The sequence below is a fragment of the Aquabacterium sp. T101 genome (assembly GCF_057219775.1).
On record NZ_JBXVVZ010000001.1, the window covers coordinates 1,225,739 to 1,279,661 of the forward strand.

The 53,923-nt window shown below is 71.7% G+C and carries 55 protein-coding genes and 1 tRNA gene (2 of these 56 cut by a window edge); 28 read left to right on the forward strand and 28 right to left on the reverse strand.

Going from position 1 to position 53,923, the window contains the following annotated elements; all coding sequences use genetic code 11:
* Positions 1–1,471 carry the 5' portion of a DNA translocase FtsK gene (locus AC2EAQ_RS05780; RefSeq protein ID WP_484640861.1) on the reverse strand. 845 nt of this gene lie to the left of the window's left edge, so 1,471 of the gene's 2,316 nt are visible here — the first part of the coding sequence; the start codon lies at positions 1,469–1,471; its stop codon lies beyond the left edge, outside the window.
* 49 nt (positions 1,472–1,520) lie between these two features.
* Positions 1,521–2,189, reverse strand: coding sequence for a Crp/Fnr family transcriptional regulator (locus AC2EAQ_RS05785; RefSeq protein ID WP_484640862.1), 669 nt, complete (start codon positions 2,187–2,189; stop codon positions 1,521–1,523).
* Between the two features lie 204 nt (positions 2,190–2,393).
* Between AC2EAQ_RS05785 and trxB the strand changes: the two genes are divergently transcribed.
* The 3 genes from trxB (at position 2,394) to rpmG (ending at position 3,842) form a co-directional block, all read left to right on the forward strand.
* Positions 2,394–3,347, forward strand: a complete 954-nt coding sequence (gene trxB, locus AC2EAQ_RS05790; protein WP_484640863.1) for a thioredoxin-disulfide reductase — start codon at positions 2,394–2,396, stop codon at positions 3,345–3,347.
* Between the two features lie 76 nt (positions 3,348–3,423).
* Positions 3,424–3,657 (forward strand): 50S ribosomal protein L28, encoded by a 234-nt coding sequence (gene rpmB / locus AC2EAQ_RS05795; protein ID WP_484640864.1) that lies wholly within the window; start codon positions 3,424–3,426, stop codon positions 3,655–3,657.
* A 14-nt stretch (positions 3,658–3,671) separates the two neighbouring features.
* Entirely contained in the window at positions 3,672–3,842 is a 171-nt protein-coding gene (rpmG, locus tag AC2EAQ_RS05800) for a 50S ribosomal protein L33 (RefSeq protein ID WP_484640865.1), read from the forward strand.
* A 126-nt stretch (positions 3,843–3,968) separates the two neighbouring features.
* Here the strand turns inward: rpmG and AC2EAQ_RS05805 are convergent, their stop codons facing one another.
* The 3 genes from AC2EAQ_RS05805 to purN all read right to left on the reverse strand — a co-directional run bounded on the left by AC2EAQ_RS05805 (position 3,969) and on the right by purN (position 7,175).
* Positions 3,969–5,189 (reverse strand): DesA family fatty acid desaturase, encoded by a 1,221-nt coding sequence (locus tag AC2EAQ_RS05805; protein WP_484640866.1) that lies wholly within the window; start codon positions 5,187–5,189, stop codon positions 3,969–3,971.
* 91 nt (positions 5,190–5,280) lie between these two features.
* A complete protein-coding gene (locus tag AC2EAQ_RS05810) occupies positions 5,281–6,546 on the reverse strand; it encodes an RsmB/NOP family class I SAM-dependent RNA methyltransferase (RefSeq protein ID WP_484640867.1) in 1,266 nt (421 codons plus the stop codon).
* The gene (purN, locus tag AC2EAQ_RS05815; RefSeq protein ID WP_484640869.1) at positions 6,543–7,175 is read right to left on the reverse strand and encodes a phosphoribosylglycinamide formyltransferase; all 633 of its coding nucleotides are present in this window, start codon (positions 7,173–7,175) and stop codon (positions 6,543–6,545) included. Before purN ends, AC2EAQ_RS05810 begins: the two co-directional genes overlap by 4 nt.
* Positions 7,176–7,215: 40 nt before the next feature.
* On the opposite strand from purN, the gene AC2EAQ_RS05820 reads away from it, so the two are divergent.
* Together AC2EAQ_RS05820 and AC2EAQ_RS05825 are read left to right on the forward strand one after the other, a co-directional pair.
* Positions 7,216–8,424, forward strand: a complete 1,209-nt coding sequence (locus AC2EAQ_RS05820; RefSeq protein WP_484640870.1) for a tryptophan--tRNA ligase — start codon at positions 7,216–7,218, stop codon at positions 8,422–8,424.
* A 6-nt stretch (positions 8,425–8,430) separates the two neighbouring features.
* Positions 8,431–9,114, forward strand: coding sequence for an alpha/beta hydrolase (locus tag AC2EAQ_RS05825; RefSeq protein WP_484640871.1), 684 nt, complete (start codon positions 8,431–8,433; stop codon positions 9,112–9,114).
* Here AC2EAQ_RS05825 and AC2EAQ_RS05830 read toward each other — a convergent pair.
* Complete coding sequence (locus tag AC2EAQ_RS05830; RefSeq protein WP_484640872.1) at positions 9,111–9,773, reverse strand: CatA-like O-acetyltransferase; 663 nt, start codon at positions 9,771–9,773, stop codon at positions 9,111–9,113. The genes AC2EAQ_RS05825 and AC2EAQ_RS05830 overlap by 4 nt on opposite strands.
* A gap of 46 nt (positions 9,774–9,819) precedes the next feature.
* Between AC2EAQ_RS05830 and AC2EAQ_RS05835 the strand changes: the two genes are divergently transcribed.
* Positions 9,820–10,530, forward strand: coding sequence for a DUF6445 family protein (locus AC2EAQ_RS05835; RefSeq protein ID WP_484640873.1), 711 nt, complete (start codon positions 9,820–9,822; stop codon positions 10,528–10,530).
* A 9-nt stretch (positions 10,531–10,539) separates the two neighbouring features.
* Here AC2EAQ_RS05835 and AC2EAQ_RS05840 read toward each other — a convergent pair whose 3' ends face one another.
* The 3 genes from AC2EAQ_RS05840 to dinB form a co-directional block, all read right to left on the reverse strand.
* Positions 10,540–11,685 carry an alpha-hydroxy acid oxidase gene (locus AC2EAQ_RS05840; protein WP_484640874.1) on the reverse strand — a complete coding sequence of 382 codons (1,146 nt, stop codon included), beginning with the start codon at positions 11,683–11,685 and terminating at the stop codon, positions 10,540–10,542.
* 96 nt (positions 11,686–11,781) lie between these two features.
* Positions 11,782–11,910 (reverse strand): hypothetical protein, encoded by a 129-nt coding sequence (locus tag AC2EAQ_RS05845; RefSeq protein ID WP_484640876.1) that lies wholly within the window; start codon positions 11,908–11,910, stop codon positions 11,782–11,784.
* Between the two features lie 10 nt (positions 11,911–11,920).
* Positions 11,921–13,069, reverse strand: a complete 1,149-nt coding sequence (gene dinB / locus AC2EAQ_RS05850) for a DNA polymerase IV (RefSeq protein WP_484640877.1) — start codon at positions 13,067–13,069, stop codon at positions 11,921–11,923.
* 192 nt (positions 13,070–13,261) lie between these two features.
* Here dinB and AC2EAQ_RS05855 point away from each other — a divergent pair, with 192 nt between their 5' ends.
* From AC2EAQ_RS05855 to AC2EAQ_RS05865, 3 genes are read left to right on the forward strand one after another with little or no spacing between them, the layout of a single operon-like run.
* Complete coding sequence (locus AC2EAQ_RS05855) at positions 13,262–14,491, forward strand: DUF5666 domain-containing protein (protein ID WP_484640880.1); 1,230 nt, start codon at positions 13,262–13,264, stop codon at positions 14,489–14,491.
* A gap of 17 nt (positions 14,492–14,508) precedes the next feature.
* Positions 14,509–15,399: a DUF6502 family protein gene (locus AC2EAQ_RS05860; RefSeq protein ID WP_484640881.1), complete on the forward strand. Its 891-nt coding sequence runs from the start codon at positions 14,509–14,511 to the stop codon at positions 15,397–15,399.
* Positions 15,396–16,586: a DUF5666 domain-containing protein gene (locus tag AC2EAQ_RS05865; protein WP_484640882.1), complete on the forward strand. Its 1,191-nt coding sequence runs from the start codon at positions 15,396–15,398 to the stop codon at positions 16,584–16,586. The genes AC2EAQ_RS05860 and AC2EAQ_RS05865 overlap by 4 nt, the downstream gene beginning before the upstream one ends.
* 19 nt (positions 16,587–16,605) lie before the next feature.
* On the opposite strand, the gene AC2EAQ_RS05870 is transcribed toward AC2EAQ_RS05865, so the two are convergent.
* The 4 genes from AC2EAQ_RS05870 to AC2EAQ_RS05885 all read right to left on the reverse strand — a co-directional run bounded on the left by AC2EAQ_RS05870 (position 16,606) and on the right by AC2EAQ_RS05885 (position 20,732).
* A complete protein-coding gene (locus tag AC2EAQ_RS05870) occupies positions 16,606–18,882 on the reverse strand; it encodes a RelA/SpoT family protein (protein WP_484640884.1) in 2,277 nt (758 codons plus the stop codon).
* A 78-nt stretch (positions 18,883–18,960) separates the two neighbouring features.
* Positions 18,961–19,167, reverse strand: coding sequence for a DNA-directed RNA polymerase subunit omega (rpoZ, locus tag AC2EAQ_RS05875; RefSeq protein ID WP_484640887.1), 207 nt, complete (start codon positions 19,165–19,167; stop codon positions 18,961–18,963).
* A 15-nt stretch (positions 19,168–19,182) separates the two neighbouring features.
* Positions 19,183–19,803 carry a guanylate kinase gene (gene gmk, locus AC2EAQ_RS05880; protein ID WP_484640888.1) on the reverse strand — a complete coding sequence of 207 codons (621 nt, stop codon included), beginning with the start codon at positions 19,801–19,803 and terminating at the stop codon, positions 19,183–19,185.
* A gap of 8 nt (positions 19,804–19,811) precedes the next feature.
* Entirely contained in the window at positions 19,812–20,732 is a 921-nt protein-coding gene (locus AC2EAQ_RS05885) for a YicC/YloC family endoribonuclease (RefSeq protein ID WP_484640889.1), read from the reverse strand.
* A gap of 34 nt (positions 20,733–20,766) precedes the next feature.
* Between AC2EAQ_RS05885 and AC2EAQ_RS05890 the strand changes: the two genes are divergently transcribed.
* Genes AC2EAQ_RS05890 through hemW form a run of 5 tightly spaced genes read left to right on the forward strand, consistent with a single transcriptional unit; the run spans position 20,767 to position 25,233 of the window.
* Complete coding sequence (locus AC2EAQ_RS05890) at positions 20,767–21,735, forward strand: serine/threonine protein kinase (protein WP_484640890.1); 969 nt, start codon at positions 20,767–20,769, stop codon at positions 21,733–21,735.
* 6 nt (positions 21,736–21,741) lie between these two features.
* A complete protein-coding gene (locus AC2EAQ_RS05895) occupies positions 21,742–22,659 on the forward strand; it encodes a PP2C family protein-serine/threonine phosphatase (protein WP_484640892.1) in 918 nt (305 codons plus the stop codon).
* Positions 22,659–23,405, forward strand: coding sequence for a ribonuclease PH (rph, locus tag AC2EAQ_RS05900; RefSeq protein WP_484640893.1), 747 nt, complete (start codon positions 22,659–22,661; stop codon positions 23,403–23,405). The genes AC2EAQ_RS05895 and rph overlap by 1 nt, the downstream gene beginning before the upstream one ends.
* A complete protein-coding gene (locus AC2EAQ_RS05905; RefSeq protein WP_484640894.1) occupies positions 23,402–24,043 on the forward strand; it encodes a non-canonical purine NTP pyrophosphatase in 642 nt (213 codons plus the stop codon). The genes rph and AC2EAQ_RS05905 overlap by 4 nt, the downstream gene beginning before the upstream one ends.
* The gene (gene hemW / locus AC2EAQ_RS05910) at positions 24,040–25,233 is read left to right on the forward strand and encodes a radical SAM family heme chaperone HemW (protein WP_484640895.1); all 1,194 of its coding nucleotides are present in this window, start codon (positions 24,040–24,042) and stop codon (positions 25,231–25,233) included. Before AC2EAQ_RS05905 ends, hemW begins: the two co-directional genes overlap by 4 nt.
* Here the strand turns inward: hemW and AC2EAQ_RS05915 are convergent.
* Positions 25,139–26,155, reverse strand: coding sequence for a LysR substrate-binding domain-containing protein (locus AC2EAQ_RS05915; protein ID WP_484640896.1), 1,017 nt, complete (start codon positions 26,153–26,155; stop codon positions 25,139–25,141). The two genes, hemW and AC2EAQ_RS05915, sit on opposite strands and share 95 nt — an antisense overlap.
* A gap of 101 nt (positions 26,156–26,256) precedes the next feature.
* On the opposite strand from AC2EAQ_RS05915, the gene AC2EAQ_RS05920 reads away from it, so the two are divergent.
* A complete protein-coding gene (locus AC2EAQ_RS05920) occupies positions 26,257–26,535 on the forward strand; it encodes a hypothetical protein (protein WP_484640897.1) in 279 nt (92 codons plus the stop codon).
* A gap of 8 nt (positions 26,536–26,543) precedes the next feature.
* Here AC2EAQ_RS05920 and AC2EAQ_RS05925 read toward each other — a convergent pair whose 3' ends face one another.
* The 3 genes from AC2EAQ_RS05925 to AC2EAQ_RS05935 are packed head-to-tail and all read right to left on the reverse strand — an operon-like array spanning position 26,544 to position 29,134.
* Positions 26,544–27,647, reverse strand: a complete 1,104-nt coding sequence (locus AC2EAQ_RS05925) for a protein-glutamate methylesterase/protein-glutamine glutaminase (protein ID WP_484640898.1) — start codon at positions 27,645–27,647, stop codon at positions 26,544–26,546.
* A 9-nt stretch (positions 27,648–27,656) separates the two neighbouring features.
* Positions 27,657–28,298: a chemoreceptor glutamine deamidase CheD gene (gene cheD / locus AC2EAQ_RS05930; RefSeq protein WP_484640899.1), complete on the reverse strand. Its 642-nt coding sequence runs from the start codon at positions 28,296–28,298 to the stop codon at positions 27,657–27,659.
* Positions 28,295–29,134, reverse strand: a complete 840-nt coding sequence (locus AC2EAQ_RS05935) for a CheR family methyltransferase (RefSeq protein WP_484640900.1) — start codon at positions 29,132–29,134, stop codon at positions 28,295–28,297. Before AC2EAQ_RS05935 ends, cheD begins: the two co-directional genes overlap by 4 nt.
* A 160-nt stretch (positions 29,135–29,294) precedes the next feature.
* Here AC2EAQ_RS05935 and AC2EAQ_RS05940 point away from each other — a divergent pair, with 160 nt between their 5' ends.
* From AC2EAQ_RS05940 to AC2EAQ_RS05950, 3 genes are read left to right on the forward strand one after another with little or no spacing between them, the layout of a single operon-like run.
* Positions 29,295–30,038 carry a GGDEF domain-containing protein gene (locus AC2EAQ_RS05940; RefSeq protein ID WP_484640902.1) on the forward strand — a complete coding sequence of 248 codons (744 nt, stop codon included), beginning with the start codon at positions 29,295–29,297 and terminating at the stop codon, positions 30,036–30,038.
* The gene (locus AC2EAQ_RS05945) at positions 30,035–30,847 is read left to right on the forward strand and encodes a MinD/ParA family protein (protein WP_484640903.1); all 813 of its coding nucleotides are present in this window, start codon (positions 30,035–30,037) and stop codon (positions 30,845–30,847) included. Before AC2EAQ_RS05940 ends, AC2EAQ_RS05945 begins: the two co-directional genes overlap by 4 nt.
* Positions 30,840–31,238 carry a group II truncated hemoglobin gene (locus tag AC2EAQ_RS05950; RefSeq protein ID WP_484640905.1) on the forward strand — a complete coding sequence of 133 codons (399 nt, stop codon included), beginning with the start codon at positions 30,840–30,842 and terminating at the stop codon, positions 31,236–31,238. The genes AC2EAQ_RS05945 and AC2EAQ_RS05950 overlap by 8 nt, the downstream gene beginning before the upstream one ends.
* A gap of 23 nt (positions 31,239–31,261) precedes the next feature.
* Here AC2EAQ_RS05950 and AC2EAQ_RS05955 read toward each other — a convergent pair whose 3' ends face one another.
* Together AC2EAQ_RS05955 and radC are read right to left on the reverse strand one after the other, a co-directional pair.
* Positions 31,262–31,903, reverse strand: a complete 642-nt coding sequence (locus AC2EAQ_RS05955) for a Smr/MutS family protein (RefSeq protein ID WP_484640906.1) — start codon at positions 31,901–31,903, stop codon at positions 31,262–31,264.
* Positions 31,900–32,568 carry a RadC family protein gene (gene radC / locus AC2EAQ_RS05960; RefSeq protein ID WP_484641179.1) on the reverse strand — a complete coding sequence of 223 codons (669 nt, stop codon included), beginning with the start codon at positions 32,566–32,568 and terminating at the stop codon, positions 31,900–31,902. The genes AC2EAQ_RS05955 and radC overlap by 4 nt, the downstream gene beginning before the upstream one ends.
* A gap of 108 nt (positions 32,569–32,676) precedes the next feature.
* On the opposite strand from radC, the gene AC2EAQ_RS05965 reads away from it, so the two are divergent.
* The 7 genes from AC2EAQ_RS05965 to AC2EAQ_RS05995 all read left to right on the forward strand — a co-directional run bounded on the left by AC2EAQ_RS05965 (position 32,677) and on the right by AC2EAQ_RS05995 (position 39,704).
* The gene (locus AC2EAQ_RS05965; protein WP_484640907.1) at positions 32,677–33,120 is read left to right on the forward strand and encodes an FKBP-type peptidyl-prolyl cis-trans isomerase; all 444 of its coding nucleotides are present in this window, start codon (positions 32,677–32,679) and stop codon (positions 33,118–33,120) included.
* 2 nt (positions 33,121–33,122) lie between these two features.
* Positions 33,123–34,097, forward strand: coding sequence for a 4-hydroxy-3-methylbut-2-enyl diphosphate reductase (gene ispH / locus AC2EAQ_RS05970; protein ID WP_484640908.1), 975 nt, complete (start codon positions 33,123–33,125; stop codon positions 34,095–34,097).
* Positions 34,098–34,137: 40 nt separating this feature from the next.
* On the forward strand, positions 34,138–35,433 hold the full coding sequence (serS, locus tag AC2EAQ_RS05975) for a serine--tRNA ligase (protein ID WP_484640909.1): 1,296 nt from the start codon (positions 34,138–34,140) through the stop codon (positions 35,431–35,433).
* A gap of 66 nt (positions 35,434–35,499) precedes the next feature.
* Positions 35,500–35,590, forward strand: a tRNA-Ser gene (locus AC2EAQ_RS05980).
* Positions 35,591–35,720: 130 nt separating this feature from the next.
* A complete protein-coding gene (locus AC2EAQ_RS05985) occupies positions 35,721–36,590 on the forward strand; it encodes an NAD(P)-dependent oxidoreductase (protein WP_484640911.1) in 870 nt (289 codons plus the stop codon).
* A gap of 145 nt (positions 36,591–36,735) precedes the next feature.
* Positions 36,736–37,533, forward strand: coding sequence for a substrate-binding periplasmic protein (locus tag AC2EAQ_RS05990; protein WP_484640913.1), 798 nt, complete (start codon positions 36,736–36,738; stop codon positions 37,531–37,533).
* The gene (locus AC2EAQ_RS05995) at positions 37,530–39,704 is read left to right on the forward strand and encodes a sensor domain-containing diguanylate cyclase (RefSeq protein ID WP_484640914.1); all 2,175 of its coding nucleotides are present in this window, start codon (positions 37,530–37,532) and stop codon (positions 39,702–39,704) included. Before AC2EAQ_RS05990 ends, AC2EAQ_RS05995 begins: the two co-directional genes overlap by 4 nt.
* A gap of 34 nt (positions 39,705–39,738) precedes the next feature.
* Here AC2EAQ_RS05995 and AC2EAQ_RS06000 read toward each other — a convergent pair whose 3' ends face one another.
* Together AC2EAQ_RS06000 and AC2EAQ_RS06005 are read right to left on the reverse strand one after the other, a co-directional pair.
* On the reverse strand, positions 39,739–40,707 hold the full coding sequence (locus AC2EAQ_RS06000; protein WP_484641181.1) for a Bug family tripartite tricarboxylate transporter substrate binding protein: 969 nt from the start codon (positions 40,705–40,707) through the stop codon (positions 39,739–39,741).
* Between the two features lie 52 nt (positions 40,708–40,759).
* Complete coding sequence (locus tag AC2EAQ_RS06005; protein WP_484640915.1) at positions 40,760–41,698, reverse strand: dihydrodipicolinate synthase family protein; 939 nt, start codon at positions 41,696–41,698, stop codon at positions 40,760–40,762.
* 135 nt (positions 41,699–41,833) lie between these two features.
* On the opposite strand from AC2EAQ_RS06005, the gene AC2EAQ_RS06010 reads away from it, so the two are divergent.
* Positions 41,834–42,748 (forward strand): LysR family transcriptional regulator, encoded by a 915-nt coding sequence (locus AC2EAQ_RS06010; RefSeq protein ID WP_484640916.1) that lies wholly within the window; start codon positions 41,834–41,836, stop codon positions 42,746–42,748.
* Positions 42,749–42,983: 235 nt separating this feature from the next.
* On the opposite strand, the gene AC2EAQ_RS06015 is transcribed toward AC2EAQ_RS06010, so the two are convergent.
* On the reverse strand, positions 42,984–44,027 hold the full coding sequence (locus tag AC2EAQ_RS06015) for a hypothetical protein (protein ID WP_484640917.1): 1,044 nt from the start codon (positions 44,025–44,027) through the stop codon (positions 42,984–42,986).
* Positions 44,028–44,361: 334 nt separating this feature from the next.
* Here AC2EAQ_RS06015 and AC2EAQ_RS06020 point away from each other — a divergent pair, with 334 nt between their 5' ends.
* Entirely contained in the window at positions 44,362–45,795 is a 1,434-nt protein-coding gene (locus AC2EAQ_RS06020) for a PAS domain-containing protein (RefSeq protein ID WP_484640918.1), read from the forward strand.
* Between the two features lie 8 nt (positions 45,796–45,803).
* Entirely contained in the window at positions 45,804–47,954 is a 2,151-nt protein-coding gene (locus tag AC2EAQ_RS06025; protein ID WP_484640919.1) for a GAF domain-containing protein, read from the forward strand.
* Positions 47,955–47,993: 39 nt separating this feature from the next.
* Here the strand turns inward: AC2EAQ_RS06025 and AC2EAQ_RS06030 are convergent, their stop codons facing one another.
* From AC2EAQ_RS06030 to pufM, 6 genes are all read right to left on the reverse strand, one after another.
* Positions 47,994–48,638, reverse strand: a complete 645-nt coding sequence (locus AC2EAQ_RS06030; protein ID WP_484640920.1) for a biliverdin-producing heme oxygenase — start codon at positions 48,636–48,638, stop codon at positions 47,994–47,996.
* Between the two features lie 67 nt (positions 48,639–48,705).
* Positions 48,706–49,602, reverse strand: a complete 897-nt coding sequence (locus AC2EAQ_RS06035) for a carotenoid 1,2-hydratase family protein (protein ID WP_510166855.1) — start codon at positions 49,600–49,602, stop codon at positions 48,706–48,708.
* Positions 49,575–51,161, reverse strand: a complete 1,587-nt coding sequence (gene crtD / locus AC2EAQ_RS06040) for a 1-hydroxycarotenoid 3,4-desaturase CrtD (RefSeq protein ID WP_484640922.1) — start codon at positions 51,159–51,161, stop codon at positions 49,575–49,577. The genes AC2EAQ_RS06035 and crtD overlap by 28 nt, the downstream gene beginning before the upstream one ends.
* Positions 51,142–51,960 (reverse strand): spheroidene monooxygenase, encoded by an 819-nt coding sequence (locus tag AC2EAQ_RS06045; protein WP_484640923.1) that lies wholly within the window; start codon positions 51,958–51,960, stop codon positions 51,142–51,144. Before AC2EAQ_RS06045 ends, crtD begins: the two co-directional genes overlap by 20 nt.
* Before the next feature lie 29 nt (positions 51,961–51,989).
* Positions 51,990–53,351, reverse strand: coding sequence for a photosynthetic reaction center cytochrome PufC (gene pufC, locus AC2EAQ_RS06050; RefSeq protein WP_484640924.1), 1,362 nt, complete (start codon positions 53,349–53,351; stop codon positions 51,990–51,992).
* Positions 53,348–53,923 carry the 3' portion of a photosynthetic reaction center subunit M gene (gene pufM / locus AC2EAQ_RS06055; protein WP_484640925.1) on the reverse strand. The gene runs 399 nt beyond the window's last position, so only the last 576 of its 975 coding nucleotides appear in the window; the start codon falls outside the window, past its right edge; its stop codon occupies positions 53,348–53,350. Before pufM ends, pufC begins: the two co-directional genes overlap by 4 nt.

The following is a 53,923-nucleotide window of genomic DNA, read 5'->3' on the forward strand; positions in this document are numbered from 1 at the left end:
CGTTGGCCGCCTGCTTCATGTCGGTGACGACCGGGCACAGCAGGTGCGGGATGCCCTCGTACACCGACAGCTCCAGCATCTTCGGGTCGATGAGGATCAGCCGCACGTCGCGCGCCTCGGCCTTGTAGAGCAGGCTCAGGATCATCGCGTTGATGCCCACGCTCTTGCCCGAGCCGGTGGTGCCGGCCACCAGGGCATGCGGTGTCTTGGCCAGGTCCACCACCACCGGCGCGCCGACGATGTCCTTGCCCAGCCCGATGGTCAGCAGCGACGCCGCGTCGTTGTAGGCCGTGGAACCCAGGATCTCCGCCAGCCGGATCGTCTGCCGCTTGGCGTTGGGCAGCTCCAGCGCCATCGTGGTCTTGCCCGGAATCGTCTCGACCACGCGGATGCTCACCAGGCTGAGCGAGCGCGCCAGGTCCTTGGCCAGGTTCACCACCTGCGCCCCCTTGACGCCGGTGGCCGGCTCGATCTCGTAGCGCGTGATCACCGGGCCGGGCGACGCCGCCACCACCCGCACCTCGACGCCGAAGTCCTTGAGCTTCTTCTCGATCAGGCGCGAGGTCATCTCGAGCGATTCGGCAGTCACCGATTCGACCCGCCCCGGGGCCGCGTCCAGCAGGTCCACCTGCGGCAGCCTGGTGTCGCTCAGCTCGGCGAAGAGCGGCTTCTGGCGCTCCTTGGCCACGCGCTCGGAACGCGGCAACTCGGCGATGGTCTTCTCGATCACCACCGGGATGTGTTCCTCGATCTCCTCGCGCTCCACCGCCACCACCTCGGCCCGCTCGCGCTGCGCCTGCGCCCCCAGGCGCTCGTCCTCGGCGATCTCGCGCCGCGCCTCGCGCCGCTCGCGGAAGGTATCGACCCAGGTGCCGATGGTCTCGGCCAGCCCGATCCAGGAAAAGCGCAGCGCCAGCGCCATGCCGGCCACAAGCAGGCCGATCCAGGCCACGCCGGAGCCCGCGAAGCCGAGCCAGCGGGCCGACAGCGGACCGATCAGGTAGCCGAGCACGCCGCCGGCATGGCCCGGCAGCGACGACTCGAACCGGTAAAGCCGGGTCGATTCGAGGGCGCAACTGGCGCAGACCAGCAGCACGAGCCCGACCCAGAAAGCCAGACGATGGCCCTCGGGCGCGGCCTGACCCCGCAGCCGGCGCGCCAGCGCCGACAGCCACGAGCGCGCGGCCACCACCGGCAGCCACCAGGCGCTGTGGCCGAGCATGAAGAACAGGAAGTCGGAGAACCAGGCGCCGGCCATGCCGGCCTTGTTGACCAGCGCGCCACCGCTGCCCGACGTGGAGAAACCCGCGTCGGCACCGCTGTGGGTGAGCATGGCCAGCACCATCAGCAACCACGCCACCGCGGCCACCGTCAGCCACAGCTGCTGTCTCAGCGTCATCGACGTCGGCGCATTGCCCGGCGCCATGGCGGCCCTGGCCTCGGCCCCGAGTGATCCGAGGGGAAAGGTCATGGACGCATTGTGGCCGAAGGGGCGCAGCCGCCCCGGGCCCCCGGCAGGCTCAGTCGTTGTACAGGCGCTGCTTGATGATGACCGAGCCGTTCTCCTGGGTCTCGATCACGCCGCGCTGCTCCAGGTCCTTCATGACCCGGCTGACCATCTCGCGCGAGGCGCCGACGACCTTGGCCATGTCCTGGCGCGACACCTTGTTGCGGATCAGGCTGGTGCCGTTGACGTCCTCGGCCATGTCCAGCAGCGTGCGGGCGACGCGGCCGTACACGTCCAGCAGCGCCAGCGACTCGATCTGGCGGTCGGCCGCCCGCAGGCGCTGGACCAGGCCGCGCAGGATGCCGTAGGCCAGGGACGTGGTCTCGGGCAGGCAGCGCGCGAACTCGGTGCGCCCCAGCACCAGCATGTCGGTCTGCACCTCGGCGCGGACCGTGGCCGAGTGCGGCTCGTTGTCGATCAGGCTCATCTCGCCGACGTAGTCGCCGGCTTCCAGCACCGCCAGGATGACCTCTCGGCCGCGCGAGTCGGAGGTCAGCACCCGGGCGCGGCCGTTGAGGAGGATGAACAGGGCATTGCTCTTGCGGCCCTGCTCGACGACCAGTTCGCCGCGGCGAAAGCGCCGCTTCACGACGTTGTCGGCCACCTGCTGCGCATGCTCGTTGCTGAGCATCGAGAACAGCGGCACGCGCCGGATCAGGTCGAGATTCGAAAGCATCGACATCGCGGAAACTCCTTGTTGGTGCTCTTCTTACGGCTCGCCGGGCGGCAGTTCCCAGGGGGAACCGGCCATCCGCGTCGGCTGCCTACAATTTCACGACCGGGCTATTGTGCCTATTGACAGGCTTCACGCCATGCCTGCTGCACCTCATGTAGGGTGCCCTGTTGGCCGACCGCGACGCCCTCCCCCGCTCCCAGGAACCCCAAGATGACCACTTCCACCCACGCCAAGGTGCTGATCCTCGGCTCCGGCCCGGCCGGCTATACCGCCGCCGTCTATGCCGCCCGTGCCAACCTCAAGCCCGTGCTGGTGACCGGCCTGGCCCAGGGCGGCCAGCTGATGACGACCACCGATGTGGACAACTGGCCCGCCGACGCCCAGGGCGTGCAGGGCCCGGACCTGATGCAGCGGTTCCTGGAGCACGCCGAGCGCTTCCAGACCCAGATCGTCTACGACCACATCGGCTCGGTCGACCTGTCGCGCCGGCCGTTCACGCTGGTGGGCGACTCGGGCACCTACACCTGCGACGCCCTCATCGTGGCCACCGGCGCCAGCGCCAAGTACCTCGGCCTGCCCAGCGAGCAGGCCTTCATGGGCCGCGGCGTCAGTGGCTGCGCCACCTGCGATGGCTTCTTCTACAAGGGCGCCGAGGTCTGCGTGGTCGGCGGCGGCAACACCGCCGTGGAGGAGGCGCTGTACCTGTCCAACATCGCCACCAAGGTGCACCTGATCCACCGCCGCGACAAGTTCCGCGCCGAGGCGATCATGGTGGACAAGCTGCACGCCAAGGTGGCCGAAGGCCGCATGCAGCTGCACCTGTGGCAGACGCTGGACGAGGTGCTCGGCGACGCCAGCGGCGTGACCGGCGTGCGCCTGCGCAGCACGACCGACGGCAGCACCCGGGACCTCGCCGTCAAGGGCTGCTTCATCGCGATCGGCCACCAGCCCAATACCGACATCTTCAAGGGCCAGCTCGAGATGAAGGACGGCTACGTCGTCACCCGGTCCGGCCTGGCAGGCATGGCCACCATGACGAGCGTGCCCGGCGTCTTCGCCGCCGGCGACGTGCAGGACCACGTCTACCGGCAGGCCATCACCTCTGCCGGCACCGGCTGCATGGCGGCCCTGGACGCCCAGCGCTTCCTCGAACAGCAGTCCTAGCCCGGCCGGCCGGGCTCGGCTATACTCGCGGTCTTTGCCGAAATCCGGCACGCAGAACCTTTTTTCGGAGCCGAACATGGCACGAGTCTGTCAAGTCACGGGCAAGCGCCCGATGGTGGGAAACCATGTTTCCCATGCCAACAACAAGACCAAGCGTCGCTTCCTGCCTAACCTGCAGTACCGCCGTTTCTGGCTGGAGACCGAGAACCGCTGGGTGCGCCTGCGCGTGTCCAATGCGGCACTGCGGTTGATCGACAAGGTGGGCATCGACCAGGTCGTCGCCGACCTGCGCGCCCGCGGCGAACTTTGATTTAGGAGCCCGACATGGCCACCAAAGGCGGACGCGAGAAGATCAAGCTGGAGTCGACGGCAGGCACCGGCCACTTCTACACCACGGCGAAGAACAAGAAGACAACGCCGGACAAGCTCGAATTCATGAAGTTCGATCCGAAGGCACGCAAGCACGTGCTCTACAAGGAAACGAAGCTCAAGTAGTCTTCCCGCTCGGGGCTAGGCGTTCGGCCGGCCCTCAAGCAAAACGGGCCGCCCAGAGGGCGGCCCGTTGTCTTTGGGAGCGGCTGCAGGGTCCCGCGCGCACGCCCATGCGGCGCGCCGGCACACTCAGGCGTGGGCCGCCCTCAGGCGCAGCGAGAAGTCGCGCAGGGCAGCGATGCCGCTGTCCTCGGCGCGGCGGCACCAGGCCTGCAGGTCCACCACCAGTTGCTCCGCGGACACGTTGGTGCGCGTCCAGAGCTGGCGCAGCTCCTCGCGCATCGCCACCAGCTTGGCCAGCGACGGGCTCTGCTGCACGGCTTCGGCCATCTGCGGCTTGATGCCCTGGGGGATCTTGTCGTCGTCGCGGTGCAGCCACCGGCGGGCCAGGCGCAACTGGGCCCGGCGGGTGGAACTGGCCGCACCCTGCTCCTTGAGCTTGGCCAGCTCGCTGCCGACGGTGCCGCGCAGCGCCTTGGCGTACTGGGCCATCACCTCGTAGCGGTTGGCGATCAGCGCCTCGAGCGTCTTGCCGTCGGCGGCGCGAACCTCACCCAGTGCCAGGCGCGGCGGCGTCTTGCGCACCTTGGCCCAGCCCAGCGTCTCCAGGATGCGGATGTACAGCCAGCCGATGTCGAACTCGTAGGGCTTCACCGACAGCTTGGCGCTGGTCGGGTAGGTGTGATGGTTGTTGTGGAGTTCCTCGCCGCCGATGATCACGCCCCAGGGCGAGATGTTCGTCGACGCGTCCGACGCCTCGAAGTTGCGGTAGCCCCACCAGTGGCCGATGCCATTGATGATGCCGGCGGCCGTGATCGGGATCCACAGCATCTGCACCGCCCACACGGCAGCCCCGATGGCGCCGAACAGGAACAGGTTGACGATCAGCATCAGGCCCACGCCCTGCCAGCTGTAGCGGGTGTAGAGATTGCGCTCGAGCCAGTCGTCCGGCGTGTTGTGGCCGTACTTCGACAGCGTTTCCTGGTTCTTGGCCTCGGCGCGGTACAGCTCGCTGCCTTCGAGCAGCACCTTCTTGATGCCGCGGGTCTGCGGGCTGTGGGGGTCGTCGACCGTTTCGCACTTGGCGTGGTGCTTGCGGTGGATCGCGACCCACTCCTTGGTGACCATGCCGGTGGTCAGCCAGAGCCAGAAACGGAAGAAATGCGACGGCACCGGCCCCAGGTCGAGCGCGCGGTGCGCCTGGGCCCGGTGCAGGAAGATGGTCACGGCCGCGATGGTGATGTGGGTGACCACCAGCGTGAACAGGACGACCTGCCACCAGACCGCCCCGGCGGCCCCGTGGGCCAGCCATTGCACGAGCGCGTCGATCACCAAAGAGATAGCGTCCATCCGAGTCCTTCAGGTTCTCCGACCGATTGTAGTTGGCAGCCTCGCCCGGAAAGCGGGGAAACTGCGTAGCAAAGGCTTTGCTTCTTGCCGATCAGCCCGAGGCTTTGCGCCAGATCATGGCAAAGAAGCCGTCGGTTGAATGCAGATGGGGCCACATTCGCAGGTTTCCAGCGGTGACCAGCGAGTCCGCGCCAGCCACGCCCTGGGCCGTCAGGACCTGCGCCGCGTCCAGCTTCTCGAACCCGGGTTGGGCCGCGCCGAACGCCTCGCCCACCTCCTCGTTCTCGGCCCGCAGCAGGCTGCAGGTGGCATAGACCAGGCGTCCGCCCGGCTTGAGCAGGCGGGCCGCCGCCGCCAGGATGTCGGTCTGCTTGGCCACCAGCTCCGCCACCGCCCCCGGCGACTGGCGCCACTTCAGATCCGGATTGCGACGCAAAGTGCCCAGGCCGGAACACGGCGCGTCCACCAGCACGCGGTCGATCTTGCCGGCCAGGCGCCGGATGCGGTCGTCGCGCTCGTGGATGATCTGGACCGGGTAGACGTTGGACAGCCCACTGCGGGCCAGGCGGGGCTTGAGCGCCGCAAGACGGTGCCCCGACGTGTCGAAGGCATACAGCCGCCCGGTGTTCTTCATGCAGGCGCCCAGCGCCAGCGTCTTGCCGCCCGCGCCGGCGCAGAAATCGACCACCATCTCCCCGCGGCGGGCCTCCACGGCCAGGGCCAGCAGCTGGCTGCCTTCGTCCTGCACTTCCATGTCGCCGTCGGTGAACACCTTGAGCCGGGTCAGCGCCGGCTTGCCCGTCACCCGCAGGCCCCAGGGCGAATGGGGTGTCGGCCGCGACTCGATGCCCGCATCGGCCAGCGCCGCCTGCACGGCGTCGCGCCGCGCCTTGTGGATGTTGACCCGCAGATCGAGCGGGCCGGTCTGGTCCAGCGCCGCCACCAGCGCCCAGAACCCTTCGTCGCCGAGCTGCTCCTGCAGCGGCATGGCGATCCAGTCGGGCAGGTTGTGCCGAAGCTTGGGCGCCAGCGTCGCCGGGTCGACCTTGCGCGCCCGGGCCAGCCAGTCCTTCTCCTCGGGCGCCAGCGCAGCCATGAGAAACGCCTCGTCGCCCGCCCAGCCGAGCGCGGCGAAGCGCCGCTCGATGGCGCCGGGCCCGCCCTGCGCGAGGTGCTGGAACAGCAGCCGGCGCCGCAGCACGGCATAGGTGGTCTCGGCCAGCGTGTGGCGCTCGCGCTGGCCCAGGCCCTTGTGCTTGCGGAAATGCGCCGACACCACGCCGTCGGCCGGCGAGGCGAAGGTGAGCACCTCGCGCAGCAGCGCACTGCAGGCGTCGAGCAACTGCCTCGGCGTCATGCCAGACCCACCTGCTGCGGCTCGCCGGCCAGTTGCCGCACCACGCCCTGCTCGATGCGCAGCGCGCCGTGCACCCACCAGCGCACGGCGCGCGGGTAGATCACGTGCTCGTGCGCCAGCACGCGATCGGCGAGCGCGTCCTCGTCGTCCTGCGGCAGCACCGGCACCACGGCCTGGATGACGATCGGCCCGTGGTCGAGCTCCGGCGTCACGAAGTGCACCGTGGCGCCCGCCACCTTGCAGCCGGCTTCCAGCGCCCGGCGGTGCGTGTGCAGCCCCGGGAACGCCGGCAGCAGCGACGGGTGGATGTTGAGCAGGCGACCCTCGTAGCGGCGCACGAACGGCGCGCCCAGGATGCGCATGAACCCGGCCAGCACGACGAGGTCCGGCGCATGCGCATCGATGCAGGCGGCGAGCGCAGCATCGAAAGCGTCCCTCGACGCATGGGCCCGGTGGTCGACGACCTCGGCGGCGATGCCGCGCTCGGCCGCATACGCCAGGCCACCGGCGTCGGGGCGGTTGGACACCACGGCCACGACGGTGGCCGCCCAGCGCTCCGCGGCACAGGCCTCGACGATGGAGCGCATGTTCGAGCCGCGGCCGGAGATCAGGATGACGATGCGCTTCATGGGCGGCGGGCAGTGTAGCCCCGCCTAGAATCGCGCCACCATGAAGTCACGCGTCCTCTCCGGCATGCGCCCCACGGGCGCGATGCACCTCGGCCACTATCACGGCGCCCTGAAGAACTGGGTCCGACTGCAGGACGAGCACGACTGCTTCTTCTTCGTGGCCGACTGGCATGCGCTGACCACGCACTACGAAGAGCGCGACGTGATGGAGCGCTACGTGTACGAGATGGTGACCGACTGGCTCGCCGCCGGCCTCGACCCCGAGAAGTGCACGATCTTCATCCAGAGCCGGCTGCCCGAGCATGCCGAACTGTTCACGCTGCTGGCCATGGGCACGCCGCTGGGCTGGCTCGAGCGCGTGCCGACCTACAAGGACCAGATTGACAAGCTCAAGGACCGCGACCTCGCCACCTACGGCTTCCTCGGCTATCCGCTGCTGCAGGCGGCGGACATCCTGATCTACCGCGCCACGTCGGTGCCGGTGGGCGAGGACCAGAGCTCGCACGTCGAGCTCACGCGCGAGGTGGCGCGCCGCTTCAACCACCTCTACGGCCGCCCGGCCAACTTCGAGGCGCGGGTGGCCGCGTCGCTGGCTCGCCTGTCCAAGGACGACGCGCGCTATCTGGACAAGCAGCGCAAGGCCTACGGCGAGACCGGCAGCGCCGAGGCCCTGGGCAAGGGCGAGGCACTGCTGGCCCGGGCCGCGGGCAGCGTGCCCGGCTGGACCGCCGACGACACCGAGATCCTGTCCGGCCACCTCAGGGGCAGCGGTCGCGCCATCCTCGTCGAGCCCGCCGCGCTGCACACGGAAGTGAAGAAGCTGCCCGGCCTGGACGGCGCCAAGATGAGCAAGAGCTACGGCAACTCGATCGCCATGCGCGAGGAGCCGGCCGTCGTGAAGCAGAAGGTGCAGACCATGCCCACCGACCCGGCCCGCGTGCGCCGCACCGACCCGGGCAATCCGGAGCGCTGCCCGGTGTGGCAGTTCCACCAGGTGTATTCGGACGCCGCCACGCGCGACTGGGTCGTCAAGGGCTGCACCACCGCGGGCATCGGCTGCCTCGAATGCAAGCAGCCGGTGATCGACGCGATCGTGGCCGAGCAGCAGCCCTGGCGCGAGCGCGCCGAGGCCTACCTGGCCGACCCGAAGAAGGTGCACTGGATCGTCGAGATGGGCACCGAGCGGGCGCGCACGGTGGCGCGCCAGACGATGCGCGACGTGCGCGTGGCCATGGGCCTCAACTACTGAACCGCGATGAGCACCTCCCTGCAGTCCTTCGAGTTCCACCCCGCCGGCGATGCCGTGGCCAGCGTCGTCGTGCTGCACGGCCTGGGCGCCGACGGCACCGACTTCCTGCCCTTCGCCGACCAGGTCGACCTGTCCGCGATCGGCCCGGTGCGCTGGGTGCTGCCGCGCGCGCCGGTGCGCCCCGTCACGGTGAACAACGGCTACCGGATGCGCGCCTGGTACGACATCTACGAGTTCGGCGCGCAGGCGCGCACCGACCCGCGCGAGGACGAGGCCGGCCTGCGCGACAGCTTCGCGGCGGTGCACGCGCTGATCGAGCGCGAGATCGCCCGCGGCGTGCCCGCCTCGCGCATCGTGCTGGCCGGCTTCAGCCAGGGCTGCGCCATCACGCTGGGCGCGGGCACGCGCTTCGGCCAACGCCTGGCCGGGCTGGTGGGCATGTCCGGCTACCTGCCCCTGGCCGCCACCACGGCGGCCGAGCGCAGCGACGCCAACCGCAGCACGCCGATCTTCCTGGCCCATGGCCGGCGCGATCCGGTCGTCGGCCTGGACCGCGGCACCGCCTCGCGCGACCTGCTGGCCGGCCTGGGCTACGGCATCGAGTGGCACGACTACCCGATGGAACACTCCGTCTGCGCGGAGGAAGTCGACGACCTGCAGCAGTTCCTGCTGCGCGTGCTGGGCGCCTAGGCCGCCGGGCCGAGCCAGGCCGCCGGGTCGGCGAGCGACGCCTCGAACGCCTCCACGAATCGGCCCACATGCACGCCATCCATCAGCGCGTGATGGACCTCGACCGACATCGGCATCCAGGTATGCGGCCCCTCGGCCTGCGCGCGGCCGAAGGCGAACTTGGGTACGGAATCCTCGCGGCCCCAGTTGCGGGCGTGGGCAAAGCTGCTGAAGTGCACCCAGGGCAAGGTGGTGAAGTGCAGCCGGGCCTGGTCGTGCGGCCGGGGTTCGAACGCGACCGCGGTGGTGCGGGCCGCCTCGATCGACGCGCGGGCCTTGGCGCAGAAGCGGTCGAAGTCGCTGTCGTGCTCGAGGTCGGCGAACGCGAAGCTCTCGCCGTCGGGGCGCAGCACCGTCGTGCTGCCGTCGACGCGGTCGTGCACGCGCACCCGGCCACCTTCCAGGCGCAGCCGGAAAGGCTCGAGCCGGTTGGCCAGCGTGATCGCGACGAAGTAGCACGCCAGCGCCAGGCCGCCGCCGCGGGGCTGCGCCGCCAGGGCCGCCCGCAGCGGGGCCACGTCCAGACGGACGCAGACGTTGAAGAACGGGTTGTCGAAGGCGCGGAAGTGCTCGAAGGTAGCACGTCGCGCCCAGCGGTCGGTGTCGAGGTAGTGGCTCATGGCGACGGCCCCGATTCTGACCGGCGGCGCCGCTGACGGGAACGCGATGTTCAATCCGCAAGCCCGGGTCCGGGCCCTCCCGCTGTTCGACGGCCGCGAGTGCCTGGTGATCGACGACCTGCTGGCCGACCCGCAGGCGTGGGTGGACACCGCGTCCCGCGCGCGCGACGCCTTCGTGCGGCCCACCCAGCCCTACCCGGGCCTCGAGGCGGTGCTGCCCGACGCGGTGCAGGCGTCGCTGGCGGATCACTTCGCGAGCCAGGTGCGGGCCCGACTGGGCGGACGGCGCACGCTGGGCGTCCGAGCCCGGCTGTCGCTGGCGACCCTGAAGCCGCACGAACTCGAGCCGAGGCAATGGTTCTGCCACCGCGACAGCGCCGGCCTGCCGCCAGACCAGTGCATCGTCGCGTCGGTGCTCTACCTGTTCCACGACGAAGGGCTTGGCGGCACCAGCTTCTACCGGCCCCGCCGCAGCGACGCGGAGACTGCGCGCCTGGTGCACGACGCCGGCGCGCTGGCGCGGGCGGAATTCGAGCTCCGCTATCCGGAGATCGCACCGGGCTACCAGCTCGACGGCAACGCCTGGTTCGACCGTGTCGCCAGCGTGCCCGCGCGCTGGAACCGCGCGATCTTCTACGACGGCAGCACCTTCCACTCGGCCGACCTGGCCGCGCCCGACCGGCTGGTGGCCGACCCGGTGCGCGGGCGGCTCACGGTGAACGGGTTCTTCACCTGCCGCCGGACGGCGGACCGCTAGCGCCGGCGCTCAGTAGGTGCCGGGCACCAGGATGTCGCGCCCCACGTCGGCAATGTTCGTGCGGCCGCAGAACGCCATCGTGATGTCCAGCTCCTTGTGCAGGATCTGCAGCGCCTTGGTGACACCGGCCTCGCCCATCGCGCCCAGGCCGTAGACCATCGCGCGGCCGATCATCGTGCCGCGGGCGCCTAGGGCCCAGGCCTTGAGCACGTCCTGCCCGGTGCGGATGCCGCCGTCCATCCAGACCTCGATCTTGTCGCCCACGGCTTCCACGATGGCCGGCAGCGCGGCGATGCTCGACGGCGCGCCGTCGAGCTGACGCCCGCCGTGGTTGCTGACGACGATGGCGTCGGCACCGCTGGCCACCGCCAGCTTCGCGTCTTCCACTTCCATGATCCCCTTGAGGATCAGCTTGCCGCCCCAGCGCTCCTTGACCCAGGCCACGTCGGGCCAGGACAGGCGCGGGTCGAACTGCTCGTTGGTCCAGGCCGCCAGCGACTTCATGTCGCTCACCGATTCGACATGCCCCACGAGGTTGCGGAAGGTGTGGCGGCGCGTGCCCAGCATGCCCAGGCACCAGCGCGGCTTGGTGGCGAGGTTGACGATGTTGGCCAGCGTCGGCCGAGGCGGCGCGGTCAGCCCGTTCTTCAGGTCCTTGTGGCGCTGCCCGATCACCTGCAGGTCCAGCGTCAGCACCAGGGCGCTGCAGCGCGCCGCCTTGCAGCGGTCGATCATGCGGGCCATCGCTTCGCGGTCGCGCATCATGTAGAGCTGGAACCAGAACGGCGCCGACGTGTGCTCGGCGATGTCCTCGATCGAGCAGATGCTCATCGTCGACAGCGTGAACGGGATGCCGAACTTCTCGGCCGCGCGGGCGGCGTGGATCTCGCCATCGGCATGCTGCATGCCCGTCAGGCCGACGGGCGCGATGGCCACCGGCATCTTGGCGTCGACGCCGACCATCCGGACCGCCGTGCTGCGGTTTTCCATGTTCACGGCCACCCGCTGGCGCAGCTTGATGCGGGCGAAGTCGCTCTCGTTGGCGCGGTAGGTGGACTCGGTCCACGAGCCGCTGTCCGCGTAGTCGTAGAACATGCGCGGCACGCGGCGCTTGGCCAGGACGCGCAGGTCCTCGATGCAGGTGATGACGGTCATGGAGCGCTCCTCGTGTCTCTTCTCAGGACACGGATGCTAAGCGCGATGGCGCCTCCGGCTCCTGGCCGGGCTCAAACCGCGGCGCGGCGACTCAGCTCAGACGAGCGAGCGGGTGACGAGCACGACGGCGGCGATGGCGCCGGCCGTGACGGCCAGCACCCAGTTGGGCAGCTGGCCCCGGGGCGCGATGCGGCGGCGACCGGGATGGTCCTTGGGACTGTGCATGGCGCGAGTGTCACCGGCCGGCGTGGCTCAGGGAAGCCATGCGAACCCCGAGCAGGCGGATCCGGCGCGAAAAGTCGACCCGCCTGAGACAAAGTCCCGCTGCGGCGCGGATCGCCTCGGCTTCCGCCGTGGCCGCGGGCAGGGTCAGGTCCCGCGTCACGGTCCGGAAGTCGTCGAAGCGCAGCTTGATGCCGACCGTGCGCCCCTGGAAACCCTTGCGCTGCAGGTCGTGCGCCAGCTCGCCTACCAGGGTGTCCAGGATGGCGCCGAGCTCGGCCCGATCGGCCTGCACCGACAGGTCGCGGTCGAAGGTGGTCTCGCGGCTGACGGACACCGGGTCGCCGCCCGTCGACAGGGGCCGGTCGTCCCGGCCGTGCGCCGCGTCGGCGAGCCAGCGCCCGTAGCTGCGGCCGAAGCGCTCGGCCAGCATGGCGGGGTCGGCCGCGGCCAGGTCGCTGATGGTGCGGATGCCCATCGCCTCGAGCTGGGCGCCGGCCTTGGGCCCGATCCCGTTGATGCGCCGCACCGGCAGCGGCCAGATCCGGCGCGGCAGGTCGTCCAGGGTCAGCACGGTCAGCCCGTCGGGCTTGTCGAGCTCGGAGGCGATCTTGGCCAGCAGCTTGTTCGGCGTCACGCCGATCGAGCAGGTGAGCCCGGTGGCGCTGCGCACGTTGTTGCGGATCTCCTGCGCCACCGCCCGCACCCCGCCGAACGGATCGTGCCCGACGGCGTCCTGCGCGCCGGGCACGCCGCCGAGGTCGATGTAGATCTCGTCGATGCCTCGGTCCTCGATCAGCGGGGCAATCTCGGCCACCGCCGCCTTGAAGCGGCGCGAGTACAGCCGGTAGCGGTCGAAGTCGGTCGGCAGCAGCACGGCCTGGGGCGCGCGCTGCGCCGCCTTCATCAGGCCCATGCCCGAATGCACGCCGAGGTCGCGCGCCGGGTAGGTGGCCGTGGTGACCACGCCGCGGCCCTTGTAGGCACCCAGGGTCGCGAAGCGGCGGGTGCCGTCGGCCAGCGTCTCGGGCTGGTGGCGCCGGCCCCCGCCGATGACCACCGGCTGGCCCTGCAGCTCCGGATAGCGCAGCAACTCGACGGACGCGTAGAAGGCGTCCATGTCGAGGTGCGCGATCCAGCGTCGGGGCGCGGTGAGGCTCATCCCGACGATTGTGAAGTGCGCCTCCTGACACGCCCGACGGCCCGATCTGTTGCAATTCGTTGCACTTGGCACGCGGAGATGACGGTCGGCCGATTGCAAATGTGCACGTTGCCCATTTAAACTGTGGCCATCGACCCACCTCAACCCGAGGCAGGCAGCCCAGGCGCCCGGCAGGCGGCGCAGGAGATCCCGATGAGCACCCGTTCCAACGACCGTCCCTCCCCCCTGATGCTGCGCCGCCGCCAGGCGCTGGCCACGCCGTTCGCGGCCCTGCTGACCGGCACGCTCGGTTCCACCCTGCTGTCGGCCTGCGGCGGCGGCGGTGGCGACGACGCGGCCCCCACCGCCAGCGCGCAGAGCTTCACCACCGGCCCGATCAGCGGCCTGGGATCGATCATCGTGGGCGGCGTGCGCTTCGAGGACAACAGCGCCCGCGTCGAGGACGACGACGGCGGCTCCTTCGCCCGCTCGGCGCTCAAGCTGGGCATGATGGTCGAGGTGCTGTCCTCGTCCATCGACGACAGCGCCGGACGCGGCGTGGCCGCGCTGATCCGCTTCGGCAGCGAGATCAAGGGGCCGGTGGCGTCGGTGGATGCCGCGGCGCAGACCTTCCGCATGCTCGACCAGACCGTGGTCGTGCGGCCGGAGACCGTGTTCGACACCACGCTGCCGGGCGGCTTCGCCGCGATCGCGGTGGGCCAGATCCTCGAGGTGCACGCGCTGTTCGACAGCGCGACGGGCCGCTACATCGCCACCCGCATCGAGCGCGAGGACAGCACGTCCAACTACCGCCTGCGCGGCCTGATCAGCCAACTCGACACCACGGCGCGCACCTTCCGCATCGGCGACGCGGTGATCAACTACGCCGGCGTGCCGGCCGGCGACCTGCCCACGCTGACCAACGGCATGCGCATCCGCGTGCGCCTACAGACGACGCAGGTCAATGGCCAATGGGTCGCCATCAGCGTGCGCACCGGTGTGCGCCGCGTCGACGACCTGCCGGACGCCCGCCTGCGTGGCTACATCACCGCGTTCACGTCGGCCAGCCAGTTCGAGGTCAACGGCATCGCGGTGAGCGCCGGCGGTGCCCGTCTCGACCCGCCGAACGCGACGCTGGCGCTGGGCACGCTGGTCGAGGTGCGCGGAAGCGCCAGCAACGGCACCATCGTCGCCACCCGGGTCAAGGTGATCGACCGCCTGAGCGACGAGTGGCGCCGCGTCGAACTGCACGGCACGGTGAGCGAACTCGACACCACGGCGCAGACCTTCCTGCTGCGCGACGTGCGCGTGAACTACTCGCGGGTGGTGGAGTGGCGCGACGGCGGGCCCGCCAACCTGGCCAACGGCCGCGCGCTCGAGGTCAAGGGCCTGTGGTCCGACGATCGCAGCGTGCTGATGGCCGCGGTGATCGAGTTCGAGTGAGGCCCTAACATCGTTCGATGTCCGAGCCCGACGCAGACCTGCCGGCCGACGCCGCCCTCCAGGCGGCGTTGGCCCGGCTGCTCGCGCCGCTGGCCCGGCTGGTCGTGGCGCGCGGGCTGCCGTTCGCCGTCGTCGACGAGATGCTGCGCCGCGCCGTCGTGAACGAGGCGCATGCCGCCCACCCGGGTCTGCCGGAGCACCGGCGCGCCAGCCGCGTCAGCGCGAGCACGGGGCTCAACCGCCGCGAGGTGAACCGCCTGTTGGCCGCGCGGGCCGAGGCCGACGGCGCAACGTCGGCGCCGCCGCGGTCGCCGGCCGCCGCCGTGTTTGCGCACTGGCGCGCCGCGCCCGCCTACCGCTCGCCCGACGGCAAGCCGCTCGCGCTGCCGCGCGTCGGCGCTGCGCCGAGCTTCGAGTCGCTGGCGCAGGAAGTCACCCGCGACGTGCATCCGCGCGCCCTGCTCGAGGAACTGCTGCGGCTCGACCTGGCCCGGCACGACCTGGCCGACGACACCGTCGCGCTGACGCGGCAGGCCTTCGTGCCGCGCGGCGACAGCGAGCGCATGACCCAGTGGATGGGCGCCAACGTGGGCGACCATCTCGAGGCGGCGGTGGCCAACCTGCTGGGCAGCGACCCGGCCCACTTCGAGCAGGCCATCGCCGCGGGCAACCTGTCTGCCGAGTCGGTCGCCCAGGTCCGGCCGCTGCTGCAGTCCCACTGGCAGCGCCTGACCGATGAACTCGTGCCCCTGCTCGAAACGCTGATCGAGCAGGACGCCGGTCGCGGCACGCCGGCCCCGCACCGGGTGCGCCTGGGCCTGTACGGCTTCGACGACGCGCCGCGCGGCGCCGCAACCCCCTCCCCAGCCAGGGCCCGCCTCGCGAGCCCGCGAAAGACCAAGCCATGAACCTGCATCGAAACCTGGGCGCCTTCCGGGCGCTGGCGCTGTCCCTGCTGCTCGCGGCCTGCGGCGGCGGCGTCGAGACCGGCGGCACCGGGGCGACCGGCACCTTCGTCGAGGGGCCCGTCAGCGGATTCGGCTCGGTCATCGTCGACGGCATCCGCTTCGACGAGTCGGGCGCGACCATCGAGGACGCCGACGGCAGCGTGCGCCGCCGCGACGAGCTTCGCCTGGGCATGCGGCTGGAGGTGGTCGCGGGCACGGTCGGCAACGACGCCGACGGTGGCCGCAGCGCCACGGCCACGCGGGTGCGCATCGGCACCGACCTGCTGGGGCCGGTGACGTTCGCCGATGCCGGCGGCAACCTGATCAGCGTCCTCGGCCAGGTGGTTCGCGTCACACCGGCGACCGTGCTCGACGGCCTGCCGGGCGGACTCTCCGCCATCGCCCTGGGCGACGTGGTCGAGGTGCACGGGTTCCTCGACCCCGGCGTGCTGGTCGACCGCCTCGTCGCCACGCGCATCGAGCGGCGTGCCACCCTGCCGCCCCGGTTCCTGGTGCGGGGCCCGGCGCGCGACATCGACACCGCTGCGCGTACCTTGCGACTGGGCGGACAGACCTTCGATCTGGCGTCGACCGGCGTGCCGGCCGGGCTCGTCGCGGGGCAGGTGGTGCGGCTGCGCGTGCAGACGGCGCAGGTGGCGGGCCGCTGGCCGGTGGCCGCGATCGTGGTCGAGTCGCGCCAGCTCGACGACCGCGACGAGGCCGGCATCGAGGGCGTGATCACGGCCCTGACGAGCGTCACGCAGTTCAGTCTGAACGGCATTGCCGTGGACGCCACGCAGGCGCGCTTCGAGGACGGCACGGCCGGCATCGTCCAGGGCGCACGGGTCAAGGTGCGCGGGCGCGCCGAGGGTGGGGTGCTGCGGGCCAGCGAGGTCGACCTGCGGTCCGACGACGACGCGCGCAACGACGGCGTCGACCTGCGCGACCGCATCACCGCGCTGGACACGGTGGCGCGCACCTTCGTCGTGCGCGGCGTGACGGTGTTCTACGGCACGACGCCGGCGCCGCGCTACGACAACGGCAGCGAGGCCAGCCTGGCCAACGACGTTCGGGTGCGGGTGCGGGCCGTGCTGTCGGCCGATCGCACGCGGGTCGAGGCCTCGCGCATCGAGTTCCTGGGCGGCTGAGGGAGCCGCCGCCGGCGCCTCAGCCCTTGACCCGGGCCACCTTCAGGACCGATGGGGCGCGCCGCAGGGTGCGCAGCGCATCGGCCAGATGCTGCCGGTCGCGCACCGCCAGCGTCAGCCGCAGCTCGGTGGTCTCAGCGGCCTTCTCCGAGCCCATGTCGATGTGCGTGATGTCGGTTTCGGTCGCGCTCACCGCCGCCGCCACGCGCGCCAGCACGCCCTTGCCGTTCTTCACCAGCACGAGCACCTGGGCGTCGAACGGGCGCACCGGCTGCTCCGACCATTCCACCGGCAGCCAGCGCTCGCTGTCGCGCTCGTAGAGCCGCTTGCCGACGGTGCAGTCGGCGGTGTGCACGGTGAGGCCCTCGCCGCGGCCGAGGTAGCCGACGATGTCGTCGCCCGGGATCGGGTGGCAGCAGGCGGCCAGCTGGATCGACGCCCCCTCGCTGCCGTCGATCACGACATGCCCCTGCTGCGCCGGTTCGTCGGCGGCGCCGAAGTGGCGCAGCGACAGCGTCACCGCGTCGGGGCGCTTCTCGCCGCGCTCGGCCATCAGGTGCGCCAGCCGCTTGGCCACGATCGAGGCGATCTTGCGGCCGACGCCGATGTCCACCATCAGCTCCCCGCGATTGCGATTGCCGCTCCAGCGCGTCAGCAGCTGCCACACCGCCGCCGCCGCCTCGTTGCCCGGGTCCGCGGACGGCATCAGCAGGCCCTCGCTGCGCAGGCTCTGCGCCAGCAGCCGCTCGCCCAGCGCGCGCGACTCTTCCAGTTCCATCGTCTTCAGGTGGTGACGGATCTTGGCGCGGGCGCGGCCGGTGCGCACGAAGTTGAGCCAGCCCGGATTGGGGCGCGCGCCCGGTGCGGTGGTGATCTCGACCACGTCGCCGCTCTTGAGCTCGGTGCGCAGCGCCACCGCCTCGCCGTTGACGGCCGCCGCCACGCAATGGTCGCCCACGTCGGAGTGGATCGCGTAGGCGAAGTCCACCGGCGTGGCACCGCGCGGCAGCGCCAGGATCTTGGACTTGGGCGTGAACACGTACACCGCGTCGGGGTACAGGTCGATCTTGACGTGCTCCAGGAACTCGGCCGCGTCGCGCGTGTCGTCCTGGATGTCGATCAGGCTCTTGAGCACCGTGGCCCCGAGGCGCTGCGCATCGTCGTGCCGGGTGCCCTTGACCTTGTACATCCAGTGCGCCGCGATGCCGCTCTCGGCCACGGCATGCATCGGCTCGGTGCGGATCTGGAACTCCACCGCCGTGCCGAGCGGGCTGACCAGCGTGGTGTGCAGCGACTGGTAGCCGTTGGCCTTGGGGATGGCGATGTAGTCCTTGAAGCGGCCGGGCAGCGGCTTGTAGAGCTGGTGCAGCACACCCAGCGCGAGATAGCAGTCCTGCAGCGTCGGCACCACCACGCGGAAGCCGAACAGGTCGGTGACGTTGGCGAAGGGCAGATGCTTGTCGCGCATCTTGCGGAAGATCGAATACACGGTCTTCTCGCGGCTGTGCAGCTGCACCTTCAGCTTGGCCGCCGCGAAGGCCTGGGTCACCTCGCGCTGCACGCGGTCGACGATATCGCGGCGGGTGCCGCGCGCCTTGCCCAGCGCCTTGGCCAGCGCCCGGTGGCGCCATGGATAGAGCTGCTCGAACGACAGCTCCTGCAGCTCGCGGTAGATCTGGTTCAGGCCGAGGCGGTGCGCGATCGGCGCGTAGATGTCCAGCGTCTCGCGGGCAATGCGGCCGCGCTTTTCCGGCGCCATCGCCGACAGCGTGCGCATGTTGTGCAGGCGGTCGGCCAGCTTGACGAGGATCACGCGCACGTCGCGCGCCATCGCCAGCAGCATCTTGCGGAACGACTCCGCCTGCGACTCTTCACGGGTGGAGAAGTGCAGCTTGTCGAGCTTGGTCAGGCCGTCGACCAGCTCGGCCGTCGGCGCGCCGAAGCGCTCGATCAGCTCGGGCTTGGTGACGCCGCAGTCCTCCATCGCGTCGTGCATCAGGGCGGCCATCACCGCCTGCACGTCGAGCTTCCAGTCGGCCACCAGCCCCGCCACGGCGATCGGGTGCGTGATGTAGGGCTGGCCGCTGGCGCGGAACTGGCCGAGGTGGGCCTCGTCGGCGAACTTGTAGGCCTCGCGCACCTGGCGCAGCTCGGCCTTGGACAGGTAGCCGAGCTTTTCCGTCAGCGCGGCGAAGTCGTTGGCTTCCGGGCGCGGCACGGCCGCACTCGGCCGGTCGCGGCCCGGTTGGAGCAGCGCGGTCGGCAGCAGTTCGGCGGCGAGAGATCGGAAGCCCACGGCCGCTATGGTCCCACAAACAAAAACAAAGGGCGCCCCATGGGGCGCCCTGTGGCGGGAAAGACGGCGCTCAGGCGGTCAGATCGGCACCTTGCGCAGCATCTCCAGGCCCACCTGGCCGGCGGCGATCTCGCGCAGCGCGGTCACGCCCGGCTTGTTGCCGCGCGACTCGATCTTCGGCGCATGGCCCTGGCTGAGCATGCGGGCGCGGTAGGTCGCGGCCAGCACCAGCTGGAAGCGGTTCGGCACCTTCTCGAGGCAGTCTTCGACGGTGATGCGGGCCATGGGGATCCTTGCGGTTCAGTCGATGTTCAAGGCCGCGAACACGGCGGACTTGTTGCGCAGCTGCGCGGCGTACTTCAGGCGTTGGGAGTGGACCACGGTCTTCAGATCGAAAAGCGCGGTCTCGAAGAGGGCGTTGATTATAACGAAGTCGAACTCGCGGGCGTGGGGCACCTCGAGGCGGGCATTGGCCAGGCGCTGCTCAATCACCTCCGGCCGGTCCTCGCCGCGGCGCTTCAGGCGCTGCTCCAGCTCGGCCCAGGAAGGCGGCAGGATGAAGATCGTCACGGTCTGGGGGAACAGCCGCTTGATCTGCTGCGCGCCCTGCCAGTCGATCTCCAGCACCACGTCCTCGCCCCGCTCCAGGCGCTCCTGGATCGCCTTGCGCGACGTGCCGTACAGGCGGCCGTGGACCTGGGCCCACTCGAAGAACTCGTCCCGGGCGACCATGGCGCGGAACTCCGCCTCGTCGACGAACCAGTACTCGCGGCCGTGCTGCTCCTGGCCGCGCGGCGCCCGGGTGGTGTGCGACACCGACACCGCGAGGTGCGAGTCCAGCTCCAGCAGGGCCTTGACCAGGCTGGACTTGCCGGCCCCGCTAGGGGCCGCCACGACGAAAAGGTTGCCGGGTGTTTCCATGGCGCACGCTACTCGATGTTCTGGACCTGCTCGCGCATCTGCTCGATGGCCACCTTCATGTCCACCGACACCGCCGTCAGCTCGAGCGCGGCGGACTTGGCACCCAGGGTGTTGGCCTCGCGGTGGAGTTCCTGGATCAGGAAGTCCAGCCGCTTACCCAGCTCGCCGCCGGCCTTGAGCAGCCGCTCGATCTCGTCCAGGTGCGACGCCAGGCGGGCCAGCTCCTCGGCCACGTCGATGCGGATGGCGAACGCCGCCGCCTCGTTGAGCGCGCGCTCCTGCAGCGCCTGGGTCGGCACGCTGCCGGCGGCGCCGCTGGCGGCCAGGGCCTCGTTCCATCGCTCCAGGAACCGGTCGCGTTGCTTGCGCACCACCTCGGGCACCAGCGGCGCGGCGCGGGCGGCCAGCACGCGCAGCTGGGCCACGCGCTCCAGCAGCACCGCCGCCAGCCGGGCGCCCTCGCGCTCGCGGGCGGCACGCAGGGCCTGCAGCGCCTGGCGCGCGGCGGCCAGTGCGGCCTCGTCCTGCGGCTCGTCGGCGCCGGCCCCCCGGCACCACTGAAGCGCCTCGTGCACCGTGAGCCCGGTCGCCTTGGGCAGCCAGCCCTGGACCATCGCCTCGGTCCGCGCCAGGCGCAGCAGCGCCTCGGGCCCGGGTGTCGGCAGCTCCGCGCCGCCCTCGCGCGACGGCGCCAGGCGCAGCTCGACCTTGCCCCGCTTGACCGAGGCGCCCACCAGCTCGCGCAGGGCGGGCTCCAGGGCGCGCCACTCGTCGGGCAGCTTCAGGGACAGATCCAGGAAGCGGCCGTTGACCGACCGCACCTCGGCATTGACGGCCGGCCGGGACGCCGTGGCGCCGGGTGTGCCGTCTGCCCGCAAAGCCGCGCCAACACTGGCGCTGGCGTAACCGGTCATGCTGTAGACTGACATCGAACCCCGAGCTGACAAGCAAACCCGAACGATTATGTCAAAGCCCAAACCCGCCCCGTTGCCCGCGGGCACCGTGGTCGGCGGCTACCAGGTCGTCAAGAAACTGGCAGCAGGGGGCTTCGGGGTCGTCTACCTCGCCGAGGACGACGACCGGCGCCTCGTGGCGCTCAAGGAGTACCTGCCCGCGTCGCTGGCCGAGCGCTCGCCCGGCGAACTCACGCCGCGCGTCAAGCCGGACAAGCTGCCGCTGTACCGCCTGGGCCTGAAGAGCTTCTTCGAGGAAGGCCGCAGCCTCGCGCAGATCAGCCACCCGAGCGTGGTCTCGGTGCTGAACTTCTTCCGCGAGAACGAGACCGTCTACATGGTGATGAACTACCTGCAGGGCGACACCCTGCAGGACTTCATCGTCACCGCGCGCGACCTCAAGCGTGACAAGGTGTTTCGCGAATCCACGATCCGCAGCCTGTTCGACGAGATCCTGCGCGGCCTGCGCATCGTGCACCAGCACAAGATGCTCCACCTGGACATCAAGCCGGCCAACATCTTCATCACCAACGACAACAAGGCGGTGCTGCTGGACTTCGGCGCCGCGCGCGAGGTGCTGAGCAAGGAAGGCAACTTCATCCGCCCGATGTACACGCCGGGCTTTGCCGCGCCTGAGATGTATCGCCGAGACGGCAGCCTAGGCCCCTGGACCGACATCTACGCCATCGGCGCCTGCATCTACGCCTGCATGCAGGGCTATCCGCCCAACGACGCGCCGCAGCGCATCGAGAAGGACCGCCTCGCGCTGTCGCTGTCCCGGCTGCGCAACGTGTACTCGGACAACCTCATCGAGGTCACCGAGTGGTGCATGTCGCTCGACCCGCTGTCGCGCCCGCAGAGCGTGTTCGCGCTGCAGAAGGAACTGGCCCGCGAGACCGAGCGCCGCTACACCAAGCTCAGCTTCAGCGAGCGCCTGAAGCTGCAGCTCGAGAACCTCAAGACGGGCGCCAAGGCCTGATCCGCAGTGCAGTTCAGCGTCTACCAGGTCAGCCGCAAGGGCGGCCGCGAGAAGAACGAAGACCGGATGGGCTACTGCTACACGCGGGACGCCGGTCTGTTCGCGCTGGCCGACGGCATGGGCGGCCACCCCGAAGGCGAGGTGGCCTCGCAGCTGGCGCTGCAGACCATGGCGGCGCTGTTCCAGCGCGACGCCAAGCCCACGCTCGACGACCCGCTGCGCTTCCTGCACGACGCCATCATCGCCGGCCACCACCAGCTGCTGCGCTACGCCACCGAGAAGGCGCTGATGGACACGCCGCGCACCACCATCGTGGCCTGCGTGCTGCAGGGTGACGCCGCCTACTGGGCCCATTGCGGCGACTCGCGCCTGTACCTCGTGCGCGAGGGCAAGCTGATCGCCCGCACCCGCGACCACAGCTACTCCGAACTCCAGGAGACGCTGTCGCACGTGGTCCCGATGGGCGAGAAATTCAACCGCAACGTGCTCTTCACCTGCCTGGGCAGCCCCGGCAAGCCGGTGGTGGACACCGCGGGGCCGCTGCTGCTGCACAGCGGCGACCGCGTGCTGCTGTGCTCCGACGGCCTGTGGGGCAGCGTGTCCGACGCCGAGATCGCCGAGCAGCTGGCGCAGCGCACCATCTCCGACGCCGTGCCCGAGCTGGTGGAGCGCGCGCTGCGCCACGCCGGCGCCAAGAGCGACAACGTCACCGTGCTGGCCGCCGAATGGGAAGCGGCCGAGGACAACGACAGCAAGAGCGGCATTTCCACGCAGAGCCTGGGCGAGGAGGTCTTCGCCTCCACCATCCAGGCCGGCGTGGCCGTCGGCAACCTGCCGACCGACGAGCTGGACGAGGCGGAAATCGAGCGTTCGATCAAGGAGATCAACGACGCGATCCGCCGCTCCAACGAGAAGAAATCCTGATGAGTTCCACGTTCGAGCGCAGCGCGTCCCGCGCCGCGGACGCCCTGCGTCCGCTGACCATCCGCCGCGGCTTCACCAAGCATGCCGAGGGCTCGGTGCTGATCGCCTTCGGCGACACGCAGGTGCTGTGCACCGCCTCGGTCGAGGACAAGGTGCCGCCGCACAAGCGCGGCTCGGGCGAAGGCTGGGTCACGGCCGAATACGGCATGCTGCCGCGCGCCACCCACACCCGCGGCGACCGCGAGGCCGCGCGCGGCAAGCAGAGCGGCCGCACGCAGGAGATCCAGCGCCTGATCGGCCGCTCGCTGCGCGCGGTGTTCGACCTGCGCGCACTCGGCGAGCGCACGATCACGCTCGACTGCGACGTGCTGCAGGCCGACGGCGGCACGCGCACCGCGGCCATCACCGGCGCCTTCGTGGCGGCGCACGACGCGGTGTCGGTGCTGCTGGCCCAAGGCAAGCTCGCCGCCAGCCCGATCCGCGACCATGTCGCCGCGGTGTCGGTGGGCATCGTGCAGGGCGTACCGCTGCTGGACCTCGAGTACACCGAGGACTCCGCCTGCGACACCGACATGAACGTCGTGATGACCGGCGCCGGCCACTTCGTCGAGGTGCAGGGCACCGCCGAGGGCACGGCGTTCTCGCGCGCCCAGATGGACGCGCTGCTCGGCCTGGCCACGCGCGGCATCGCCGACCTGGTGAGCGCCCAGAAGGCCGCCCTGGCCCGCCCCCCGGAAGCGTCGTGAAGCTGGTGCTGGCGTCCAACAACGCCAAGAAGCTCGCGGAACTGCAGGCCCTGTTCGCCGGCCTCCCTCTTGAACTCGTGTCGCAGAGGGCGCTGGGCGTGACCGAGGCCGAGGAGCCGCACCACACCTTCGTCGAGAACGCTCTGGCCAAGGCACGCCATGCGGCGCGCGCCACGGGCCTGCCCGCGATCGCCGACGACTCGGGCCTGTGCGTGGACGCGCTGGGCGGCGCGCCGGGCGTGCAGTCGGCGGTATACGCACCGATGCCGGCCACGGCCCCCGGGGCCGACCGCGAGGCCCTGCGCCGGGCGCAGGACAGCGCCAACAACGCACGGCTGCTGGAGCGCCTGCGCGGCGTGACCGACCGGCGCTGCCGCTTCGTCAGCACCCTGGTGGCGCTGCGCCATGCCGACGACCCCGAGCCGCTGTTGGCGTTCGGCCGCTGGGAAGCCACGCTGCTGACCGCACCGCGCGGCAGCGGCGGTTTCGGCTACGACCCGTTGGTGTGGATCGACGCGCTGGGCACCAGCGTGGCCGAACTGGCCCCCGAGGCCAAAAACCGCGTCAGTCACCGCGCCCTGGCCGCCGGCCAGATGCGTTCGCTGATGCGCGAGGTGTGGCTGCGGGCCGCGCCGTGACCACGGCACCGATCCGCCTTCACCGGCCCGGCAGCGTCAGCCTGACCGCGCTGCCGCCGCTGTCGCTGTACGTGCACCTGCCGTGGTGCCTGCGCAAGTGCCCGTACTGCGACTTCAACAGCCACGAGCGGGCCGGTGCCCTGCCCGAGGCGGCCTATGTCGACGCGCTCAGGGCAGACCTCGAAACTGCCCTGCCCCGGGTGTGGGGCCGCCGCGTGCACAGCGTGTTCATCGGCGGCGGCACGCCGAGCCTGTTCTCGCCCGCCGCCATCGAGCGCCTGCTGGCCGACGTGCGCGCGCGGCTGCCGCTCGAGCCGGGCTGCGAGATCACGCTCGAGGCCAACCCCGGCACCTTCGAGCGCGAGCGCTTCCATGCCTTCCGGGCCGCGGGTGTCACGCGGCTGTCGGTGGGGGTGCAGAGCTTCGACGACGCGATGCTCGGGGCCATCGGCCGCGTCCATGACGCCGCGCAGGCGAGGGCCGCGGTGGCGGAAGCGCGCGAGGCCTTCGACACCTTCAACATCGACCTGATGTACGCCCTGCCCGGCCAGACGCTGGCGCATCTGGCCGCCGACCTCGACACCGCGCTGGGCTTCGAGCCGCCGCACCTGTCGATCTATCACCTGACGGTGGAGCCGAACACGGCCTTCGCCGTGGCGCCTCCCGCGCTGCCCGACGCCGACCTGGCCAGCGACATGCTCGACCTGATCGCGCAGCGCACCGGGGCCGCTGGACTGTCGCGATACGAGGTGTCGGCCTTCGCGCGCACGGGCCATCGCTGCCGGCACAACCTCAACTACTGGCAGTTCGGCGACTACCTCGGCATCGGGGCCGGCGCCCACTCCAAGCTGAGCTTTCCCGACGGTGTACGGCGCCAGGTGCGCTGGCGCGAGCCGTCGATGTACATGCAGCGTGCCCTGGCCGGCGAGGCGGTCTCCAACGAGCACGAGGTCGGGCCCGCGCAGCTGCCGGGCGAGTTCATGATGAACGTGCTGCGCCTGGCCGAAGGCTTCGACGCGGCGTGGCTGCCCGAGCGCACGGGGCTGGCGTGGCCGCTGCTGGAAGCCCCGCTGCAGCAGGCCCGTCAGCGAGGTCTCATCGAGCCGGTCGAGGACGCTTCCGGGCCGCGCTGGCGCCCGACGCCGAAAGGCTTCGACTTCCTGAGCGACCTGCAGGCGCTGTTCCTCTAGGGCCCTGGCGCGCTGCGTCCAGTTCGCGCTGTGACCGCGCCAGTTCGTCATACAGCCACTGGCGAAAGGCCTGCAACGGCGGCCAGTCACGCAAGGCCGGTGGGAACACGAGCCAGTAGGCAAAGCCTTCCTCCTGTGCCAGCGCCAGCGGGGACAGCCTGACGAGCCGGCCATCGCGCAAGGCGTCGGCGGCGAGGATCTCGCGCGCCAGCGTCAGCCCGAGGTTCTGCTCGGCCGCCTGCAGCATCAGCCCGGCATCGTTGAACGATGCGACCGGATTGACGCGCGTGCGCACGCCCGCCAGCGCAAACCAGCGCTGCCACATCGCGGCGCTGCCCAGCAGGGGCTCGTCGGCCAGCGCAGCGGGTGTGGCATCGCGCAGGCGGTGCGCCGCCTCGGGCGAACCCAGCACGATCATCGGCGAGTCGGTCAGACACACCGCCTCGAGATCGCGCCACTGCCCGGCCCCCTGGCGCAGGGCGGCGTGAAAGCCCTCGCGCTGCAGGTCCACCACGTTCTGGGACGTGTGCAGCTCGACGCCGATGTCGGGGTGGCGCTCACGCCAGCGACCCATGCGCGGCAGCAGCCAGCGCTGCGCGAACGAGTTCAGCAGCGTCAGCCGGACGCGCTGCGCCTCGCTGCCGGCCGCGGCGGCGGCGGCGCGCAGGCCGTCGGCGAGCTGGTCGAGGGCCGGGTCCACGGCGCGCAGCAGTGCTGCGCCCGCCGGGTTGAGCACGATGCGGCGACCGCGACGATCGAACAGCTCGAACCCCACCTGCTGCTCCAGCAGCTTGATCTGCTGGCTGACCGCGCTGTGCGTGAGGTGCAGTTCCTCGGCGGCCGTGCGCAGGTGCCCCAGGCGCGCCACGGCCCTGAAGGCCGGCAGGGTGTGCAGCGGCAGGCGACGGTTCGGATCGGGCATATGGTCAGCATAGCTGACCAATTCATGCAGAACAAATCGATTTTCTGTCGGGTTTCCTATGAATATCCTGACCAGATCGCATTGCCGAACCGGAGCCCGCCATGCCGACCCGAAGCCTGCCTCAGGCAATCCCGCTGCACCGCGGCACGATGGCCACGCTCGCCGACGCCCTGGTCGCCGGCTGGAAGCGCTGGCGGCATGCGCGGCAGTCCGCTCGTCGCTGGCACGAGGCCGAACAGGCCGAGCGCGAGCTGAGGCTTTTGCATCCGCGGTCGCTGGCCGACATCGGCGCGCCCGAGGGCCTGGCGGGGCATCCGCGCTGGCCCCACGAACCCTGGGGGCCGGACACCGGCCGCCTGATGGACCTGCGCGGCGGCTGAGCGCGCCGTCAGACGCGGTGCGTGTTGGCGCCGGCGGTGGCGCGCAACCGCTCGAGCAGATGCGGCGCGATCTGCGCCAGCGGCAGCACCTCGTGCGCCGCGCCGTGAGCGATGGCCTCGCGCGGCATGCCGAACACGACGCAGGTGGCCTCGTCCTGGCACAGGTTGTAGGCACCCGCGTCGCGCATCGCACGCATGGCTCGCGCGCCGTCGGCCCCCATGCCGGTGAGCATGATGCCGAACGCATTGGGGCCCACCACGCGGGCGGCCGACTCGAACAGCACCTCGACCGACGGCTTGTGGCGGTTCACCGGCTCGCCGTCGCGCACGCGGGCCACGTAGTTGGCGCCCGAGCGCTCGACCGACAGATGCAGCCCGCCCGGAGCCAGGTAGGCGTGGCCGGGCAGCACGCGCTCGCCGTCCACCGCTTCCTTGACGCGGATGCGCGCCAGGCCGTCCAGGCGCCGTGCGTAGCTGGTGGTGAAGCCGGGCGGCATGTGCTGAGTGATCATCACCGCGGGGGCGTCGTGCGGCAGGCCCAGCAGCACTTCCTTGGTGGCCTCGGTGCCGCCGGTGGACGCGCCGATGAAGATGATCTTCTCCGTCGACAGGCGGCCCATCGCCGCCACCGCCGGCGGTGCCGCCACGCCGCCGCGCGCGGCCCCCTCGGCCGGCGCCGGGGCGGCCGGCGGCGCGCGCCGCACCTGGGAGCGCGACGCGATGCGGATCTTGTCGGTGATGTCCTCGGCCAGCTGGCGCATGCCGTCGGCCAGGCCGATCTTGGGCTTGGCAACGAAGTCCACCGCGCCCAGTTCCAGCGCACGCAGCGTCACGTCGGCGCCGCGCTCGGTCAGCGTGGACACCATCACCACCGGCGTCGGCCGCAGGCGCATCAGCTTGCCCAGGAAGTCGATGCCGTCCATGCGCGGCATCTCCACGTCGAGCGTGATCACGTCCGGGTTGGTGCTGCGGATGGTCTCGCGCGCCACGTAAGGGTCGGACGCGGTGCCCACGCAGGCCATGTCCGGCTGGCGATCGATGATCTCCTTGAGCAGGCTGCGCACCAGGGCCGAGTCGTCGACGACCACCACGCGAGTCTTGTTGGCTGCCACGACGACACCTCAGAACAGGTCGATGGATCCGCCGCCGGAACTGGCGGGCTGCACCTTTTGCGCCGCGGCGCGCTCCTGCGCCACGATCGCCTCGGGGTTGGCCGCCGCCAGGCGCTTGACCATGGCCCGGCCGCTGGCCGGCAGGAAGCACACCTTGCGCGGATAGATGTCGAGCACGTCCTTGCTGACCACCGCGATGCGTTCGGTCTTCAGGTAGTCGAGCACGAACTGGGTGTTGCGCTCGCCGACGTTGATCGAGGTCATGCCGGAGATCACGGCACCGCCGCCGAAGACCTTGGCTTCCATCGTGGTGCGCGAGGCGCCGCGCTTGATCAGCTCGTTGATCAGCAGTTCCATTGCATAGGAGCCGTAGCGTCCGCTGTCGCCCAGGCCGGAGCCGTCGGGCAGCATGAAGTGGTTCATGCCGCCGACCTTGCGCTCGCGGTCCCACAGGCAGGCGGCGATGCACGAGCCCAGCGTCGTCATGATCGCGATGTCCTCGTCGTGCACGAAGTACTCGCCGGGCAGCACCTTGACCGCGTCGGTCTTGAAGTGCGAGTCGTAGTAGAAGAAGCTGGCCTCGCCGGGGCGGCGCGGGGCGGCACGCAGGCGGTCGAGCCTGCTCGGGGCGGGGGCAAGGGCGGCGGTCACAGGCGCTCGTAGATGGTCTTGCCGCGCAGCCGGAACAGCGCGCGCGAGTCGGTGAAGTTCTCCGAATGGCCCACATAGAGCAGGCCGCCAGGTCGCATCGCGCCGTGGATCCGCTCCAGCACACGGCGCTGCGTGGGCCCGTCGAAGTAGATCATCACGTTGCGGCAGAACACCATGTCGAACGGCTCGCCGAAGGACCAGCTCGACGACATGAGATTGAAGGCGCGGAACTCCACCAGCCGCGCCAGCTCGGGCTTGGCGCGGATCGAGCCCTGGTTGGCGCCGGTGCCGCGCAGAAAGTGGCGCTTGAGCCGCTCCGGCGTCAGGCCGCGTGCACCGGCCTCGTAGACGCCGCGGCGCGCGGTGTCCAGCACATGGGTGTCGATGTCGGTGGCCAGCAGCGTCACCGACGCCTGCGGCCCCAGGGTCTCGGCCACCGTCATCAGGATCGAGTACGGCTCCTCGCCGGTGGACGCGGCGTTGCACCAGATGCGCAGCGGCCGGCCGGCGCGCTGGCGCAGGTCGTCGGCCAGGGCCGTGAAGTGATGGTCCTCGCGGAAGAAGGACGTCAGGTTGGTCGTCAGGCAGTTGACGAAGGCCTGCCACTCGGGGTCGGTCGGCGGATGCGACTCCAGCCACTGCAGGTAGTCGGCGAAGCTCGGGTGCCCGGTCTCGCGCAGCCGGCGCGACAGGCGGCTGTAGACCATGGCCTGCTTGCCCGGCTGCAGGTGGATGCCGGCTCGCTGGTAGATCAGCGAGCGCACCCGCTCGAAGTCGGCACCGGAGAAGACGAACTCCTGGTCGACGGGGGCGGAGGTGGCGAGGGCGAGGCTCATGAATCGGTCGGCGGGCGGGCTGGCGGGCGGAATCGGTCAGCGGCATCCAGTCTCCCGCCGTCGGGGGGTTCGCGACCCGCCGAACAAGCCCCCTAAAGCGAGCCAATTCGCCGTCGGTGCCGCCGACCCCACTGCTAGACTGCCCGGCACCTTGACCCCCGTGCCCACCCCGCCCGCGCCTGCCGCCGCGCCTGCGTTGCGCGTGGAGTCGGCGCTCGCATTGCTGGCGCATGCCGGCCAGGAGCCGCCGCGCGGCGAACCCGGCAGCGCAGCCTGGCTGCAGGGCCTGATCGACGGGCTGTGCGAACTGTCCAGCCGCGACGCCCTCACCGGGCTGACCAACCGGCGCCAGTTCGAGTCGGTGCTGGCGCGCGAGCTCGACCGCGTGGCCCGTGCCGGCGAGCCCGCGCTGCTGCTGCTGCTGGACATCGACCACTTCAAGCGCATCAACGACACCCACGGCCATGGCGCCGGCGACCTGGTGCTCAAGGCCGTGGCCGACACGCTGATGCAGTGCGTGCGCCCGATGGACACGGTGGCACGCATCGGCGGCGAGGAGTTCGCCGTGGCGCTGCCGAACTGCCCGCCGGCCTTCGGCCCGACGGTGGCCGAGCGCATGCGCGCGCGCATCGAACAGTGCCGCATTCCGGTCGGCCTGGCCGAACCGCTGTCGGTGACCGTGAGCCTGGGCGGCGCCTTCGCGCCGCAATGGGTGCGTTCCAGCCTCAAGCTCTGGCTCGAGCGCGCCGACAAACAGCTCTACCGCGCCAAGGCCGGCGGACGCAACCGGGCCGAGTTCGAGCCCGCGGTGGTGTCCCAGGTCAGCGCCGAGGAAAAGGGGCTGCTGTTCGCAGGCACCCACGACGACGGCGACGACGCGCCCCGACAAGGCCCCCATCCATGACCACCGACGCCGCCCCGACCCCCGCGCCCGGCGAGCCGGCGCCGCGTCGCGCCCGCATCACCGCCATCACCAGCGGCAAGGGCGGCGTGGGCAAGACCTTCATCGCGGCCAACCTGGCGGCCGCCCTGGCGGCACGCGGCGAGCGCGTGCTCGTGCTCGACGCCGACCTCGGCCTGGCCAACCTGGACGTGGTGCTGAACCTGGCGCCCAAGGTCACGCTGCACGACGTGTTCACCGGGCAGAAGTCGCTCGACGACGCGCTCACCGAGGTGTCCACCGGGTTCTGGGTCCTGCTGGCCGGGTCCGGACTGGTGGAGTACTCGCGCCTGACGCCCGAGGTGCGCGACCGCCTGGTCGAAACGCTCGAGGCCGTGGCGCCGCGCTTCGACCGGATCCTGCTCGACACCGGTGCCGGCATCTCGGACGTGGTGCTCTACACCGTGTCGCTGGCCGACGAGGTGCTGATCGTCGCCACGCCCGAGCCGACCTCGCTGACCGACGCCTACGCCACCATCAAGGTGCTGGCCAGCACGCAGGGGCGCCGCGCCATCCGGCTCGTGGTGAACCAGAAGCCGGCCTCGAGCGACGGCCGCACCGTGCGCGCCCAGCTGCAGCAGGTGATCGACCGCTACGTCAGCCCCACGCTGGACGCACCCGTGGTGCTGGACCTGGTGGGCGAAGTGCCGTCCGACCCGGCCGTGCGCGACGCGGTGCGCCGGCGCCAGCTGCTGCGCGAGTGCTACCCCGGCTCGCCGGCGGCCATGGCGCTGTCCGCCCTGGCGGCGCGCATGGTGCTCGGCCATGGCTGAGGCCACGCCGGCCACCAGCGCGTTCGACGCGCTGGGCGGCGAGCCCGCCGTGCGCGCGCTGGTGGACCGTTTCTACGACCTGATGGACCTGGAGCCGGCGTACGCGGGCATCCGCCGGCTGCACCCGGCCGACCTGGGCGGCTCGCGCGACAAGCTGCACTGGTTCCTGTGCGGCTGGCTCGGCGGGCCGGACCTGTACGTGCAGCGCTTCGGCCACCCACGGCTGCGCGCGCGCCACCTGCCCTATGCGATCGGCCTGGCCGAGCGCGACCAGTGGCTGGCGTGCATGGCACAGGCCATGGGCGATCAGGGCGTCGACACCACGCTGGCGCAGCGGCTGGCCGGCGCGTTCTTCAACACCGCCGACTGGATGCGCAACAAGGGCGGCTGAACGCCGTCGCGTGCGTCGGGCGCTCAGTCGCCGCGCAGCAGCACCAGCAGCGCGCCATGGCCGCCGTCGGCGGCGCTGGCCTGGGCGAAGGCGATCACCTCCTGCTTCTGCACCAGCCACGAGCGCACCTTGCCCTTGAGCACGGGTTCGCGCCCCGGCGAGCCGTTGCCCTTGCCATGCACCACGCGCACGCAGCGCAGGCCGTCGCGCCCGGCCTGGCGGATGAAGCGCGCCAGCGCCTCGCGCGCGGCGTCGCGGGTCAGGCCATGCAGGTCCACCTGGCGCTGGATGCTCCACTGCCCGCGGCGCAGCCGCGCCAGCACATCGGGCCCGATGCCCTCGCGAGTGAAGCCCAGGCCGTCGTCGGTGTCGAGCAGCGTGCCCGGGTCGAACTCGTCGGACAGCGACTCGGCCAGCACGCGGGCCTCGTCGGCCTCGCGCTGGCGCGGCCGGGGCTCGGGCGACTCGGGCTTGCGCTCGGCCCGCACCGTGCCGCGCACCGGCTTCACGGGGCCCACCGCGCGCGCGAACTGCGTGCGCTCGGCCTGCTCGCGCCGCGCGCGCTCGGCCGCTTCGGCCTCCCGGCGGGCCTGCTCGCGCGCCTGCTCGGCGAGGCGGCGGCGCACGGCCTCGAGCTGGGCGCGCAGGTCGGCGGCGTCGCTCACAGCAGCCCCCGCTCGGCGAACGACACCGCGGCACCGCGCGCGACGATCACGTGGTCCAGCACCCGCACGTCCACCAGCGCCAGCGCCTGCTTCAGCGTGGCGGTGAGCAGTTCGTCGGCACGCGACGGTTCGGCCACGCCGCTGGGGTGGTTGTGCGCCAGCACCACCGCCGCCGCATTGAGCGCCAGCGCGCGGCGCACCACCTCGCGTGGGTGCACGCTGGTCTGCGCCAGCGTGCCGCGGAACAGCACCTCGAACGCGACGAACCGATGCTGCGCGTCGACGAACAGCACGCCGAACACCTCGTGGTCGAGCGCGGCCAACTGCAGCGACAGGTAGTCCTTCACCGCCTGCGGATGCTCGAAGGCCGGCTGCGCCGCCAGCCGCTGCGCCAGCACGCGGCGCGACACCTCCAGCACCGCGGCCAGTTCGGCGCGCTTGGCCGGGCCCAGCCCGCGCACGCGCTCCAGCCCCGTGCCGCCGCCGGCCATCAACCCGGACAGGCCGCCGAAGCGGTCCAGCAGCGACTGCGCCAGCTGCAGCACGCCCTGCCCCGCCGTGCCGGTGCGCAGCAGCAGCGCCAGCAGCTCGGCGTCGGCCAGCGCGGCCGGGCCGCGCGCGAGCAGCTTCTCGCGCGGGCGCGCGTCGGGGGGCAGTTGCTTCAGGACGTTCAAGGATTCCGCCGTCGGTGCCGGTGCGGCGCCCGCGCGTCGCCGGACGCGGGCCGCCTCGTAAAATCGCCGGTCCAGTCTATTCGCAGGCCGCTGCCGCCCATGACCACCGTCCAGCAAGGGTCGTTTCTGACCCTTCATTACCGCCTTGCCGGCCCTGACGGGGGCGTGGTCATCGACACCTTCGACGACAAACCGGCCACGCTGTCGCTGGGCACCGGCGAACTGGCCCCGGCGATGGAAGCGCGCCTGCTCGGCCTGGCCGAGGGCGAACGCCAGTCCTTCGAGCTGGCCGCCGGCGAAGCCTTCGGCCCGCGCAACCCCGACCTGCTCCAGCGCGTGAAGCTGTCGCTGCTGCACGAGCTGGGCGACCCCGACCAGGCCTACCGCCTGGGCGACGTGGTGCAGTTCCCCACCCCCGACGGCCAGGGCCGCTACGCCGGCATCGTGCGCGAGGTGGGCCCGGACTGGCTGCTGTTCGACTTCAACCACCCGCTGGCAGGCCAGCCCGTGCGCTTCGACGTGCACGTGATCGGAGTGCTCTAGCCATGCAGGAAATCATCCTGGCCGAACCGCGCGGCTTCTGTGCCGGCGTCGACCGCGCCATCGAGATCGTCGAGCGCGCGCTGATCAAGTACGGCGCGCCGATCTACGTGCGCCACGAGATCGTGCACAACACCTATGTGGTGAACGACCTGCGTGCCAAGGGCGCCATCTTCATCGAGGACCTGAGCGAGGTGCCGCCCGGCGCCACGCTGGTGTTCAGCGCCCACGGCGTGAGCCAGGCCGTGCGCCAGGAAGCCGAGCGCCGCGGCTTTTCCATCTTCGACGCCACCTGCCCGCTGGTGACCAAGGTGCACGTGGAAGTGGCCAAGCTGCACAAGGAAGGCTACGAATTCCTGATGATCGGCCACAAGGGCCACCCCGAGGTGGAAGGCACGATGGGCCAGCTGTACGACGGCATCTACCTCGTGGAGGACGCCGAGGACGTGCTCACCGCGCCGGTGAAGAACCCCGACCGGCTGGCCGTGGTGACGCAGACCACGCTGTCGGTGGACGACGCCGCGCAGGTGCTGGCCGCCGTGAAGCGGCGCTTTCCCAACGTGCGCGAGCCCAAGCGCCAGGACATCTGCTACGCCACCCAGAACCGGCAGGACGCCGTGAAGGTGCTCACGCCGCAGGTGGACGTCGTCATCGTCGTGGGCAGCCCCACGTCGAGCAACAGCAACCGCCTGCGCGAACTGGCCGGCCGGCTGGGCAAGCCCGCCTACATGATCGACGACGCCAGCGGGCTGGACCCGGCCTGGTTCGAGGGCGCGCAGCGCGTGGGCCTGACCGCCGGCGCGTCGGCGCCCGACGTGCTGGTGCAGCAGGTGATCGCGCGGCTGCGCGAGCTGGGCGCCGTGGCGGTGCGCAAGCTCGACGGCGTGCAGGAGACCGTGCATTTCCCGCTGCCCAAGGGCCTGGGCGACAAGTCGATGGCCGAGGTGGCCGCGTCGCGATCCGGGGGCGAACAGCCCTGACCCGCCGCCCCGCCCGCCTCCACTGAATCAACGCCACACCATGCTCGACATCACCCTGCTGCGCCGCGACCTCGACGGCGTGATCGCCCGCCTTGAAGCACGCAAGACGCCCCAGCCCTTCCTGGACCGCGAGCGCTTCGCCGCGCTCGAGGCCGAGCGCAAGCGCATCCAGACCCGCACCGAAGACCTGCAGGCGCGACGCAACGCGCTGAGCAAGCAGATCGGGCAACTCAAGGCCAAGGGCGGCGACACCGCCGCGCTGATGGCCGAGGTGCAGGGCCTGGCCGACGAGCTGGCTGCCAGCGCGAAGCGCAACGACGAGCTGCAGGCCGAGATCGCCGACCTGATGATGCGTCTGCCCAACCTGCCGCAGCCCGGCGTGCCGGTGGGCGAGGACGAGAAGGGCAACGTCGAGGTGCGCCGCTGGGGCACGCCACCCGCCTTTGCGTTCACGCCGCGCGACCACGCCGACGTGGGCCCCGCGCTGGGCGTGGACTTCGACACCGGCGCGCTGCTGTCGGGCGCGCGCTTCACCTTCCTGCGCGGGCCGGCCGCGCGCCTGCACCGCGCGCTGGCACAGCTGATGCTGGACGTGCAGACGCAGGAGCACGGCTACACCGAGTGCTACACGCCCTACATCGTCAACCGCGAGATCCTCGAAGGCACCGGCCAGCTGCCCAAGTTCAAGGACGACATGTTCTGGGTCTCGCGCGGCGGCGACGACGAGCGCACCGAGCAGTACCTCATCAGCACCAGCGAGATCTCGCTGACCAACACCGTGCGCGGGCAGATCCTCGACGCGGCGCAGCTGCCGCTGAAGCTCACCGCGCACAGCCCCTGCTTCCGCTCGGAAGCCGGCAGCGGCGGGCGCGACGTGCGCGGCATGATCCGCCAGCACCAGTTCGACAAGGTCGAGATGGTGCAGATCACCACGCCCGAGCAGAGCGATGCGGCGCTGGAGCAGATGGTCGGCCACGCCGAGGCGATCCTGCGCAAGCTGGAGCTGCCCTACCGGGTGGTGCAGCTGTGCACCGGCGACATGGGCTTCGGCTCGGCGCGCACCTACGACCTGGAGGTCTGGCTGCCCGGCCAGGGCGCCTACCGCGAGATCAGCTCGTGCAGCAACTGCGAGGCGTTCCAGGCGCGCCGCATGCAGGCGCGCTTCCGCAACGCGCAGGGCAAGACCGAGCTGGTGCACACGCTCAACGGGTCGGGCCTGGCCGTGGGCCGCGCCATGGTGGCAGTGATCGAGAACCACCAGCAGGCCGACGGCAGCGTGCGCGTGCCGGCCGCGCTGCGCCCCTACCTGGGCGGCGCCGAAGTGCTGCGCCCCTGAGCCCGCCCGGCCGGGTGGCCGCCGTCGGCTAGAATCCCGGCCTTCTCGCAAGAGAGACCACGCGCAGGAAAGGTGGCAGAGTGGTCGAATGCGCCGGACTCGAAATCCGGTTCACGGGTCTCCCGTGACGAGGGTTCGAATCCCTCCCTTTCCGCCAACGCGCAATGAAACACGGGCCCTTCGGGCCCGTTTCTCGTTGTGCCCCTGCCGGGCATGATGTCGAACCCGCGGGCCATCGCCACGCGCGACGCGCCTGCCCCGACCCCCACCCCGACCCAGGAGACACGATGAAGATCGGCATGGCAGGCATCGGCATGATGGGCCACGGCATCGCCAGCAACCTCGTCGCGAAGGGCCACGAGCTGACGCTGCTGGAGCACCCGGGCAACCAGCCGCTCGACGCGCTGAAGGCCGCGGGCGCGACCAGCGTGCCGCGCGCCGACACACTGGCCGCGCGGGTGGACTTGGTGATCCTGGTGGTGACCGGCTCGCCCCAGGTCGAGTCGGTGCTCACCGGGCCGGCCGGGGTGCTGCAGGGCCTGCGCCCGGGCAGCGTGGTCATCGACTGCTCGACCGCCATCCCGTCGTCCACCCTGCGCATGGCGCAGGCGGTGCAGCAGGCCGGCTCGCGCTTCCTGGACGCACCGATGACGCGCACGCCCAAGGAGGCTGCCGAAGGGCGCCTGAACCTGCTGGTCGGCGGCGACGCCGCGCTGCTGGAGCAGGTGCGTCCGGTGCTGGCCTGCTTTGCCGAGAACATCACGCACGTGGGCCCGGTGGGCGCCGGCCACGGCATGAAGTTGCTGCACAACTACGTGTCGCTGGGCATGGTCACCCTGCTGGCCGAGGCCGCCGCGTGCGCGGGCAAGGTCGGGGTGTCCGCCGAGTCCTTCGTCGACGTGCTGTCCAAGGGCGGCGGCGGCGGGATCGCGCTGGAGCGCATCAGGCCCTACCTGCTCGCCCGCGACACCGGCGGGCTGCGCTTCTCGATCGCCAACGCCTGCAAGGACCTCGGCTACTACCATCAGATGGCGGCCGATGCCCAGGCGCATTGCGGGGTGGCCGACGCCGTGCTGGGCACGCTGGAGGCCGCGCGCGGCCGCGCCGGCCCCGACGCCCTGGTGCCGGAGCTGGTGACGCTTCTGACGCAGGGCTGAGCGTCCTTCGCTGTCGCGCTGGCGGCACGGCCCGCCGCAGCGGCCGTTTCTGAGGGGTTTTCCAGGGTCAGTTCCACGGCACGCCGCGCGCGCACCTGCGCAGAATCGTCCGGTCGGCATCGACACCACCGCCACGGGGACAACAATGAAAAGGGCCTGGGTTCGCGTCGGTCTCGCAGCAGTGCTGCTGGCCTGGGTTGCGCCGATGGTCCGCGCGCAGGCGGCCTGCCCGCGCGTCGTGCTGTCGGCCAACCCGGACTACCCGCCCTATCACTGGGCCGAGGGTGAACGCCTTGTCGGCGCCAGCATCGCCCTCACCGGTCGCATCCTCGACGAACTGGGCGTGCCCTGGGAGGCGCGCTACGTCGGCCCCTGGCCACGCGTGCTCAAGTCCGCCGAGCACGGGCAGATCGATCTCATCGTCAGCCTCAAGCCCACGCCCGAGCGCGAGGCCTATCTCGTGTTCACCCCCTCGGCGGCGTTCCCCAACCCGATGGCGGTGTTCGCCGCCAAGGCCCGGCCGGTGCGGTTCGACAGCCCGCGCGACCTCGTGGGCAAACGCGGCGGGCGCACCGCGGGCGACCGCTTTGGCGACGCCTTCGACCGCATCGCCGCGGAGCAGCTGACGCTGGAGGACGCCGACAGCCTGAGCGTCAACTTCCACAAGCTGTCCGCCGGACGGATCGACTACGTGGTCACCGGCCTGTACACCGGCCGCGCGCAGCTGGCCCAGCTCGGCCTCACGGACCAGATCATCGCCCTGCCCCGGCCCGTGAACCAGGGCGACATCCACCACGGCTTCTCGCGGCGCAGCCCCTGCGCGGCCCTGGTCGACGCCGTGGACGCGCGCCTGGACGCAGCGCGCCGCAGCGGCCTGGCGCAACGCCTGCTCGAGGACGCTCTGGTGCAGTGGCAGCGTCGCAGCACGCCGGCCGGACGATGATGCGCGCGTGGCCGGGGATCGGTCGGCTCGCGCTGCGGCAGGCCCTGCTGGCAGCCCTGCTCGGCGTGGTCCTGGGGGCGGTGTTCAGCGTGCTGCAGGTGCGCCACGACCACGTAGAGTCGGTCGAGGCCGAGCGGCGCGAGATCGTCCAGATGATGGCCGTGATGCGCGAACCGGCGGCGCAGGCCGGCTACAACCTCAACGCGCAGGCGGCCACGGTGATCGTGAAGGGCGCGCTGTCGTATGTGCCTGTGCAGGAGGCGACGCTGCGCAGCGACTTCGGTGAGATCCTGGCCCAGGCCCGCAACGACAAGCTGCCGGCCGACCCGGACGCGTGGTGGTCACGTTTCGTGCCACCGACGCAGGAGTACACGCTGCCGCTGCACTACGGGCCGGCGGGCAAGCCGGTGGGCGAGCTGAAGGTCGTGACCGACCAGGCGCCCCGCGTCGAACGCTTCCTGGCCAATGCCTGGCACGACGTCGGCCTGACATTGCTGCGCAGCGTCATCGTGGCGCTGGCGCTGGGCGCCCTGTCGTTCGTGACGCTGACGCGGCCGTTGACGTCGATCGCGCGCCGCATCGGCAACGGGCCTGCCGCACCAGGCACCCGCCCGATCGCGGAGGCGACGCGTGACGACGAGATCGGGCAGATCGCGCAGGCCTTCGAACGCTACGAGCGCGAGGCGGACGACCGCGCCCGCAGCCTGCAATCGTCGGCTCGCGCGCTGGCCGCCAGCGAGGTGCGCTACCGGCGCATCGTCGAGACCGCCGGCGAAGGCGTCTGGCAGGTCGACGAGTCGGGGCATACGACCCTGGCCAACGACGCCATGGCGCGCATGCTCGGCACCACCGCACCACTGCTCATCGGGCGGTCGATGTTCGAGTTCATCGACCCGGCGGACCGGCCCGGGGCGAAGGCCCTGCTTGAGCGGCGCAACGGGCGCGACAGCGAGCGCCACGAGATCCGCTTCCTGCGTGCCGACGGACGCGAGCTCTGGGCCGAGGTGTCCACCTGCCCGATCGCGGACGCCGAAGGGCGCGCGTCGGGCACGCTGGCGATGGTGACCGACGCCACCGAACGCCGCCGACGCGACGAGGAGCTGCGCGCGACCAACGCGCGACTGACCGCCATGGTGACCGACCTCGAACAGCACAAGTCCGACATGGCCTGCATCGCCGAACTCAACGAGCTGCTGCAGTCGGCCCGCACCGAGGCCGAGGCCTTCGACGTGATCCGTGCGGCCGCGTCGCGGCTGTTCGCCGATTGCGACGGCGGCTTCGCCGTCTCCGGCAGCGGCGACGAGATGGTCATCGTCGGCACCTGGGGCCAGGCGGCCTGCGTGCCGCAGACCTACAGCCGAAGCACCTGCTGGGCCGTTCGGCGAGGTGGCCCTCACCTGCAGTCGGCGCATCACGGCATCCACTGCAGCCATCAGGCGCCGGGGCACAGCGGCGAGATGCTGTGCACGCCACTGTATGTGGACGGGCGCCTGATCGGCGTGCTGCACGTGCTGCACCAGGGCCCCGGCGTCGACTTCGACGGTGCCGTGAGGCAGCGCTCGGAGATCTTCGGCGAGGTGGTCAAGCTCGGGCTGTCCAACCTGCGCCTGCGCGAGACGCTGCGAGAGCAGGCGCTGCGCGACGTGCTGACCGGCCTGCCGAACCGCCGCCTGTTCGAGGAGACGCTGCCGCGCGAGCTGGCGCGCTGCCTGCGCGCAGGCGAGCCCCTCACCGTGGCCATCGTCGACGTGGACCACTTCAAGCGCTTCAACGACCGCTTCGGCCACGACGCCGGCGACCGCGTGCTGCGCACGGTGGCGCAGGGCCTGGTGCAGGCGATCCGATCCAGCGACATGGCCAGCCGCTACGGCGGCGACGAGTTCATGTGCCTGCTGCCGGGCATGACCGCCGCCGACGCGCGGGTGCGCTTCGAGCTCGCGCTGACCCGCGTGTCGGCCGGGGCCGGCGATTCGGTGCTGCAGGACGAACCGATCACCTTCACGGTCGGGCTGGCCTGCGCCCCCGACTGCGGCAGCGACGCCTCGACGCTCGTCCGCGCGGCCGACGCCGCCCTGTATGCCGCCAAGGACAAGGGCCGCAACTGCGTCGAGGTGGCGCCGCCGTCAGCGAGACCAGGGCGAGCTCTGCTCTCGTCCAGAAGGGCGGACTGAGCCGCGGCGGACCCAGCCCGCCCGCCGGGACGCGTCACTGCTCCGGCTTGAACCCGGCGCTCTTGAGCAGCTCGGCGCTCTGCGCCACGTCGGCCGCGATGAACTTGCGGAACTGCTCGGGACTTTCTGTCACGGCGTCCACGCCGATCTTGGCGAACGCGCCGGACCGCGAAAGCTCCGTCACCGCCTGATTGATCGCCGCGTTGAGCGCGGTCACGCGGTCGGCCGCCGTGCCCTTGGGCGCCCACACGCCGTACCAGGACGCGTAGCCGTAGTTCGCGATGCCGCTCTCGTGCACGGTGGGCACCTCGGGCGCCAACGCGCTGCGCTGCATCGACGTGATGGCGACCGGCTTGACCTTGCCCGCCTTGGCCAGCGGCAGCAACGAGATCATCGAGTCGAGCAGCATGTTGACGTGCCCGCCGGCCACGTCGGTCAGCGCCGGCTGGGTGCCCTTGTAGGGCACATAGGTCAGGCGGACCTTGCCCTGCTGCGCCAGCAGCAGCGTGGCCAGGTGGCTGGGTGCGCCGGCCGCGGGAATCGCTGCGGTGAACTGGCCGTCGCCCTTGCGCGCGGCCGCCAGCACGTCGGCCAGTCGGGCGGCACCAGACTGCGCCGGCACCACCAGCATCAAGGGCGCCTCGCCCACACGCGCCACGGCCACGAAGTCGGCCTGCGGATCGTAGGGCGGGCTGGTCAGCACCTGGTTGGCCAGCACATGCGTGGCGGCCGAGAACAGCAGCGTGTAGCCGTCGGCCGCCGCGGTCTGCACGAACTTGCCGCCGATCGTGCCGCTGGCACCGGCCTTGTTGTCGACCACGACCGACATGCCGAGCTGCTTGCGCAGCTGTTCAGCCAGCAGGCGGGCCGCGCTGTCCACGCCGCCGCCGGCGGCGAACGGCACCACCAGCCGCAGCGTCTGGTCGCGCTCCGGGAATCGGCCCGCCTGCGCCCAGGCCGGCGCCGCCCAGGTCAGCAGCGCCATCGTCAGCCATCCAAGCATCTTCATGTCGTCTCCTACTTGTATTGGAAGAAGGTGAACGCTGCGCCGGCGGTCAGCGCACGCGGCCCAGGCCGGCCGACGCCATCGCCTCGGCGATCTCGCGGTCTGCGCCTTCGGCCAGCGGCAGCAGCGGCGAGCGCACCGTGGCGTGCTCGAGGATGCCGCGATGCACCAGCGCCCACTTCAGCGCCACCGAGCCTTCCATGTGCGAGCCGCGGTGGTAGACGTTGGCGGTCACCGGCAGCAGGCGGTCGTGCAACTCGCGCGCCTTTTTGTAGTCCTTCGCCTTGCCGGCGGCGATCATCTCCACCAGCGGCTCGGGCGCGATGCAGCCATAGCCCACCAGCGCGCCGTCGACGTCGAACATCGTGTGCAGCAGGTACTCGTCGTGGCAGGTCAGCACCTGCAGGTTCGGGCGCTCCTTGCGGATGACGGGGATCTCGCGGTCCCAGCGCTTCATGTTGCGCACGCCGTTCTTCATCGCGAACACTCCGGGCAACGCCGCGATGTCGAGCTGCGTCTCGAGGTCGTAGGTGCACTTGGTGGCGTCGGGGTACTGGAACAGGATCAGCGGCAGGCCGCTGGCGTCGTGGATGGCCTTGTACTTGTCCTGCGGCGCGCCCTTCTGGTAGCCGAAGCGCAGCCAGCCGTGCGACGGGTAGACCAGGCCGGCCTTCGCACCGGCCTGCACCGCGCGCCGCGCCTCCTCGGCGGCGACCTTGGTGCCTTCGAGCGTGATGCCCGCGATGATCGGGATGCGGTCGCCCACCGACTCGCGGAAGGCCTCGATCACCTTGAACTGCTCGTCGCGCTCGAGGAAGGTGCCCTCGCCGGCGTGGCCGAGCACGGTCAGGCTCTTGACGCCGGGCACGCTGGACAGCCAGCGACCCAGCCGCTGGATTGCCGGGTAGTCGACGGCGCCGTCGCGGGTGAACGGGGTGACCGGCGCCGGGTTCAGGCCGCGCAGGTCGAGGGCGGTGGAAGCAGTCATGGGCGTCTCCGTGCAAGGGTGCGTCGAGGCCGACGCGGTGGGGATGGACGCACTCTAGAAAGCCCTGAGGTCTGCGCATAGATAGACTTCGCAGCATTCAGACTTGCCGAAATAGGCAATTCGGAGGTCCCCGCGATGAACCCCGCCAGCGTCCGACTCTTCCTCGAAGTGGCCGAGGCTGGCAGCCTGAGCAAGGTGGCCGCGCGGCGCCAGACCGTGCAGTCCCACATCAGCCGCCAGATCACCGACTTCGAGGCCGGCTTCGGCGGCCGGCTGTTCCGCCGCACCGGCCGGGGGGTCGAGCTGACCGAACTGGGCGCGCGGGCCGCGGCGCGCCTGAGGCCGTGGCTGCAGGAGACCGAGCACCTCGCGCAGGAGCTTCGCAGCGCCACCGGACGTCTGTCGGGGCCGGTGCGCCTGGGCATCATCCCGTCGGCGGCGCATCCGCTCGTCACGCGTCTGTTTGAGCGGCTGCAGGCTGAGCATCCGGGCATCCGCCTCGACGTGGCCGAGTCGCAGGGCGCCGAGCTGGACGCCATGCTCGACAGCGGCGCGGTCGATCTGGCGGTGCTGTTCCGCTACCAGCGGCCGAGTGGCCGCGAGGAGCGGGCGCTGTGCGTGGCCGACACCTATCTCGTGTCGGCGCCCGGCGACGAACTCACGCGCGGGCCGACGCTGGAGTTCTCGCGCCTGGCCGGCCTGCGGCTCGTGCTGCCGCGGCGGCCGAGCCACTGGCGCCAGGCCCTCGACGAGACGTCGCGCAGCCTGGGGTTCCATCTCGAGCCGGTGGCCGAGGCCGACTCGCTGACGGTGCAGAAGGAACTGGTGGCCCATGGCCGCGGCCTGTACTCGGTGCTCGGGCCGTACTCCTTCGCTGCCGAACTGCGCGACGGCCGGCTGCAGGCCAGCCGCCTGGTGCGGCCGGCCCTGCAGCGCCATGTCACGCTGGCGTTCCCCAGGCAGGGCAAGCTGTCGCCCGCCTGCAAGGCCGTCGCGGCCGGCATCGAGGCCCTGGTGGCGGCCTGGGGCCAGCAGCTCACCGAACCCTGAAGCGAGCGGCGCCAGCCGGCGCCCGCACCAGGCAACTTGCGCGGGGTACTGTATGCCTATACAGTTGTCGCCTTGCCTCAGGAGACACGCCATGTACCCGTCGCTGCGCCAGCACTACCAGCCCCGCTCGGACCGCCTTCCCGGCTGGCTGCGCCGCCTGTGGGCCTGGTGCTGATCGCTGCGTCGCCGCGCCCGCGGTAGCGCGGCACGTCCGGCGGCGCGTCCGCGCCGCGGGTTAGGACGCGATCTCGACGGCGACGCCGGTCCAGATGTCGCCGCCGCCGGACCAGGTCATGTCGGCCGTGGTGTCGGCCGCCGGCTTGTACTGGACGAACAGCGCCCGGTCGCCGAACGGCTCGACCCCGGGCCGCGCCAGTTCGATGAAGCCGCTGCCCACCGTGGGCGTCGCGCTGGTCACCCCGCCGCCGAAGGCCGCGAAGGTGCTGTGGGACGCGCTGGCGAACGGCGCACCGAAGGTCACGAGGCAGCTCTGCACCAGGCCCAGGCCGCCCCCGCGAGCCACCTGCACGATCGCGCCCGAGCCGTTGGTGCCGCTGCGGTTGATGCTGGTGCCGGACTGCTCGATCGACCACCGGTTGAAGAACTGCGCCTGCCCGCCGAAGCTGATCACATGGGCCTGCGTCGAGTCGGTCGCGGCCATGCGCCGGAAGATCGACACCCGGTTGATGTCGCCGGTGACATGCGTGGCCACCAGCGCCCAGCCTGCCACGGTGGGCACCTGCGGCAGGGTCGCGACGTTCACCACCGTCAGCAGCGCCAGGCGGTTGGCCAGGAGCGTCACCGATGCCGTGGATTGCTGCGTCACGCCGTCGGCGCCCTTGCCGCTGGCGACGTGGGTGAAGGTCGGGTTGGTTCCCGACGAGGTCGTCGCCGTGTAGGTGACGCCCGCCGGATTGGTCAGCCCGCGGTCATTGGTGACGCCGATGGAGCGGGCGCCGGCCGTGGTCGGCGTGTAGGTGAAGGAAGCGGACGGCGCGGCCGCCGTCAAAGTCACCGTGGTCGGGGCGAACGTGCCGCCCCCGACGCTGCTGGCCGGCGTCACCACGATCGGCGCAGCCACGGGCCCCGACACGGACACCGCAAAGCTCGCCGAGGCCGCACCCACCAGCCCCGAGTCCGGGCCGCTCAGGCTCAAGGTGGTGGGAGTGCCACCACCGCCGCCACCACCGTCGCTGCTGCCACCGCCACCACCACCGCAGGCGCTCAACAGCACACTGCCCGAAAAGACGCACCACTCGCGCCGGCTGGTCAACGCCATGAATTCCGTTCCTATGCCTGCGGGACACCGGCCGGGCCTGCGCGCTGCCGGGAACCAGGTCCCGCCACCGCGCAGGACGCCACGTCGCGGCTTCGTCCCCAGCGCCGGATGTTCGCCGAAGGACGGAAAGCCGTCGTTTCGAAAGGTGTAGCCGCGCGCCGCGCCATGGCGCGGCGAGTGCGGGCCCGGGTCTACAATCCCTTGCCCCTCGCCTTTCAGGCCCGCGCCGCGAGCGCGCTGCCCGAGGCAGGGCATCAGGGCACCGCCCGTCGCGAAGGCGACGACGGACATGTCGTGAACCGAAAGGCAGAGCTTCCTCGCGTTCGCTGGTCCGATGACACCCGACACCCCTCCCCCGCCGCCCGACCTGGGTGCGCTGTCGCCGCTGGCCCATGAGGTCGCGCAGACGATGGCACGCGTGGCCAGCGACATCGCGCTCGTGATCGACGCGCAGGGCGTGATCCGCAACGTCGCCGAGGGCCGCTCGGCGCTGCAGGCCGGCTGCACCGACTGGGTCGGCCGGCGCTGGGTCGACACCGTCACGGCCGACACGCGGCCCAAGATCGAGCTGCTGCTCGACGAGCTGCAGGCCACCGGCGTGACGCAGCGGCGCGAGGTCAATCACCCCGCGCTGGACGGCGACGCCGTGCCCGTGGCCTGGACGGCGATCCGTCTCGGCGAAGGCGGCCCCGTGGTGGCCGTCGGGCGCGACCTGCGCGCCGTGGCAGCGATCCAGCGCCGCTACCTCGACGCGCAGCACGAGATCGAGCTCGACTACTGGCAGCGCCGCCACGCGGACAGCCGCTACCAGCTGCTGTTCCAGGTGGCCAGCGACGCCGTGCTCACGCTGGACGCCGCCACGCTCGAGATCATCGAGGCCAACGAGGCGACGCGCGGCATGCTCGGCGACAGCGACGCGCCGATGGGCGGTCGCCGCCTGGCCGACCTGCTGCATGCGTCGGCGCGCGCGGCGGTCACCGAACTGCTGATCACGGCCCGCACCAGCGACCGGCCCTGCGAGATCCGGCTGCGCCTGGTCGAGCAGGGGCCGGCGTGGGACCTCGCCGCCACGCCGTTTCGCGTCGGCGATCGCCACCAGCTGCTGCTGCGCGCGCGGCGCCACGACGAGGAAGGCGTCGCACCGGACCTGTTGCGTTCGCTGGTCGAGTCCACGCCCGACGCGCTGGCGATCACCGACGCGTCCGGCCACGTGGTGCTGGCCAATCCGGCGTTCGTCTCGCTGGTGCAGGGCGGTACCGAATCGCGCATCAAGGGCCGCCTGCTCACCGAGGTGGTCGACGACCGCGACGGTCGCTGGCGCGACCTGATCGCGCGCACGCGGCTGCACGGTCTGTGCCCGCGCTGCCCGCTGGTGGTCACCCCGGGCGGCCTGAGTCTCGCGGTGGAGGTGTCCTCCACGCTGCTGGCCGACGGCGACCAGGAACGGCTGGGCTTCACGCTGCGCACGGCCGAGCCTGCCGCGGCCCCGGCCGACAGCGGCGCGCTCGAGGGCTGGCCCGGCCTGTGGGCGCTGCGAGCCCAGGTGGGCCTGGTGCCGCTGGCCACGCTGGTGCGCGACGCCTCGGACGCCGCCGAGCGCCAGTTCATCCACACCGCGCTGCGTCTGGCGGGAGGGCAGGTGCAGGCCGCCGCACGCATGCTTCAAATGGAACCGCAGGCACTGTCCGCACGGATGCGCAGCCTGCAGATCGGGTCGCAGGGCCTCGACGACGACGTCGGGACGCCGCCGCGCTCCAGTTTCAACTGAGGACCGCCATGGACGTCGTGCCGGCGCCAGGCGCCGTCAACCTGACGAACTGCGAACTCGAGCCGATCCACCTGATCGGTGCCGTGCAGCCGCATGGCCTGCTGCTGGTCGCGCGCGAAGCCGACGGCCTGGTGATCCAGTGCAGCCGCAATGCCGCGGCCCTGCTCGACATGCCGCCGGACTCGCTGCTGGACCAGCCCCTGTCCGCGCTCGGCGGCGACCTCGCCGACCGCGTGGCGCACCTCGCGCGCGAGCATGCGCTGGACGAGCCCGAGGCCCTGCAGTGCGTGGTGGGGCCGCGCGCCGAGCGCCGCCGCTTCGAGGGCGCGGTGCACCGGGTGCCGCCGGGCCTGCTGGTGGTGGAGCTCGAGCCGCTGGACCTGTCGCCGGGACCCGCAGGCGCCACGGACCTCGCCCCGGCGGTAATCGCTGCGACGCTGTCGCAGGCGGTGCAGCGCTTCTCGTCCGCACCGTCGGTGGGCACGCTGGCCGACGCCGTGGTGCAGGCCCTGCGCGACCTCACCGGCTACGACCGCGTGATGGTCTACCGCTTCGACCCGGACGGCCACGGCAAGGTGATCGCCGAGTCGCGCCATCCGCGCCTGGCGCCGTTCCTGGGGCATCACTACCCGGCGAGCGACATCCCGCAGCGCGCACGCGCGCTGTACCTGCGCAACCGCGTGCGCATGCTGGTGGACGTGGACCACGTGCCGCAGGCGCTGGAGCCGCCGCTGCTGCGGCCGTCCGGCGACCACCTCGACATGTCGCAGTGCTCGCTGCGCTGCATGTCGCCGATCCACCTGCAGTACCTGCGCAACATGGGCGTCACCGCGTCGTTCTCGGCGTCGCTGGTGCGCGAAGGCCAGCTCTGGGGCCTCGTGGCGGCGCACCATCACGCGCCGCGCTACCTGCGGCGCACCGTGCGCGCCGCCGCGGAGCTGCTGGCCGAGGTGGCCTCCACCCGCATCACCGCGATCGAGAACTACGCCCACGCGCAGGTGGCGCTGATGGTGCGGCGGCTGGAGCAGCGGCTGGTCGAGGCCACGTCCACCGAAGGCGAGTGGCGCTACGCCATCTTCCGCAATCCGCGCACGCTGCTGCAGCCGCTGGAAGCCACCGGCGCGGCGCTGTTCCACGACGGCGAGGTGCTGACCACCGGCGAGGTGCCGTCCACGCCGCAGTTGCAGGCGCTGCTGGCCTGGGTGCAGGGCCGCTGCACCGACGAGCCGATGGCCTGCTCGTCGGTCGGCAAGGCCGAACCCGCGCTGGAGGGGCTGACCGCCACCGCCAGCGGCGTGCTCGCGGTGCGCCTGTCGACCACGCGCCCGGACTTCCTGATGTGGTTCCGCAAGGAACAGCTGCTCACGGTGACCTGGGCCGGCGACCCGAACAAGGCCGCCCACGGCGACAACCCGCTGGAGCTGTCGCCGCGCCAGTCGTTCGACGCCTGGTCGGAGATCGTGCGCGGCACCGCCGTGCCGTGGTCGTCCACCGAGGTGGCGCTGGCCCGCGCCATCGGCGTGGCACTGGTGGACATCATCGTGCAGGTGCAGGCGGTGCGCCTGCTGATCGCGGAGCACCAGCTGCGCCAGGTGCGCAACGTGGTGGCCGGCGCGCGCGAGCCGGTGCTGGTGGCCGACGTCGACGGCCGGGTCATCTTCGCCAACGACGCCTGCCAGGCCCTGATCGGGCGGGCCGTGCCGGCCGGTGCCACGGTGGCCGCGCACTTCACGCAGGCCGACCTCGTGCAACGCGCGCTGGACGGCCTGCGCCAGGCGCCGCACCCCTGGCGGCACGACGTCGACCTGATCGACGCGGCTGGCGCCGGCGTGCCGGTGAACCTGCGTGCCGAGGTCGTGAGCGGCCGCGACGGCATGCGCCTGGGCTACATCCTCGGGCTGACCGACCTGCGCGAGGCGCGCCGTGCCGACGCGGCGCGGGCGCACCTCGAAGCCTCGCTGCGTCAGGCCGCGCGCGTGTCGGACCCTCAGGCCGACGACGTGGTGTCGGCGATCCTCACCAATGCCAGCCTCGCAGCGATGGACATCACCGACGCGCGTGGCGGCCCGCCGGTGGCGCCGCTGCTCAAGGAGCTGGAAGATTCCACGCGCCGCGCCGCGGCGCTGTACCAGCAGATCCGCCGGTTCACCTCGACGTGACGCCCCCGCCGCCGCTTCGCGGCGGCCGCTGCAGGGGCGTCAGTCGGCGGCGGGCGCCGGGTACAGATCGTCGAGCTGCTCGAACAGACGGCAGTGCGCCTCGAAGGCCCATTGCGCTTCGGCGAGCACGTCATCGGCCTGGGCGGGCGTGAGCGGCACGCTGCCCAGCCAGGCGCGAACGGCGTCGCGCAGCTGCTGCACGCGCTCGGGCGGGCCGAACCGGTAGAAGCGCGTGCCCACGCTGCCGGGCAGCCGGTACAGCTCGCTGACCAGCCGCTGCAGCACCTGCCCGCCATGCAGGTCGCCCAGGTAGCGCACATAGGCATGGGCCACCAGGCGGTGCGGCGCCGCCGCGCCGGCATGACCCACGCGCGCCACGTAGTCGAGCGTGGCGGGCACCGGCACGGTGGGCGCTTCGGCCAGGTCGCGCAGGTCGGCGTCGAGCGCCTCGGCCCGGCCCAGAGGGCCCAGGGACCGGGCCTCGGGCCAGCGCGCCAGGGCCGGCTCCAGCGCCGCATACAGCGCCTGCAGGTTGCCCAGCAGGGCCGCATAGCCGGCCCGGTCGAGGCGCCGGCCGAGCAGCTGCGCCATCACGCCGCTGCGCTCGGCCCGCCGGTGCAGCGACTGCGTGGCCTGCCGCAGGCGCTGCGGCAGGTCGGGTTGCGGTGCGGGGCGGTCGGACAAGGTGGCGTGGCCGCGCCGGAAACCCTCCCGCGCGGGCGGTCCATGCTAACCGCAGCGCCGTGCCGGCTCAGGCGCGGCGCGGCATCCGGAACGGCAGCAGCGTCTGCACCCAGGGCCGCGCCAGGCGGCGCACGTCCAGTGTCTCGTGCACCGCGTGCTCGCGCCGCTGCCCGTCCAGGCTCAGGTCGAGCAGCGAGCGCGCGTAGAACGGCGTGTCCTCCAGCGTGCGCAGCACGCGCGGCGGGCCGTCGGCAGCGCCGGGCTCGCCCTGCGCGGCGCAGACCTGACGGTCCACGCGCCACCAGGTCGTGCGCGGCAGGGGCTGGCGCGACGGCGCGACGAGCGCCTGCACCGGCCCGCCCGGCGCGAAGCGCTGCGCCAGCACGCGCGCGGCCCCCTGGCGCGGCTCGACGTCGTAGACCACCGTGGTGCTGCCGTCGGGCGACGCGGTGCGCAGCCAGTCCCAGCGCGTGAAGCCCTGCTCGATCGGCTCGTCGCCCTCGTTGCTGTCGAAGTAGGCCATGCCGGACCATCGCAGCGACGGTGTGTGCAGATCGACGTGGATGCGCGCGCAAGGCGCAATCGGCTGCCAGCGATGGCGGCCGGCGTCGTCGAGCGCGAAGGCCCGCGCCGGCAGGCCCTGCGGCACCAGGCTCAGGTGGCCGAGCACCGCACGCGGCAGCGGCACGGCCGTCTCGTCGAGGGCCAGGTCGAGCGAGCGGCCGGTCCACAGCAGGCGGCTCGGACCGACGGCGAACAGTCGCGGCTCGCGATGCACGTGGCGCTGCGAGCGCTCGGTCATGGTCCAGCGGTGCAGCCCGGGGCCGTATAGGCACACGTTGACCGCGCAGTGCTCGGCGGGGTCGGTGTCCGGGTTGGCACGCAAAGCGCGCCGGTAGTAGGGCGAGAAGACGCTGCCGACGAAGGCGATGACGGTCAGGGCGTGGCGGCCGTCGTCGCTGATCGCATCGACGTACCACCAGCGATACGCACCCGGCGCGAGCGGCTGATCGAATCGAGGCTGGCCATCAGCGTCGCAGCAGCCAGTCGGCCCGACATCGCCGCCATCGGCACCCCCGGCCCCGGATGCGCGCTGCCCCCCGCGAGGTACAGGCCCGGCAGGGCCGTCGCCGCCCCGGGCCGGCGGAACAGCGCCATCCAGCCGTGCGTCGCCGGCCCGTACAGCGCTCCGCCCGAGCCCGGGTACAGGCGATGGAAGTCCACCGGCGTGCGCAGGAGCACCTGGCGTGCGTCCTGGATCGACAGCTGCAGGCCGCACTGGCGCAGCAGCGCGAGGCTGCGGTGTTCGCATGGATCGGTCTCCGTGGCATCGAAGGGGCGGCGGTCGCCGTCGGCCGGCGCGTTGACCAGCGCCAGCAGGCGTTCGCGGCCCGCGGGCGCGTGGCCGTCGTGCAGGCGGTCCTGCGCGCACAGGTACACCGTGCCCTGCCGCGGCAGGCGTCGCTGCACGAACACGTCGTCGAACTCGCTGGCGTAGTCGTCGTCGAAGAAGACGTTGTGGCGCGCCAGCTCGAAGCCCTGCGTCTGCGCGTGAATGGCCCAGGTGGCGGCCGACAGCGAGCGCTGCCCGGGCTGCAGCGGCGAGCCCGCCGCGGCGCGCGCGGGCTCGCCCAGCAGGCCCTGCGCCAGCGCATCGGCGTCGCCGTTGAACACCACCGAGTCGGCCGGCACGAACTCGCCGCCGGCCAGGCGCACGCCGCTGGCGCGCCCGCGCGCCTGCTCGATGCGCGCCACCGTGCTGCAGCAGCGCAGCTCGACGCCGCGCTGCACGGCCAGCGCCGCCAGCCGCTGCGCCAGCGTGTGCATGCCGCCGTCGATCGACCACACGCCGTCCATCTCCACATGCGCCACCAGCATCAGCGTGGCCGGCGCCTGCCAGGGCGAGGCGCCGCAGTAGGTGGCATAGCGGGCGAACAGCTGGCGCAGGCGCGCGTCGTGGAAGTGGCGTCCGAGCGTGCGCCACAGCGACGCGAACGGGCCCAGCGCGGCCAGCGCGCGCAGCCCCGACGGGCCCAGGTCCGCCACCATCTGCGTGAAGCTCGGCCGCGCCGAGCGGATGTGCGGCTCTTCGAGCCGGCGGTAGACGCGCCGGGCCTCGTCGCAGAACGCGACGAAGCGGCGCCCCTCGGCCGGCGACGCGAAGCGCGCGATCGCGTCGGCCGAGCGCGCCATGTCGGCATGCAGGTCCAGCCGCTCGTCGTGCCCGCGCCAGGCATGGCGTGCCAGCACCGACAGCGGCCGCAGCGTCACCAGGTCGTCGAGCGACGCGCCCACGTCGGCCAGGATCTCGTCGAAGACCCAGCGCATCGTGAACACCGTGGGTCCGGCGTCGATCGACACGCCGTCCACCGGCACCGCGCGCATCTTGCCGCCGGGTTCGGCGCCGGCCTCGAGCAGCGTGACGCGCACGCCGCGCGCGGCGAGCTGCAGCGCGCAGACGAGGCCGCCGATGCCGGCCCCGACGACGACCACGCGGTGCGCGTCAGCCGAAGTGCCGGCCATGCCAGGTGCCCTCGACCGCGATCGGCACCAGCCGCACGAACATCGATTCGCTGAACCAATGGCGTCCCACGGCGTAGGCGCTGGCCTGCCGGTGCGCACCGCGGCGCGCGAAGGCCTCCATCGCCGCCGCGTCGTCCCACAGGCTGAAGGTGGCCTGGCGCAGCAGCGGTGCCTCGCCGAGCCCCACCGCGAGGCGGCAGCCGACGGCGGCATCGAGCGCCGCCTGCGCTGCCGGCGTGTGGCGCCAGAACGCGCGCGCGTGCCGCCACCGGATCGATGCGCGTGTCAGCGACGCGATGGGCTGCCCCGGCGCCAACGGCGCTGCGGTCACGGCCAGCGAGTGGCCGCCCCAGCTGCCGCGCGACGCGCTGGCACGGCACAGCATCAGCAGGCTCTCTTCGGCATGCGCACGCCGCGCCTGCAGCGCCGGCGAGCCGCGGGCGAAGTCGAAGGCGCTGGCTTCGTCGGCGAAGAAGGCCGCCACGCCCTGGCGGTCGAATCCGGGCGCGAGGCCGAAGCCGCCCTGGTGGCCGCTGCCGAGCACGCGCGCGAAGCGCAGGCCCGGGGCGCGACCGAGTGCGCGCGGGCCGAGCACCAGGCGCGACAGGCCCCAGGCGGTGGCGCCGGCGCGCCAGCGATCCAGCTGCAGCAGCAGCACCTCGCTGGCCGGCGCGTCGGCGCTCGGGGGCGGTCGGCGCGCGGCCGCATCGGCAAAGCGGGCCGGGCCGGCGGCATCGACCGGCGCGGCGGCGGCATCGGCGTCACCGGCCGTGCGGTGCACCAGAGGCAGGGCAGCCATGCGGCTCACCTCCGGTGCCCGGCCAGGCCCTAGCGGACCGTGACCTCCACGCGTCGGGCCACCGGGTCCTCGCCGGCCACGTTGGCCTCGGTCTGCTGCGGCTTGTCGAGCTTGACGCGCGACTCGGCGATGCCGGCGGCCAGCAGGGCGTCGCGCACGGTGAAGGCGCGCTGCTTGGCCAGCTCGTGGTTGGCCGCCACGGTGCCGGCGGCGGAGTGATAGCCGGAGATGGTGGCCACCGTCCGCTTCTGCGCGCTCATCGTCGCCACGAGCCGGTCCAGTGCCTTGGCCTGCTCGCCGTCGAGCACCGGCGAGCCGACGCCGAAGTACAGCACCGAGCGCATGGCTTCGGCCACCGGCGGCGGCAGGGCCGCGGCCATCGCCGACGCGGCCGTCGGCACCAAGCCGGGCCAGTCCTTGGCCATCGCCAGGCCGCCGAGGGGCTTGTTGACGCCCTGGTGGCAGCTGGCGCAGTTGACCTTGGCCACGTCGCCCGTGGGGCCGAGCCGCGACGCCGGGAAGGTCTTGGTCAGCGGCTCGAGGTAGGCGTTGTTCAGGTCGCGCGCCATGTTGATGCCGTGCCACGCCGTCACGCGCTTGTCGGTCCAGATCGCGAACGACTGCGTGTTGTGGCAGAAGGTGCAGTTCACGCCCAGCGACTTGCTGATGTGGTTCATCAGGCTGTAGGTGAACTCGGCCTGCTTGATCGACGTGCGGTGCTCGTCCGTCGGCAGGGCCTGCGTGCCGGCCACGCGGATCGGCTCCTTGCCGCTGAGGAACGGGGTGAACGGGTCGTAGGGCAGCGAGGCCAGCGCGATCGACGGCTCGGCCTTGTTCTGGCCGGCGTCGTAGCCCATGCCGGAACCGACGCGGTTGTACTTCGGCGTGAGCGGCGCGAAGCTCACCTGCGCCGGCACCGGCTTGCCGCGGTGGCAGGTGTAGCAGGTGACGCCGGTCTGGCCCACGTGCTGGGTCCAGTCGGCGTTGAGATGGCGCGTCATCTCGATCATGCGGCGCGCCACCACCTTGGTGTAGAGGGCGTCGTCGGCGAAGTTGGCACCGTGGCAGTAGGTGCAGCCCTGCTCGGGCGCCACCCATTGCGTCATCGCCACCATGTGGCGCGTGAATTCGCCCACCGACAGGTCGCCCAGCACCTTGACGTTCTGGTACACGTCCCTGGCCTTGGGCCCGTCGTTGGGGCCGGGCGGCGGCAGGTCGGGCACCGGCGGCAGTGCGGCCTTCTGCGCGGCCACGATGCGCGGGTTGTCCACCTGCACCATGCCCGTGCCGCGATAGCCCTGCTGCTGGCTCTGCATCGGCGGGCGCTCGCCGCAGCCGGCCACGAGGGCCGCGCTGGCGAGGGCCACGACCGCGAGGAAGATGCGCTTCATGGCTTGGCTCCTTGCACCACGGCAGACGGGTCTGCCACCACCGGCACGGCGGGGTACGGCGTGGCGAAGTCGTGCTTGACGGCCCACAGGTACCAGTTGTCCACCACGGTGCCGGTGAGCAGGATGCCGATGCCACCGCACAGCGGGCACAGCACCGCGAACCACCAGGCCCAGCGGTGGATCGACTCCATCGTCGCGTTGAAGCCCATGGTCCAGCGCCAGAACAGCGCGGCGCGCTCGCTGGCGGTGCCGCGGTCGACGATCTGGTCGATCTCGCGGTCGCCGCCGTAGCGGCTGACGGCCAGGATGGTGGCGCCGTGCATCGCGAACAGCAGCGCCGACCCGTACAGGAAAGCGATGCTCAGCGCGTGGAACGGGTTGTAGAACAGGTTGCCGTAGCGCAGCGAGAACGCCGCGGTCCAGTCCAGGTGCGGGAAGATGCCGAACGGCACCGCCTCGCCCCAGGAGCCCATCAGCACCGGGCGGATGAAGCCCAGCACCAGGAACAGCCAGATCGCCGCGGCGAAGGCCCAGGCCACGTGCGTGCCCAGGCCCAGCTCGCGCGCGCGGCG

What these genes read in the sequence shown, in the direction of transcription:
- AC2EAQ_RS05785 (WP_484640862.1), bottom strand. Translation starts at nt 2,189, where the DNA reads ATGTCGATGCTTTCGAATCTCGACCTGATCCGGCGCGTGCCGCTGTTC.
- trxB (WP_484640863.1), top strand. Translation starts at nt 2,394, where the DNA reads ATGACCACTTCCACCCACGCCAAGGTGCTGATCCTCGGCTCCGGCCCG.
- rpmB (WP_484640864.1), top strand. Translation starts at nt 3,424, where the DNA reads ATGGCACGAGTCTGTCAAGTCACGGGCAAGCGCCCGATGGTGGGAAAC.
- rpmG (WP_484640865.1), top strand. Translation starts at nt 3,672, where the DNA reads ATGGCCACCAAAGGCGGACGCGAGAAGATCAAGCTGGAGTCGACGGCA.
- AC2EAQ_RS05805 (WP_484640866.1), bottom strand. Translation starts at nt 5,189, where the DNA reads ATGGACGCTATCTCTTTGGTGATCGACGCGCTCGTGCAATGGCTGGCC.
- AC2EAQ_RS05810 (WP_484640867.1), bottom strand. Translation starts at nt 6,546, where the DNA reads ATGACGCCGAGGCAGTTGCTCGACGCCTGCAGTGCGCTGCTGCGCGAG.
- purN (WP_484640869.1), bottom strand. Translation starts at nt 7,175, where the DNA reads ATGAAGCGCATCGTCATCCTGATCTCCGGCCGCGGCTCGAACATGCGC.
- AC2EAQ_RS05820 (WP_484640870.1), top strand. Translation starts at nt 7,216, where the DNA reads ATGAAGTCACGCGTCCTCTCCGGCATGCGCCCCACGGGCGCGATGCAC.
- AC2EAQ_RS05825 (WP_484640871.1), top strand. Translation starts at nt 8,431, where the DNA reads ATGAGCACCTCCCTGCAGTCCTTCGAGTTCCACCCCGCCGGCGATGCC.
- AC2EAQ_RS05830 (WP_484640872.1), bottom strand. Translation starts at nt 9,773, where the DNA reads ATGAGCCACTACCTCGACACCGACCGCTGGGCGCGACGTGCTACCTTC.
- AC2EAQ_RS05835 (WP_484640873.1), top strand. Translation starts at nt 9,820, where the DNA reads ATGTTCAATCCGCAAGCCCGGGTCCGGGCCCTCCCGCTGTTCGACGGC.
- AC2EAQ_RS05840 (WP_484640874.1), bottom strand. Translation starts at nt 11,685, where the DNA reads ATGACCGTCATCACCTGCATCGAGGACCTGCGCGTCCTGGCCAAGCGC.
- AC2EAQ_RS05845 (WP_484640876.1), bottom strand. Translation starts at nt 11,910, where the DNA reads ATGCACAGTCCCAAGGACCATCCCGGTCGCCGCCGCATCGCGCCCCGG.
- dinB (WP_484640877.1), bottom strand. Translation starts at nt 13,069, where the DNA reads ATGAGCCTCACCGCGCCCCGACGCTGGATCGCGCACCTCGACATGGAC.
- AC2EAQ_RS05855 (WP_484640880.1), top strand. Translation starts at nt 13,262, where the DNA reads ATGAGCACCCGTTCCAACGACCGTCCCTCCCCCCTGATGCTGCGCCGC.
- AC2EAQ_RS05860 (WP_484640881.1), top strand. Translation starts at nt 14,509, where the DNA reads ATGTCCGAGCCCGACGCAGACCTGCCGGCCGACGCCGCCCTCCAGGCG.
- AC2EAQ_RS05865 (WP_484640882.1), top strand. Translation starts at nt 15,396, where the DNA reads ATGAACCTGCATCGAAACCTGGGCGCCTTCCGGGCGCTGGCGCTGTCC.
- rpoZ (WP_484640887.1), bottom strand. Translation starts at nt 19,167, where the DNA reads ATGGCCCGCATCACCGTCGAAGACTGCCTCGAGAAGGTGCCGAACCGC.
- gmk (WP_484640888.1), bottom strand. Translation starts at nt 19,803, where the DNA reads ATGGAAACACCCGGCAACCTTTTCGTCGTGGCGGCCCCTAGCGGGGCC.
- AC2EAQ_RS05885 (WP_484640889.1), bottom strand. Translation starts at nt 20,732, where the DNA reads ATGTCAGTCTACAGCATGACCGGTTACGCCAGCGCCAGTGTTGGCGCG.
- AC2EAQ_RS05890 (WP_484640890.1), top strand. Translation starts at nt 20,767, where the DNA reads ATGTCAAAGCCCAAACCCGCCCCGTTGCCCGCGGGCACCGTGGTCGGC.
- rph (WP_484640893.1), top strand. Translation starts at nt 22,659, where the DNA reads ATGAGTTCCACGTTCGAGCGCAGCGCGTCCCGCGCCGCGGACGCCCTG.
- AC2EAQ_RS05915 (WP_484640896.1), bottom strand. Translation starts at nt 26,155, where the DNA reads ATGCCCGATCCGAACCGTCGCCTGCCGCTGCACACCCTGCCGGCCTTC.
- AC2EAQ_RS05920 (WP_484640897.1), top strand. Translation starts at nt 26,257, where the DNA reads ATGCCGACCCGAAGCCTGCCTCAGGCAATCCCGCTGCACCGCGGCACG.
- AC2EAQ_RS05935 (WP_484640900.1), bottom strand. Translation starts at nt 29,134, where the DNA reads ATGAGCCTCGCCCTCGCCACCTCCGCCCCCGTCGACCAGGAGTTCGTC.
- AC2EAQ_RS05945 (WP_484640903.1), top strand. Translation starts at nt 30,035, where the DNA reads ATGACCACCGACGCCGCCCCGACCCCCGCGCCCGGCGAGCCGGCGCCG.
- AC2EAQ_RS05950 (WP_484640905.1), top strand. Translation starts at nt 30,840, where the DNA reads ATGGCTGAGGCCACGCCGGCCACCAGCGCGTTCGACGCGCTGGGCGGC.
- AC2EAQ_RS05965 (WP_484640907.1), top strand. Translation starts at nt 32,677, where the DNA reads ATGACCACCGTCCAGCAAGGGTCGTTTCTGACCCTTCATTACCGCCTT.
- ispH (WP_484640908.1), top strand. Translation starts at nt 33,123, where the DNA reads ATGCAGGAAATCATCCTGGCCGAACCGCGCGGCTTCTGTGCCGGCGTC.
- serS (WP_484640909.1), top strand. Translation starts at nt 34,138, where the DNA reads ATGCTCGACATCACCCTGCTGCGCCGCGACCTCGACGGCGTGATCGCC.
- AC2EAQ_RS05985 (WP_484640911.1), top strand. Translation starts at nt 35,721, where the DNA reads ATGAAGATCGGCATGGCAGGCATCGGCATGATGGGCCACGGCATCGCC.
- AC2EAQ_RS05990 (WP_484640913.1), top strand. Translation starts at nt 36,736, where the DNA reads ATGAAAAGGGCCTGGGTTCGCGTCGGTCTCGCAGCAGTGCTGCTGGCC.
- AC2EAQ_RS05995 (WP_484640914.1), top strand. Translation starts at nt 37,530, where the DNA reads ATGATGCGCGCGTGGCCGGGGATCGGTCGGCTCGCGCTGCGGCAGGCC.
- AC2EAQ_RS06000 (WP_484641181.1), bottom strand. Translation starts at nt 40,707, where the DNA reads ATGCTTGGATGGCTGACGATGGCGCTGCTGACCTGGGCGGCGCCGGCC.
- AC2EAQ_RS06005 (WP_484640915.1), bottom strand. Translation starts at nt 41,698, where the DNA reads ATGACTGCTTCCACCGCCCTCGACCTGCGCGGCCTGAACCCGGCGCCG.
- AC2EAQ_RS06010 (WP_484640916.1), top strand. Translation starts at nt 41,834, where the DNA reads ATGAACCCCGCCAGCGTCCGACTCTTCCTCGAAGTGGCCGAGGCTGGC.
- AC2EAQ_RS06015 (WP_484640917.1), bottom strand. Translation starts at nt 44,027, where the DNA reads ATGGCGTTGACCAGCCGGCGCGAGTGGTGCGTCTTTTCGGGCAGTGTG.
- AC2EAQ_RS06020 (WP_484640918.1), top strand. Translation starts at nt 44,362, where the DNA reads ATGACACCCGACACCCCTCCCCCGCCGCCCGACCTGGGTGCGCTGTCG.
- AC2EAQ_RS06025 (WP_484640919.1), top strand. Translation starts at nt 45,804, where the DNA reads ATGGACGTCGTGCCGGCGCCAGGCGCCGTCAACCTGACGAACTGCGAA.
- crtD (WP_484640922.1), bottom strand. Translation starts at nt 51,161, where the DNA reads ATGGCCGGCACTTCGGCTGACGCGCACCGCGTGGTCGTCGTCGGGGCC.
- AC2EAQ_RS06045 (WP_484640923.1), bottom strand. Translation starts at nt 51,960, where the DNA reads ATGGCTGCCCTGCCTCTGGTGCACCGCACGGCCGGTGACGCCGATGCC.
- pufC (WP_484640924.1), bottom strand. Translation starts at nt 53,351, where the DNA reads ATGAAGCGCATCTTCCTCGCGGTCGTGGCCCTCGCCAGCGCGGCCCTC.